The sequence below is a fragment of the Mammaliicoccus lentus genome (assembly GCF_002902755.1).
In the GTDB taxonomy this organism is placed as follows: Bacteria; Bacillota; Bacilli; order Staphylococcales; family Staphylococcaceae; genus Mammaliicoccus; species Mammaliicoccus lentus.
Genome location: NZ_PPRS01000004.1, coordinates 115,343 through 173,013 on the forward strand (window position 1 = coordinate 115,343; position 57,671 = coordinate 173,013).

At 31.9% G+C, this 57,671-nt stretch carries 50 protein-coding genes and 3 pseudogenes (1 of these 53 cut by a window edge); 38 read left to right on the forward strand and 15 right to left on the reverse strand.

The genetic code is table 11. The features are described 5' to 3' along the window. Positions 1-157 precede the first annotated feature (157 nt). Positions 158-340: a VraH family peptide resistance protein gene (locus CD135_RS02070; RefSeq protein WP_103268709.1), complete on the reverse strand. Its 183-nt coding sequence runs from the start codon at positions 338-340 to the stop codon at positions 158-160. 186 nt (positions 341-526) lie between these two features. Here CD135_RS02070 and CD135_RS02075 point away from each other — a divergent pair, with 186 nt between their 5' ends. The 5 genes from CD135_RS02075 to CD135_RS02095 all read left to right on the forward strand — a co-directional run bounded on the left by CD135_RS02075 (position 527) and on the right by CD135_RS02095 (position 6,907). Beyond that, positions 527-1,615, forward strand: a complete 1,089-nt coding sequence (locus tag CD135_RS02075; protein WP_064204208.1) for a GntR family transcriptional regulator — start codon at positions 527-529, stop codon at positions 1,613-1,615. A 126-nt stretch (positions 1,616-1,741) separates the two neighbouring features. Continuing rightward, positions 1,742-3,343: a xylulokinase gene (locus tag CD135_RS02080; protein WP_174700885.1), complete on the forward strand. Its 1,602-nt coding sequence runs from the start codon at positions 1,742-1,744 to the stop codon at positions 3,341-3,343. 10 nt (positions 3,344-3,353) lie between these two features. Continuing rightward, positions 3,354-4,046, forward strand: a complete 693-nt coding sequence (locus CD135_RS02085; RefSeq protein ID WP_103268710.1) for an L-ribulose-5-phosphate 4-epimerase — start codon at positions 3,354-3,356, stop codon at positions 4,044-4,046. Between the two features lie 20 nt (positions 4,047-4,066). Next, positions 4,067-5,488: an L-arabinose isomerase gene (araA, locus tag CD135_RS02090; RefSeq protein WP_420920310.1), complete on the forward strand. Its 1,422-nt coding sequence runs from the start codon at positions 4,067-4,069 to the stop codon at positions 5,486-5,488. 48 nt (positions 5,489-5,536) lie between these two features. Beyond that, positions 5,537-6,907 (forward strand): sugar porter family MFS transporter, encoded by a 1,371-nt coding sequence (locus CD135_RS02095; protein ID WP_016999332.1) that lies wholly within the window; start codon positions 5,537-5,539, stop codon positions 6,905-6,907. 242 nt (positions 6,908-7,149) lie between these two features. Here CD135_RS02095 and CD135_RS02100 read toward each other — a convergent pair whose 3' ends face one another. Next, on the reverse strand, positions 7,150-7,383 hold the full coding sequence (locus CD135_RS02100; RefSeq protein WP_064211238.1) for a DUF3923 family protein: 234 nt from the start codon (positions 7,381-7,383) through the stop codon (positions 7,150-7,152). Between the two features lie 132 nt (positions 7,384-7,515). Between CD135_RS02100 and CD135_RS02105 the strand changes: the two genes are divergently transcribed. Both CD135_RS02105 and aldA read left to right on the forward strand, forming a co-directional pair. Continuing rightward, positions 7,516-8,391: a helix-turn-helix transcriptional regulator gene (locus CD135_RS02105; RefSeq protein ID WP_103268712.1), complete on the forward strand. Its 876-nt coding sequence runs from the start codon at positions 7,516-7,518 to the stop codon at positions 8,389-8,391. A gap of 162 nt (positions 8,392-8,553) precedes the next feature. Next, complete coding sequence (aldA, locus tag CD135_RS02110) at positions 8,554-9,978, forward strand: aldehyde dehydrogenase (RefSeq protein ID WP_103268713.1); 1,425 nt, start codon at positions 8,554-8,556, stop codon at positions 9,976-9,978. Positions 9,979-10,066: 88 nt separating this feature from the next. Here aldA and CD135_RS02115 read toward each other — a convergent pair whose 3' ends face one another. Continuing rightward, positions 10,067-10,915, reverse strand: coding sequence for a CPBP family intramembrane glutamic endopeptidase (locus tag CD135_RS02115; protein WP_103268714.1), 849 nt, complete (start codon positions 10,913-10,915; stop codon positions 10,067-10,069). Positions 10,916-11,071: 156 nt separating this feature from the next. Between CD135_RS02115 and CD135_RS02120 the strand changes: the two genes are divergently transcribed. Then, on the forward strand, positions 11,072-12,082 hold the full coding sequence (locus CD135_RS02120; RefSeq protein ID WP_103268715.1) for an aldose epimerase family protein: 1,011 nt from the start codon (positions 11,072-11,074) through the stop codon (positions 12,080-12,082). A 74-nt stretch (positions 12,083-12,156) separates the two neighbouring features. Here the strand turns inward: CD135_RS02120 and CD135_RS02125 are convergent, their stop codons facing one another. From CD135_RS02125 to CD135_RS02140, 4 genes and pseudogenes are all read right to left on the reverse strand, one after another. After that, positions 12,157-13,377, reverse strand: coding sequence for a metal-dependent hydrolase family protein (locus tag CD135_RS02125; protein WP_016999338.1), 1,221 nt, complete (start codon positions 13,375-13,377; stop codon positions 12,157-12,159). Positions 13,378-13,396: 19 nt separating this feature from the next. Further along, positions 13,397-14,563 (reverse strand): hypothetical protein, encoded by a 1,167-nt coding sequence (locus CD135_RS02130; protein ID WP_103268716.1) that lies wholly within the window; start codon positions 14,561-14,563, stop codon positions 13,397-13,399. Between the two features lie 314 nt (positions 14,564-14,877). Then, positions 14,878-16,239: an amino acid permease gene (locus tag CD135_RS02135; protein WP_103268717.1), complete on the reverse strand. Its 1,362-nt coding sequence runs from the start codon at positions 16,237-16,239 to the stop codon at positions 14,878-14,880. A gap of 544 nt (positions 16,240-16,783) precedes the next feature. After that, positions 16,784-18,777: pseudogene (locus tag CD135_RS02140) on the reverse strand (catalase). A 187-nt stretch (positions 18,778-18,964) separates the two neighbouring features. Here CD135_RS02140 and CD135_RS02145 point away from each other — a divergent pair. The 12 genes and pseudogenes from CD135_RS02145 to nagE all read left to right on the forward strand — a co-directional run bounded on the left by CD135_RS02145 (position 18,965) and on the right by nagE (position 31,919). Then, positions 18,965-19,279 carry a PTS sugar transporter subunit IIB gene (locus CD135_RS02145; protein ID WP_016999342.1) on the forward strand — a complete coding sequence of 105 codons (315 nt, stop codon included), beginning with the start codon at positions 18,965-18,967 and terminating at the stop codon, positions 19,277-19,279. A 9-nt stretch (positions 19,280-19,288) separates the two neighbouring features. Beyond that, positions 19,289-20,569, forward strand: coding sequence for a PTS cellobiose transporter subunit IIC (gene celB / locus CD135_RS02150; protein ID WP_064211230.1), 1,281 nt, complete (start codon positions 19,289-19,291; stop codon positions 20,567-20,569). Positions 20,570-20,586: 17 nt separating this feature from the next. Then, entirely contained in the window at positions 20,587-20,901 is a 315-nt protein-coding gene (locus tag CD135_RS02155) for a PTS sugar transporter subunit IIA (protein WP_103268718.1), read from the forward strand. Continuing rightward, positions 20,898-22,280 carry a glycoside hydrolase family 1 protein gene (locus CD135_RS02160; RefSeq protein WP_103268719.1) on the forward strand — a complete coding sequence of 461 codons (1,383 nt, stop codon included), beginning with the start codon at positions 20,898-20,900 and terminating at the stop codon, positions 22,278-22,280. The genes CD135_RS02155 and CD135_RS02160 overlap by 4 nt, the downstream gene beginning before the upstream one ends. Before the next feature lie 37 nt (positions 22,281-22,317). Then, positions 22,318-24,195, forward strand: a complete 1,878-nt coding sequence (locus CD135_RS02165; RefSeq protein ID WP_103268720.1) for a BglG family transcription antiterminator — start codon at positions 22,318-22,320, stop codon at positions 24,193-24,195. Between the two features lie 172 nt (positions 24,196-24,367). Next, on the forward strand, positions 24,368-25,003 hold the full coding sequence (locus CD135_RS02170) for a TetR/AcrR family transcriptional regulator (RefSeq protein ID WP_016999347.1): 636 nt from the start codon (positions 24,368-24,370) through the stop codon (positions 25,001-25,003). A gap of 6 nt (positions 25,004-25,009) precedes the next feature. Further along, a complete protein-coding gene (locus tag CD135_RS02175; protein ID WP_016999348.1) occupies positions 25,010-25,906 on the forward strand; it encodes an ABC transporter ATP-binding protein in 897 nt (298 codons plus the stop codon). A gap of 2 nt (positions 25,907-25,908) precedes the next feature. Then, positions 25,909-27,501 carry an ABC transporter permease gene (locus tag CD135_RS02180; RefSeq protein ID WP_103268721.1) on the forward strand — a complete coding sequence of 531 codons (1,593 nt, stop codon included), beginning with the start codon at positions 25,909-25,911 and terminating at the stop codon, positions 27,499-27,501. A gap of 14 nt (positions 27,502-27,515) precedes the next feature. Next, positions 27,516-28,103, forward strand: a complete 588-nt coding sequence (locus tag CD135_RS02185) for a hypothetical protein (RefSeq protein WP_016999350.1) — start codon at positions 27,516-27,518, stop codon at positions 28,101-28,103. A gap of 69 nt (positions 28,104-28,172) precedes the next feature. Next, a complete protein-coding gene (locus tag CD135_RS02190) occupies positions 28,173-28,526 on the forward strand; it encodes a zinc ribbon domain-containing protein YjdM (RefSeq protein WP_103268722.1) in 354 nt (117 codons plus the stop codon). Positions 28,527-28,750: 224 nt separating this feature from the next. Continuing rightward, positions 28,751-30,132: pseudogene (locus CD135_RS02195) on the forward strand (MDR family MFS transporter). 299 nt (positions 30,133-30,431) lie between these two features. Next, entirely contained in the window at positions 30,432-31,919 is a 1,488-nt protein-coding gene (nagE, locus tag CD135_RS02200) for an N-acetylglucosamine-specific PTS transporter subunit IIBC (RefSeq protein ID WP_103268723.1), read from the forward strand. A gap of 52 nt (positions 31,920-31,971) precedes the next feature. Here nagE and CD135_RS02205 read toward each other — a convergent pair whose 3' ends face one another. Further along, a complete protein-coding gene (locus tag CD135_RS02205) occupies positions 31,972-32,925 on the reverse strand; it encodes a 2-hydroxyacid dehydrogenase family protein (protein ID WP_016999354.1) in 954 nt (317 codons plus the stop codon). Positions 32,926-32,971: 46 nt separating this feature from the next. Continuing rightward, the gene (locus CD135_RS02210) at positions 32,972-33,733 is read right to left on the reverse strand and encodes a MurR/RpiR family transcriptional regulator (RefSeq protein ID WP_016999355.1); all 762 of its coding nucleotides are present in this window, start codon (positions 33,731-33,733) and stop codon (positions 32,972-32,974) included. 151 nt (positions 33,734-33,884) lie between these two features. Here CD135_RS02210 and CD135_RS02215 point away from each other — a divergent pair, with 151 nt between their 5' ends. The 17 genes and pseudogenes from CD135_RS02215 (at position 33,885) to CD135_RS02295 (ending at position 52,461) form a co-directional block, all read left to right on the forward strand. Then, positions 33,885-35,459 (forward strand): alpha-glucoside-specific PTS transporter subunit IIBC, encoded by a 1,575-nt coding sequence (locus CD135_RS02215; RefSeq protein ID WP_016999356.1) that lies wholly within the window; start codon positions 33,885-33,887, stop codon positions 35,457-35,459. Between the two features lie 21 nt (positions 35,460-35,480). Continuing rightward, positions 35,481-36,806, forward strand: coding sequence for a 6-phospho-alpha-glucosidase (locus tag CD135_RS02220; RefSeq protein ID WP_103268724.1), 1,326 nt, complete (start codon positions 35,481-35,483; stop codon positions 36,804-36,806). A gap of 924 nt (positions 36,807-37,730) precedes the next feature. Beyond that, positions 37,731-38,456, forward strand: a complete 726-nt coding sequence (locus CD135_RS02225; RefSeq protein WP_017001096.1) for a GTP pyrophosphokinase — start codon at positions 37,731-37,733, stop codon at positions 38,454-38,456. Positions 38,457-38,637: 181 nt separating this feature from the next. Next, positions 38,638-39,714 (forward strand): M42 family metallopeptidase, encoded by a 1,077-nt coding sequence (locus CD135_RS02230; RefSeq protein ID WP_103268725.1) that lies wholly within the window; start codon positions 38,638-38,640, stop codon positions 39,712-39,714. Positions 39,715-40,023: 309 nt separating this feature from the next. After that, positions 40,024-41,034, forward strand: a complete 1,011-nt coding sequence (gene desA / locus CD135_RS02235) for a Delta(5) desaturase DesA (RefSeq protein WP_026023741.1) — start codon at positions 40,024-40,026, stop codon at positions 41,032-41,034. 209 nt (positions 41,035-41,243) lie between these two features. Further along, positions 41,244-43,190 (forward strand): BglG family transcription antiterminator, encoded by a 1,947-nt coding sequence (locus CD135_RS02240; RefSeq protein WP_338133589.1) that lies wholly within the window; start codon positions 41,244-41,246, stop codon positions 43,188-43,190. A 2-nt stretch (positions 43,191-43,192) separates the two neighbouring features. Next, a complete protein-coding gene (locus CD135_RS02245; RefSeq protein WP_103268727.1) occupies positions 43,193-43,633 on the forward strand; it encodes a PTS sugar transporter subunit IIA in 441 nt (146 codons plus the stop codon). A gap of 1 nt (position 43,634) precedes the next feature. After that, positions 43,635-43,919 (forward strand): PTS sugar transporter subunit IIB, encoded by a 285-nt coding sequence (locus CD135_RS02250; RefSeq protein WP_017001091.1) that lies wholly within the window; start codon positions 43,635-43,637, stop codon positions 43,917-43,919. A 21-nt stretch (positions 43,920-43,940) separates the two neighbouring features. Then, entirely contained in the window at positions 43,941-45,302 is a 1,362-nt protein-coding gene (locus CD135_RS02255) for a PTS ascorbate transporter subunit IIC (protein ID WP_103268728.1), read from the forward strand. Positions 45,303-45,615: 313 nt separating this feature from the next. Further along, positions 45,616-46,758 carry an NADH-dependent flavin oxidoreductase gene (locus CD135_RS02260; protein ID WP_103268729.1) on the forward strand — a complete coding sequence of 381 codons (1,143 nt, stop codon included), beginning with the start codon at positions 45,616-45,618 and terminating at the stop codon, positions 46,756-46,758. Between the two features lie 211 nt (positions 46,759-46,969). Further along, positions 46,970-47,650, forward strand: coding sequence for a ribose-5-phosphate isomerase RpiA (gene rpiA, locus CD135_RS02265; protein WP_103268730.1), 681 nt, complete (start codon positions 46,970-46,972; stop codon positions 47,648-47,650). 92 nt (positions 47,651-47,742) lie between these two features. After that, positions 47,743-48,249 carry a DM13 domain-containing protein gene (locus tag CD135_RS02270; RefSeq protein ID WP_017000655.1) on the forward strand — a complete coding sequence of 169 codons (507 nt, stop codon included), beginning with the start codon at positions 47,743-47,745 and terminating at the stop codon, positions 48,247-48,249. A gap of 71 nt (positions 48,250-48,320) precedes the next feature. Further along, positions 48,321-48,758, forward strand: coding sequence for a DoxX family protein (locus CD135_RS02275; protein WP_017000656.1), 438 nt, complete (start codon positions 48,321-48,323; stop codon positions 48,756-48,758). A gap of 4 nt (positions 48,759-48,762) precedes the next feature. Beyond that, a pseudogene (locus CD135_RS02280) lies at positions 48,763-49,439 on the forward strand (response regulator transcription factor). After that, positions 49,440-50,483 carry a sensor histidine kinase gene (locus CD135_RS02285; protein ID WP_103268731.1) on the forward strand — a complete coding sequence of 348 codons (1,044 nt, stop codon included), beginning with the start codon at positions 49,440-49,442 and terminating at the stop codon, positions 50,481-50,483. A gap of 87 nt (positions 50,484-50,570) precedes the next feature. Beyond that, positions 50,571-51,224, forward strand: a complete 654-nt coding sequence (locus CD135_RS02290) for a CPBP family intramembrane glutamic endopeptidase (RefSeq protein WP_103268732.1) — start codon at positions 50,571-50,573, stop codon at positions 51,222-51,224. A gap of 85 nt (positions 51,225-51,309) precedes the next feature. Next, a complete protein-coding gene (locus tag CD135_RS02295; RefSeq protein WP_103268733.1) occupies positions 51,310-52,461 on the forward strand; it encodes a polysaccharide deacetylase family protein in 1,152 nt (383 codons plus the stop codon). Between the two features lie 175 nt (positions 52,462-52,636). Here CD135_RS02295 and CD135_RS02300 read toward each other — a convergent pair whose 3' ends face one another. The 3 genes from CD135_RS02300 to CD135_RS02310 all read right to left on the reverse strand — a co-directional run bounded on the left by CD135_RS02300 (position 52,637) and on the right by CD135_RS02310 (position 54,293). Next, positions 52,637-53,044, reverse strand: a complete 408-nt coding sequence (locus tag CD135_RS02300) for an Rrf2 family transcriptional regulator (protein WP_103268734.1) — start codon at positions 53,042-53,044, stop codon at positions 52,637-52,639. A 70-nt stretch (positions 53,045-53,114) separates the two neighbouring features. Then, entirely contained in the window at positions 53,115-53,744 is a 630-nt protein-coding gene (locus CD135_RS02305; RefSeq protein ID WP_103268735.1) for an NAD(P)-dependent oxidoreductase, read from the reverse strand. Between the two features lie 180 nt (positions 53,745-53,924). Then, entirely contained in the window at positions 53,925-54,293 is a 369-nt protein-coding gene (locus tag CD135_RS02310; RefSeq protein WP_017000663.1) for an aggregation-promoting factor C-terminal-like domain-containing protein, read from the reverse strand. 226 nt (positions 54,294-54,519) lie between these two features. On the opposite strand from CD135_RS02310, the gene CD135_RS02315 reads away from it, so the two are divergent. Next, positions 54,520-55,080 (forward strand): GNAT family N-acetyltransferase, encoded by a 561-nt coding sequence (locus tag CD135_RS02315; protein WP_064211496.1) that lies wholly within the window; start codon positions 54,520-54,522, stop codon positions 55,078-55,080. Between the two features lie 96 nt (positions 55,081-55,176). Here CD135_RS02315 and CD135_RS02320 read toward each other — a convergent pair whose 3' ends face one another. The 3 genes from CD135_RS02320 to CD135_RS02330 form a co-directional block, all read right to left on the reverse strand. Then, entirely contained in the window at positions 55,177-55,839 is a 663-nt protein-coding gene (locus tag CD135_RS02320) for a YIP1 family protein (protein ID WP_017000665.1), read from the reverse strand. A 107-nt stretch (positions 55,840-55,946) separates the two neighbouring features. Further along, entirely contained in the window at positions 55,947-56,720 is a 774-nt protein-coding gene (locus CD135_RS02325; protein ID WP_103268739.1) for a sugar phosphate isomerase/epimerase family protein, read from the reverse strand. 34 nt (positions 56,721-56,754) lie between these two features. Next, positions 56,755-57,671, reverse strand: partial view of an MFS transporter gene (locus CD135_RS02330; RefSeq protein ID WP_103268736.1) — the 3' portion only. Its footprint extends 409 nt past the window's final position; the window shows 917 of its 1,326 coding nt (coding positions 410-1,326); the start codon falls outside the window, past its right edge; it ends in the stop codon at positions 56,755-56,757.

The window sequence follows — 57,671 nt, forward strand, 5'->3', positions numbered from 1 at the left end:
ATGTTTTTATTTTGGTATATAACACACAAAGTATAATGATTTATTAAATACTATTATGTAAAAGGAATAGAATATAAATAAACCTTCTATAAGAAGATTAAATCAACTAATTAGAAGGTTTATTTTGTGAAAAAGTTGTTTTAGAAGTTTTTTCAATCTATTTTTTATAATTTTTCAAGTAATATGCGCCTGCTAGGAGACCTACTGGTATACCTAAAAGTGGTGTGAAAATTGCGCTTAATACGAGTACACATACTATTAGCACTGCAGCATTGTACCAGTTAAGCTCAAGGTCTAGTAAATCATTGAAACTTTTCTTTAAAACATCTTTAATTTTCATGAAATCACTCCTATAAAACTCAATGTTTTAATATTTATAATCTATGTATATAATAACATAAAATGTAAAAGTTAAAGAGTAATTGTATATTTAAAATGTGTATAATAGCTATTTATAATTATAATATTTGTTATGTTATAATTTATATAATTGAAATAACTTAGTTACAAGGAATGGAGATAGTTTATGGCTGAACCTAAATATAAATTAATTGCTTTCCAATTAAAAGATAAAATTATAAATAATGAATATGAGTATGGTAAAACGATCCCTTCTGAGAAAAAGCTTCAAGAACAATACAATGTTAGTCGCTATACAATAAGACAAGCTATAGATTTATTAGTACAAGATGGTTATATCATAAAGAAAAAAGGTCTAGGCTCAATTGTTAGTGATAACTATTTGAAAAAAACAAATCATGATACTTCTACCAAAAAAATCGGTGTAATCGTTACATATCTTTCTGATTATATTTTCCCAAGTATAATTAGAGGAATCGAAAAAATATTAGGTGCTAATGGTTATTCTCTTATATTAGCGAGTACGAATAATACACATGCTGGTGAGCGACGTTGTCTTGAGATGATGATAGAACAAGGTGTTCAAGGTTTGATTGTTGAACCGACGAAGAGTAATGTGTTTAACCCTAATTTATCTTTTTATTCGTTATTAAAAAGTAAAGAAATACCTGTGCTAATGATTAATGCTTGCTATGAAGAGTTAAACATTCCTTATATAAGTATTGATGACACAAAATCTGGATTTCTTGCGACTTCTTATTTATTAGATGAAGGTCATGATGACATTGTTCTAATAACTAAAATAGATGATATGCAAGGTAAGTTTCGTATGAAAGGGTATATAGAAGCTTTTGAGGATAAAGGTGCGATATTTAAAGGTGAAAATATCTTTACTTATACAACTGAGACAAAAGATAAAGTTCTAGATTTAATCATAAAAGAGTTATTAAATCATGAAATCAATCCGAGTGCCTTTGTTTGTTATAACGATGATATTGCTTATTCATTTATAAAGCGTTTAAAAGAAAATGGAAAATGTGTACCTGATGATTACTCCGTAGTTGGGGAAGACAACTCTATTTTAAGTCAACTCGAAGATATATCACTTACAACTACTTCTCACCCTCAAGAAAACCTTGGAGTAGAAGCAGCACGATGGATGATAAAGGCTATAAATTCTGGTCAAATTGGAGAAACGACTATTATGGATACAGAAATTATAATAAGAAATAGTGTTAAAAAGAGAAATGCTTAAGTTTTGTACTTAAGTATTTTTTTTGCGTTTATTACATATATGGACAAATAAAAATTATATTTGACATGTACGGTCAAGTGATGGTATATTTCTTTTTGAAAACGATTGCAAGAGGGAGGCGGTATTTTGAATCAAGGTAAAATTCATTCAGAAATATCGAACGGTGAGATATCTATCGGTATCGAATTGGGTTCAACTAGGATTAAGACAGTGGCCATCGATACTAACTTTGAAACGATAGGATCTGGATATTTTGAATGGGAAAATGAATTCAAAGATGGGTATTGGACTTATTCAATTAATGATGTCTGGATAGGTTTACAAAAAAGTTATAAATCAATGACAGATGACATTGAATCAAAATATAATGTGACGATTAAAAAAGTGAAATCTCTAGGGATAAGCGGAATGATGCATGGATATTTAGCATTTGATAAAAACGATGACTTGCTTGTGCCGTTTAGAACTTGGAGAAATTCATATACTGAAGAAGCAGCAAATAAATTAAGAGATTATTTTCAGTTTAATATACCTGAACGTTGGAGTATAGCGCATTTATACCAAGCTATTTTAAATGAGGAACAACACGTCAAAGACATTCAATTTATAACAACTTTAGCTGGATACATTCACTGGTATTTAACAGAACAGAAAGTATTAGGTGTAGGCGATGCTTCAGGTATGTTTCCAATTGATCAAAATACTAAAAAATATGACCAAGAAAAATTGAATCAGTTTGATGAACTTATCAAAGATAAACAATTTGAATGGGATATTGAATCAGTCTTACCAAAAGTTCTAACAGCAGGTACAAATGCAGGTTGTTTAACAGAACAAGGCGCTAAGTTATTAGACCCTACAAATAATTTAGAACCAGGTGTGCCACTTTGCCCTCCTGAAGGTGACGCAGGTACTGGTATGGTCGCTACTAATAGTGTTGAAAAGAAAAAAGGCAATATATCGGCTGGTACGAGTGCATTTGCAATGCTTGTATTAGACCAACCTTTAAGCAAAGTACATCCAGAAATAGATATTGTGACAACACCATCTGGGGATTTAGTCGCAATGGTTCATACAAACAATTGTACTTCAGACATTAATGCTTGGGTGAATTTGTTTGAAGAGACTTTTGAAGTAATGGGTGTGGAAGTCGATAAAAACCAACTTTATGAACGACTATTTAATCATACGCAACATGCAGATGAGCAAAATGGGAACTTATTATCTTATGGATATATATCAGGTGAAAACATTACAAAAATAAACAAAGGCATACCTATTTTCTTGAGACCAACAGATAGCCAATTCAATTTAGCAAACTTTATGAAGACGCATATTATGTCAGCGTTTAGCACATTGAAAATCGGCGTAGATATTCTTAAAGAAGAAGAGAAAGTACTTATCGATTCATTTGTTGTTCATGGAGGCATTTTTAAGACAGAAGAAATTGCACAACGTATATTAGGCGCAGCTTTAAATAGTTCAGTTGAAGTGTTAAAGACGGCTAATGACGGTGGCGCATGGGGGATGGCTATACTTGCAAGATATATGGTCAACAACGATAGCCTATTACCATTAAATCAATATTTAGAAGAGAACATATTCGGACAACAAGAAGGTAGTGTTATTCAACCATCTGAAAAAGATGTAGAAGAATATGAACAATTTATAACTGAATATAAAAAAGGTTTAGAAATAGAAAGAAAAGCATCTCAATTTATTCGTTAGGAGTGTAAACATGTTAGAAAAATTAAAAAAAGAAGTGTTTGAAGCAAACCTCGAATTACCAAGAAGAGAACTCATTAAATATACATGGGGTAATGTCAGTGCAATCGACAGAGAAAGTAATTTATTCGTCATTAAACCAAGTGGCGTCGATTACGATGTAATAACTGCAGATGACATGGTCGTTTGTAATTTAGATGGCGAAGTAATCGAAGGTGAATTAAATCCCTCTTCAGACATGCCTACACACGCGGTGTTATATAAATCATTCAAAGATATTGGCAGCATAGTTCATACACATTCTACTTGGGCAACGATTTGGTCACAAGCCGGATTAGATGTACCTGTTTATGGAACGACACATGCTGATACATTCTTTGGACCAGTTCCATGTGCAAGGCATTTAACAGAAGAAGAGATTAATAAAAATTATGAACATGAAACAGGAAACGTCATTGTTGAAACTTTTGAAGAAAGAAATATAAATCCAAATGAAGTTCCAGGAGTACTCTTACATGGTCACGCACCATTTGTTTGGGCAGAAAATGCAGAGAAAGCTGTAATGAATGCGGTAGTACTAGAAGAAGTATGTAAGATGAATTTATTTACACTTCAATTAAATCAAGAAAGCGAACACTTACCAAATAGAATCTTGAATAAACATTATGAAAGAAAACATGGAGAAAATTCATATTACGGACAATAATCTAAAGGAGGAAAATAAAAATGAGTAATCAAAAAGAATTTTGGTTTTTTGTAGGATCACAAGAGTTATATGGGGACGAAGCATTAAATCAAGTGAAAGCCAATGCTCAAACAATTGTAGACACTTTAAATAAAGAAGGAAACTTACCTTATCCAATTAAATTAAAAGAAGAGTTAGCAATATCACAAGATGTAATTACATCAGTTATGAAAGAAGCTAACTACAAAGATGAAGTACAAGGTGTTATCACATGGATGCATACATTCTCTCCAGCAAAAATGTGGATTAGAGGTACACGAATTTTACAAAAACCGCTTCTACACTTTGTTACTCAATTTAATAATCATATTCCATGGGACACAATTGATATGGATTACATGAACTTACACCAATCAGCACATGGTGATAGAGAATATGGTTACATAAATGAAAGATTAAAGAAAAATAATGAAGTAATCGTTGGTCATTGGCAAGAAGCTGAAGTACAAGAACAAATTAGTCGTTGGATGAATGTAGCATATGCATATAACGAAAGCTTCAATATCAAAGTTGCGAGATTCGGAGACAATATGAGAAATGTTGCTGTGACAGAAGGCGATAAGATAGAAGCTCAAATTCAATTAGGTTGGACAGTAGATTATTTCGGAATTGGTGACTTAACATCAATTGTTAATGAAGTTTCTGAACAAGAAGTAAATAACTTATTCGATGAATATAAAACGTTATACGACTTTGATTATGGTGACTATGAAGTGAGCGAATGGGAAAATTCAGTTAAAGAACAAATCAAATATGAAATTGCCATTAAACGATTTTTAGATACAGGTGGTTATACAGCATTTACTACTAACTTTGAAGATTTATATGGCATGGAACAATTACCAGGCTTAGCAGTTCAAAGATTGAATGAACAGGGATATGGCTTTGCTGGAGAAGGAGATTGGAAAACTGCAGCTTTAGATAGGTTATTAAAAGTGATGTCTCACAATACGCAAACAGGTTTCATGGAAGATTACACATATGAAATGAGATCAGGACGTGAAGCAATACTTGGTTCACATATGTTAGAAGTAGATCCTACTTTAGCAAAAACAAAACCAAAAATTGTTGTAAACCCACTTGGTATTGGAGGCAAAAATGACCCAGCTAGATTAGTATTTGACGGAGAAGCTGGAGAGGGCGTAATTGTATCTATTTCAGATATGGGAACTCATTTTAGAATGTTAATCAATGAAGTAGAAGCTTTTGTTCCAGAAGAAGCGGCTCCTCATTTACCAGTTGCACGTGTGATTTGGAAAGTAAAACCAGGTTTTCATGAAGGTATAAAAGAATGGATCACTCAAGGTGGCGGTCACCATACAGTCATATCTTTAAGCTTAACAAAAGAACAAATCGTAACTTTAGCAACATTGTTTAACCTGGAATATAAGTTAATTAACTAGGCAAATTCGATAATTTAATTCAAATCTCAATAACAAAGGGGAATGAAAATGGGAGATAAAAAGCCAAAGACAGGTTTAATATATGCATTTGGTGCTTTCGGAGGATTTTTATTTGGATATGATATCGGTATTATAAACGGAGCTTTACCAGGAATTAAAGAAACATGGGAAATCAGTCCATTATTAGAAGGAACAATTACTTCAATACTATTTTTAGGTGCAATGATTGGTGCAGTTTCAATGGCGCCATTAGCTGATAAATGGGGCAGAAAAATGATGATTCTAATTACAGCAATTATCTTCGCTGTTGGATCATTAGCTTGTGGTTTTTCAGGGAATCCAGAAATATTAATTGTTTCTAGATTTATACTAGGTATTTCAGTTGGTTCGGCTTCGGCTCTCGTACCAATGTACATGGGAGAAATATCTCCACCAGTCATTAGAGGTAAAATATCTGGTTTGAACCAATTGATGATAACAATCGGTATGCTTATATCTTATGGTGTGAACTATGCATTTATAGGTGTCTTTGAAGGTTGGAGATGGATGCTAGGAGGCGCAGTTGTACCAGCAATTGTACTCTTCATAGGCGCATTTATTTTACCAGAATCACCTAGATACCTAATTAAAAAAGGACTTACAGATTTAGCATTAAGTAATTTGAAGAAAATTAGAACAGAACGTGAAGCAGAAAGAGAATATAGAGAAATATTACAAATTAATGAAGCAATCAGTAAAGAACAGAAGAAATTCAAACTTACAAAAGCTGTTACATTTTCAGTGTTTGTCGGTTGTTGTGTAACATTTTTACAACAAATACAAGGTGCAAATACAATTTTCTACTACTCATCACAAATACTTGGGGATGTGTTTGGATCAACAATCAGTGGTGTAATTTCAACAGTGGGTGTCGGTGTTGTCTTCGTGCTAGCAACAATTGTGACATTGATATTTGTAGATAAGTTTAATAGAAAAACATTATTTATGTCCGGATCAATAGGAATGGGACTATGCTTATTATTAGTAGGTATTATTTATCCATATACAAATGACGGACATATGTGGGCAATATCACTCGTATTTATTTTTATATGCGTATATGTCATATTTTATGCATATTCTTGGGCAGCAGTTACTTGGATTGTAGTAGGAGAACTGTTCCCAAGTGAAGCAAGAGGGATGGCGACAGGAATAGCGTCAATGGTTAACTGGTTAGGAAATATCGTAGTCGCATTATTCTTCCCTGTACTTATGCAAAGCATTGGATTAAGTAATATATTCTTTATGTTTGCGGGTATATGTGTGATAGGTTTCTTATTCTCTAAATATGTATTATATGAAACAAAAGGAAAAACACTAGAAGAAATCGAATTATACTTAGATGACCGTATGAATGAACCAGCGGAATCAAATGTATAAAATAGATAATGAATAAAATGAGGGCTCTCTTCAATGTAGACACTGAAAAGTGGAAACAATGAAGAGAGTTTTTTGATGGTGGAAGATTTGGGAGCGGATGTTGCAAGACGAGTGCCACGTGCAATATAAAGGGTTAGGATGTTGCAAGACAAGTACCACGTGCAATATAGAGTGTTAGAATGTTGCAAGACGGGCTCCACGTGCAACATTGTGATATCGTAAATCATTTCAAAGCCCTTTTATTATGTGCTTTGTCTTTTAGAAACAACAATATTAAAAATTAACCATATTAATTGTAGTAAAAATGGGAAAATGAATGCTAGAAATAATATACCAATATTAACCCATTTTAATTCTATGGTTTGAGTGACACCTCCAGCATCTTGATCTCTAAACCATAAAAATAATGAAATAGCAGTGAAAGAAGCCAGTTCAAAAATACTAACAATCCACCATAAAACCCAAGATAGTTTCATAACTGTTACCTCAATATACTCTATTTATAAAATAAGGATACATATCGAATGATACCATTTTAAAAATAGCAAATAAAGTCAAGATTTAATGAATTTAAATAGCTAATATAATATCTAGAGGAGGTGATTACTTTGAAATATGATACTATCATTCAAAAAACAATTAATTGGATTGAAAATAACTTACACGAAGATATTTCTTCTACTGATATATCAAGCGTTGCAGGATTTTCAAAATATCATTTTCATAGAGTGTTTTTGTCATTTACCGGTATGTCTTTTGCTAATTATATCAGAATACGAAGACTCACAAATGCTGCTAATTTATTAATTAATACTGAAGAGAAGATAATAGACATAGCATTTTATTATCAATTTGAATCACAAGAATCTTTTACGAGAGCTTTTAGAAAATATTATGGTTTACCACCTGGACGATACAGAAAGTTGATGACTAATGTAAATAGAAAAAAGGAGGATTTTATAATGAATAATGAAATTAAAGGTTGGTTTATTAGTGGCAGTGATCCTTTTGATTATGAAATGGGAATAGATCATACAAATGTATATCAAGGTAAAGCATCAGGTTTTTTAAAATCAAAAAATGGTAGAAAGCCAAATGGTTTTGCCACAATGATGCAACAGTTTAGTGCCAAATCATATAAAAATAACCGAATGAAATTATCAGCTTTTATTAAAACTGATAATGTTCAAGAAACTGTTGGGTTGTGGATGAGAATAGATAATAAGTCAGAAGACATATTACAATTTGACAATATGAGTGATCGCCCAATTGTTGGTACAAATAATTGGAATATATATTCGATTGTTCTTGATGTACCAGATAGTAGTGAAATAATATCTTTTGGATTATTATTACAAGGATCAGGTAAGGCTTGGATTGATGGTATACGTTTTACGAGTGTAGATAAAAATACTCCTTCAACTAACATGAATTTGGACCGTGTACTTTTAGATAAACCAATTAATTTAACATTTGAAGATTGAAAATACTTTAATTTACGGTGCTGTTTTATTTGTAGTTTTAGGAATTATTATTCAATCATTTAACATATTCTTTGATTAGAATGTACATTCACATTCTATCCTCTATATTTGTTTACTTAATTCTTTTCAAGGGAATTATTTAATAAAAAGGGAGGTCATTTTGTGAATAAGTTATTTATTAATGGTCAGTTTGTTGAAAGTAAATCTACTGAAGATTTAGATGTTATTAACCCTGCGACTGAAGAGGTTATCGATACAGTGACTTTAGCGAATGAAGATGATGCTGAGAAGGCTATTAAAGGTTCTAATGCTGCTCAGTTGGAATGGGAAAAGGTTAATATTATTAAACGTGCAAAAATAGTTGAGGCATTGGCTGAAAAACTTGAGAAAAACAAAGATGAACTTGCTAAAATTTATGTAGAAGAGCAAGGTAAAATATATAGTTCTGCTATTGGAGAAATTGATAAGTCTATTGAATATATTAAATATATGTGTAGCTTAGCTAGAAAGAATAACGGTGAGGTTCTTCAAAGTGAGGTTGAAAATGAAACTGTTATTCTTACTAAAAAACCTGTAGGGACAACTGTCGGTATTATTCCATGGAACGCACCAATATTTGTATTAATGAGAAAGCTTATTCCGGCTCTTGTTACAGGTTGTTCTATTGTTGTAAAACCAAGTGAAGAAACACCTTTCGGAACTTTCAAAATAGCTGAATATATCCAAGAAACAGATATACCAGATGGCCTTGTTCAAATTTTAACGGGTACTGGCTCAGATGTCGGCAATTATCTATCTCAAAGTAAAAATGTAGATTTTATTTCTATTACGGGCAGTATCGGTGCTGGAAAATCTGTTATGGAGAATGCAGCTAGTAATGTTAAAGGTGTAAACTTAGAACTTGGTGGTAAAGCACCAGCGATTGTAACGAAAAATGCAGATTTAGAAAAAGCTGCTGAATACATTGTACAAGCAAGAATTAATAATAGTGGTCAAGTATGTACATGTCCTGAGCGTATATATGTTGAAAAAGACGTATTCAATGACTTTTTAGAAATCGTTAAGCGTAAAATGAAAGACGTTCGCCCTGGAGATCCTAATGATAAAGAAACAACGATGGGATCGATGATTAACCAAAAACAATTATCAGCAGTAGATGACAAGGTACAAACTGCCATTAAGGAAGGTGCGAAAGTAGAATTAGGTGGTAATATAATAGATCGTAAAGGATTCTTCTATGAACCAACAGTGTTAACGAATTTATCTAAAGATTCTGTAGCGATGAAAGAAGAAATCTTTGGACCAGTATTACCGATTGTTAGTTATGACGCTTTCGACGAAGCCATAGATGAAGCGAACAATACTGAATATGGTCTTTCTTCTTATATATTTACTGAAAACCTAAAAGAAGCAATGTTAGCAAGTGAAAGATTAAAATTCGGAGAAGTATATGTTAATTGTGAAGCAGAAGAAGCAATTGTAGGTTATCATGCAGGATGGCGTCAATCAGGATTAGGTGGCGCAGATGGTATTAACGGATTTGAAGAATATTTAAATACGACAGTAACTTATATACGTTATGAATAAAATGAGTTAGGTATGAGAACTTTTTTAAAAAATTCAGGCTGAGACATTTATTAATGTCTCAGCCTAATTTATTTGTAACGCTAAATAATTAGATTTTGGAACTCTTTCTCTTAACTAAAGCGAGGATTGATAATATTAATATACTACCAATAATAACCCAGCCAAAGGATAAATAGATAACCATAATTCCAGGAATATCTTCTTTAAAAGAGATGAGGTTAGGGTATTTTGGGTTCGTTCCATTTGAAGCTATATACCTTGTAACGCCTAAGTAAACAAGGTGAAATAGTATGTTAACCCAAAGTGAGCCACTACAGTATTTGTATAACTGTAATGCAATACCAAATGTAAATATAAGAATAACGTAAGATATATTTATATCTAGAGATTTATTTAGGACGAAGCTCGTCACTGTTGTTGAGAACGTTGCTATACAAACAAATAATATTGGTTGAAGAAATATTGTAACGATAAAACGGAATTTTTTACTTAACTCGTTTAATACTAAACCACGTATAAAAACCTCTTCAGGAAATGCTTCATATAAAAAAGCAGTAACAATATTTAATAATATAGCTGAGATAACTCCAGAAGATAAATTGAACTGAATGTCTCTAATTAATCCAAGCTGATAAGCAGATAATAACCCTAAAACAACTAATATAAAAGGCGTTAAAATAGCTACTAATGTATATTTAGTAACTTTAAATTGAGTTAATGATAAAGATTTTAATATATCTTTATTTTTTCTTGAAATAATGAATAATGTTATTAATGTTGCTAATGAAAAGACAACACCTTGTACTATTACAGTCATATTCCAAGATAATAAATTTTGTTCATGAAAGAAATTACCGATAATACTTGAAAGAGAAAGTAATAATGAAGCTAATAACGCATACCATATAAGGCTAAGAAGACTAAAGTTTTTAGACATGAAAATTTTCTCCCTTATGAATATATTGATTTTGCATTGAGTAATTAAATTATTTTTTCTTTATTAAGAAGTATAACTTAAACCAGATTTGTTTTATATGTTGTGTTAAAATTTATAGTAAGTAAACGTTATCATATAAAGAATAGGGGTAAGGTAATGGCTTTTAATATTGAAACTTTAGATAAAGATAAAAATATTGATTTAATAACAATTTATGATGATTATTCAGAAATAAAATTCACGAACTTTGGTATGAGAATAGTCGATTGGAAAGTTAATGGTAGATCTATTGTTTTAGGGCCGGATGCACAAGATGACTTAATTCAATATTATGAAGAAAATCCATATTTTTTTGGTGCTACTATAGGTAGATACGGTGGCAGAATTGATGGTGGAAAGTTTGAGTTAAACGATCAAATGTATGAATTAGAACAAAATGACTCTGAGCATAATTTACACGGTGGTTCTAACGGATTACATACTCAAATTTGTGATTATGAAATTATAAATGATGATGAAGCGGTCACTATCATATATAATGCTGAACTGTTATCAAAAAATGATCATTTCCCAGGTGATATTCAAATTAAAGTCTTCCATCGTTACGATTTATCAAAAATGGAGTGGACGATTAATTACGAAGCTACTAGTACAGAGGATACATTATTTAATCCAATGAGTCATGTATACTTTAATTTAAATAAAATTGAACAAAGAATTGATAATCACGAAATTAAAAATGAAAATCTTCAAATGTACACATTGAATGACAAACAAATTGTTAAAAATGAAGAAACAGTAAATCTTAATGAAACGATTGATAAAAAATATTTATCTTTTAAAGATATATTCGAAAGTGGTTTGAATCAAATAGAGAAATATAATGGAATAGACCATCCAATCAAAATAAATGAGGATACATTCACAGTAACAAATGGAGAAATGGAAGTTAGTATGACGACAGATAATGACGTCGTTGTTCTATTTACATTAAACGACGTAGACTGGAATGACAGTAAAAATAGTATAGTCGAACACGGAGGCTTTACATTAGAAGCCCAATCCATTCCTGATGACATCCATTTATATGGTGAAAAAGCACCATCTATATTAAGAAAAGGAAAAACGTATAAAAGCGAGACAAGTTATAAGGTGAATGTAATCTAGTAAATTTAAATAACATACCAACATAAAAAAACTGACCTCATACTCAATTTGAGGTCAGTTTTTTTATGTTCTAATTATGCTCTAACATCTTTTACAATTTTACCGTCTATAGCTACGACTTTAATCTTGTTTGGATCTCTCAATACTGCGATATCCTCTAATGGGTTTTGTTCTAGTAAAATAAAGTCGGCTTTTTTACCTTCTTCGATTGTACCGAGTTCATCATCGTATCCTAAACATTCTGCAGCAACTTTAGTGGATGATACGATTGCTTCCATTTCAGTCATACCGTGCTCAACCATAAGCTCTAACTCTCTAAGGTTTGTACCGTGTTTGAATACACCTGCATCTGTGCCCATCGCGATTTTAACACCTGCTTGATGTGCTTTTTTGAAACTGTCGATATGATCTTGCATAACTTGTTTTGATTTATTGATTGAGTTTTCACTCATACCTAATTCAGTTGCGAATTCAATAACTGAAAGTGGAGCGAGTAGTGTTGGAACAAGATACATATCTTTTTCTTTCATGAGTTTAACAGCTTCATCGTCTAAATAAATACCATGTTCAATTGAATGGATACCCGCTTCAATACATTGTTTAACGCCTTCTAAACCTTGAGCGTGCGCCATTACTTTACGATTATTTCTAAATTGTGCTTCTTCTACAATAACTTTTAATTCTTCTAATGAAAATTGTGTGTAGTCTGGATGATCGGTAGCACTTGTTACGCCACCTGTTGCATGTACTTTAAGCACATCTGCTCCAGCTCTTAACATTTCACGAGCTTTTTTACGTACTTCCTGTACACCGTCACAAATTCCATTTGGCATACCTGGATATCCATCTTGTAAAATTGGTAGTTGGATGCCAGATTTAGTATAGCTATCACCATGACCTCCTGTAATAGTTAATGCGTTCACACTAATTTGTAAGCGAGGTCCTAACACTAACCCGTCATTGACAGCTTCTTTTACGCCTAAATCCGCACCTAATGCATCTCGAACTGTTGTTACACCAGCATCAACTGTGCGTTTTAAATGATCCATTGCTTTATAGAAATTATATGAAAATGGAGTAGATAAACGGTTTTCAAGTGGTTCCATTTCTAGCATCACATGTACGTGGCTATCTATCATACCAGGCAATAAATATTGTCCTTTACCATCTAACGTATCTTCACCACTTAAATTTTGACCAATTTTAGTGATTACACCATTTTCGACTTTGATATCAACATTTTGTTGAACTTCATTCCCTGTACCATCAATTAAATTTATATTTTTTACAATCATGTTTTTTCCTCCTATGTTGTTAAATAAAGTTCATAAGAATAGATGTCAGAATAACAGAAGCTACTGTTACCGTCGTGAATCCGCCGATAATCATTGGACTCAGTAACTCGTTAAATACATCTTCACGTTCATCCTTATCGTCTGTAACTGAGCGACTTACTTCTTCACATAAAATAAAATCTCCCGGGAAACCATAAAGTGCTGTTAAAGCAACAGGTAACGCTTTAGTCGGTCTCCAACCGATTAATTTCGCTCCTACATAACCCCCGATTAAAATACCGATTGTACCGATGATAAGAATAGAAAGGATAGCAGGTAGGTACGCCCAAAGATCTTGAGGTTTGATACCACCCATTGAACCGATAACAATTAAAATAATTGTAACCATCATAATAGTGAACGATTGGTTATGTTGCATTTCTTTTTCTTCGAACAAGCCAACTTTTAAACCTATAACCCCGAATAGTAGGCTAAGAAGTGTATAGTGGATACCTGTAACACCACCAATAATGAAAGCAAGACTTGCCAAGAAGAACATAATAAATAATCTAATGACGTTATTTTGTAACAAAGGATTTTTGTTAAAAATATTTTCTTTTTTAGTTTTATCTTTATCAGAAATTGTTGCGACATTTTTATCATGTTCACGATTCTTAAGATAATAACGTGAATATCGTTTCATTAATATAGCACTTAGAGGCATACCAATTACGCCTTGTAATGCCTGAACAATTGCAGGTAATACAATTAAATTAGCTAAACCTAAGTCTTGTAACTTTTCAACTGTAATAAGTAGAGCTACAATACCGCCTGCAATAGGTCCTACACCAGAAGCTGCAGTACGAAAATCGAACATTAACGTTACAAAAACAAGAATTAATGTTGTAGAACCGATAATACCGAATACAGAAATAACAACAGCTTTCCATTGTGATTTTAGAATGTGTAACGGCATCATTGTCCCCATATGCATAATAACTGGTCCAATAACAAGCGCACCAAGCGAAGGTAATATGGCGTTATCTAAAATTTTCTCAGGTAATACTCCGGCCCATGTTAATAACAAATAACTGACCATTGCTGTTAATAACATTGGAACACGCGCTTTAGTTAAATAAGAGATGATTTCTCCTAAAACAATTAGTGCAAATAAAATAGTTGCTGAAATTAGTGGTTCGCTCACCATAACCTTCACTTCCTTTTCTTTATAATGAAATCGATTTTAGCACATAAGAATACATTAGTTAATAGTATATTCTAAATATTTAGAATATATAGATAAATATTACACTTATAATTTGATTTCATATTTATAAAGAATAGAAATAGTAATATTATGAATGAGAATAGAGCGAGTGAGGATGCTTAGTTAGAAAAATTTGTAGATGAAGATGCCCTTATTGTCAATTCTTCGCAAACGTGTCAACCAAACCTTTTATACATACAAAAACAGGCGAACCCATATAACATGAAGGGCTCACCTGTTTATTCTATAAACTATTAATGTTTAGCAGTTTTTCTGTTTTTATTAATGTAATATACGCTTACTAATAAGATAATCCATAATGGTGAATACATCAAAGCTGTTCTTGTATCTTCTGCTAAGAATAAAACGACGAGTACAAATGCGAAGAAGATTAATGACAAGTATGATCCGATAACACCAAATGGGTTCTTGAATTTTGATTTTTTGTGTAATGCTGCATCTTCTCTTCTATATTTTATATAACAAATTAAAATTACTGACCAAATAAAGATGAAGAATATTGTTGCAAGTGTTGTGACGAGTGTAAATACATCGTCTGGAATAAAGTAATTTAATATTGCAGCGAAGAATAATACTACGCCTGAGAAAATCAGAGCAGGATATGGTACACCGCGTTTGTTTGTTTTGCTTAAGCCTTCTGGTGCATGTCCTGTTTGACCAAGTCCATAGACCATACGGCTATTACTAAATAATCCGCTGTTTGCTGCACTTGCTGCTGATGTTAATACAACAAAGTTTACAATACCTGCAGCTGCTGGTATACCTGCTAATACGAATAAATTAACGAACGGGCTTTCTGTTGCAGAAACTTTATTCCAAGGTGTAATACTCATAATAATGAGCAAACTTAATACGTAGAAAATTAATATACGGATACCTATTGAATTCACAGCTTTAGGTAAATTCTTTTCAGGATCTTTCGTTTCTCTAGCTGTTACACCTACAAGTTCAATACCTACAAAGCTGAACACCGCCATTTGAAAGGCGAGTAAGAATCCCATCGGACCATTCGGGAAGAAACCACCGTGTGTGTATAAGTTATGGAACCCAGATTGAATACCAGTAGTTGATTTGAAACCAGTAAATATTAACCAGAATCCAATCACTATTAATAACACAATAGCGATTACTTTAATTAATGCGAACCAAAATTCGATTTCGCCAAATAATTTAACTGTTAATAAGTTTAAACCTAATAAGATGACTACAGTTGCGATAGCAGAAACGTAAGAGGGTATACTTGGATACCAAAATTGTATGTATTTTGCTACTGCGGTAATATCTGCAATACCTGTTGCTACCCAACAGAACCAATAAGTCCAACCAGTTAAAAATCCAAATAAATGTCCTATATAATGTTCGGCTATATCTGTGAACGAATTATATTCACTGTTAGATAATAGTAACTCTCCTAATGCTCTCATCATTACAAATAGGAAAAATCCTATAATAATATATACTAATAAAATTGATGGACCGGCTAATGAAATACTTTTACCAGCTCCAAGAAACAGGCCAGTACCAATTGCGCCACCAATTGCAATCAACTGAATATGTCGACTGGACATACTCCGTTGTAACTCATGATTATCCATTTATTTCAGCTCTCCTTAATCTTAAAAAAACACATGTGAAAATTTGTATAACAAATTTCAATATAAAAAGCATTATACTACGAAATTTAGAAAAAAACAGAAGAAATTATATTTATACATTGTTTACAATATTTTTAAGGATTAGAACCATGTCAATGTAAGCGTTTAATATAGTAATTTTTAATCAATTGTGATAGACAACGTATAAATAACATTAAATGTACATAAATATTACTAGGATAATCATGAAAATATCTATTTTAATATTGAAAAATCAGAGACATAAACCCAATATTTAAAATAGCTTACTTCTACATAGATACTATACAAAAATGAAATACAGTCCGATAAAATAAAAATATCGAACCGCAAACGCAAAATACAGTCCGATAAAATAAAAATATCGAACCGCAAAGGCAAAATACGGTCCGATAAAATAAAAATATCGAACCGCAAACGCGAAATACGGTCCGATAAATAAAAATATCGAACCGCAAATAAAAAAGCTGAGGCATAAAATGTATGCCTCAGCTTAACCAGTATATTATTTTCTGTCCCAATATCTTGCGCGATCAAATGCTTTTACGATTGTTTCTGGTTCGTCAGATACAAATACACCAGGAGCATCAATTTTTAATTTTGCATTTCCTAATCCTTGGGATGCTGCTTTGTTTACAATCAATGGTTTATTGTGTTTGTAAGTGAGCTCAACGAATTCTTCTACTTGAGGCTTAATGTCACTGCCGTCTGATAATACGATTGTACTATCGAATAATGTTGAATGTGCAGTGTCAAATGTCTCAGTAATACCAAAGTCTTCGCTTAAGTTCTCAGGATATTGACCTACAAATGCATAGTTTAAGTCGTTTTCAGCAAATGTTTTCGCGTAAGATTTTAATGTGTCTACATCGATATTTCCATTTACTAATACTGCAACTGAATGTGCTGCAATTGGAATATCATATTTTTCCATTGTTAATTGGCTATCTTTCGCATCAGATTGAACTTCTTCATTTTCTTCAGGAACTTCAACGCCAACGTTTTTCGCAACTCGTTCTGCTAATGTGCGATCGACTTTATTTAATTGGTTTACAGCGTTTTGTTTAACCATTATAGAATTACACATACCAATTTCGAATGAGAAACCATCAACAGTATGGTCATATTCTGCTTGGCTTAAACTGTTTAAATAAAGTTTTGCTTGGCTATAATAATCTTTAAAGCTTTCGCTTCGTTTTCGTATTTTATGACCTTCAACTTTTTCTTGATAGTGTTCATAACCGCCTTCTTCTTTCGGAGTAGGATGTGGGTCGTTATTGTTTAATGCATTTTTATGATAAGCAACTTGTCCAGAGTTGATATTCATTTGATGCATTGCATCTCTTTGGTTGTTATGAACTTCATTTACAGGTCTATTAATTGGTATTTGATTAAAGTTTGGTCCACCTAATCTTGAAATTTGCGTATCTGTGTATGAGAATAAACGACCTTGTAATAATGGGTCATTTGAAAAGTCGATACCTGGAACAATATGACCTGGATGGAATGCTGCTTGTTCTGTTTCATCGAATACGTTTGAAACGTTACTATTAAGCGTCATTTTACCTACAACTTCAATTGGTACTTGGTCTTCTGGCCAAATTTTTGTAGGGTCTAAAATATCAAAGTCAAAGTCGAATTCTTGCTCTGGTTTAATAACTTGTAGCGCTAATTCCCATTCAGGATAGTCACCTTTTTCAATAGATTCATAAAGATCTTTACGGTGGAAGTCTACGTCTTTACCGTGAAGGATTTGTGCTTCGTCCCAAACTAATGATTCTAATCCGTGTAATGGTTTCCAATGGAATTTCACGAAGTAAGATTGTCCTTCACTGTTAACAAGGCGGAACGTGTGTATACCAAAACCTTCGATTTGTCTAAAGTTTTTAGGAATACCACGGTCACTCATAGCCCAAACTGTAGTATGCGTACTTTCTGGATTTTGCGCAAAGAAGTCCCAAAATGTGTCATGTGCAGTACCACCTTGTGGCATCTCATTATGAGGTTCAGGTTTAACTGCATGAATTAAGTCAGGGAATTTTATAGCATCTTGAATAAAGAATACAGGAATATCGTTACCTACTAAATCGAAAATACCTTCATCAGTATAGAATTTTGTCGCAAATCCGCGCACGTCTCTTACAGTGTCTGGTGAACCTTTAGAACCTTGAACTGTTGAAAATCTTACAAATACGGGTGTCGTTTTCTCAGGATGAGTTAGAAAGTCGGCTGAAGTATATTGTGACAAGTCTTTATAAACTTGGAATTCACCGTGGGCACCGAAACCCCTAGCATGTACAATACGTTCTGGAATACGTTCATGGTCAAAGTGCATGATTTTTCTCTAAAATGAAAGTCCTCTAGTAAACTAGGACCACGTTCACCAACTGTTAACGTGTTTTCATCTTCACTCACTTTAACGCCATTATTTGTCGTCATTGCCTTACCGTCATTGCTTTTAGTTACTTCATCAATTTGTTCTTTCTTTTTGTTACTCAACTCTAAGCCCCCCTAAATATATGATATTAATGTTATTCCCGTTAAAAATATTAAGAAACATTTATATAGGAAGAATAAGGAATTTTCAAAATATAACGACGCTTCCTCTATTAGTGGAAAATAGTTGTATCGATATGAAAGCGTATACAATATACAATTGAATTACAAATCAAAGGGGGAAGAAAAAATGAAAAATATTTTATTAGCATGTTCAGCAGGAATGTCTACAAGTCTTTTAGTAACTAAGATGGAAGAAGCGGCTGAAAAGCAAGATATAAATGTAAATATAAAAGCGATGTCTAGTGACAATGCTTTCCACTCACTTGAAGATTATGATGTGTTATTAATAGGTCCACAAATGAGATTTATGAGAAAGAAATTTTTAAAAGCAGCTGAAGACAAAGGTCTTAATTTACCAATTGAAGCAATTGATTCCGTTAGTTATGGAAGAATAGATGGTGAAGGCGTATTAAAACAAGCTTTATCATTACTGGAAGAGTAGGTGATAAATATGCAAAATACATTTATGGAGAAATTGGAAGATGTCTTATTGCCAATAGCAGACAAATTAAACAACAATAAATACTTAGCATCATTAAGAGATGGCTTTATGGTAGCACTGCCATTGATTATATTCGGGTCTATATTTATTGTAATAGCAAACTTTCCATTTTTAGATAAAATACTTTCAGAAAGCCAGTTTACAGCTTGGCAAAATGCTATAAGTCCAGCTTCGGACGCGACGCTCTCGATTATGGGATTATTCGTGATTATAGGAATAGGTTATAAATTAACCCAGCGGAATGAGTTAGAAGGTATTTATGGAGCAGTAACAGCTTTAAGTGCTGTTTTAATACTAACACCACAAGTTGTAGGTAAAACAGAAGGAGTTATACCTACAGAAATACTAGGAGCTAAAGGTATGTTCCTAGGTATAATTGTTTCGATTATTAGTGCCGAACTGTATAGTTACTTCACTAAAAAAGATATAACAATAAAAATGCCGAACGGTGTGCCGGATCAAGTAGCGAAATCGTTTAGTGCATTATTACCTGTTGCCTTTACTTTAACGATATTCGTAGTACTTAAAATTGTAGTAGCTTTAACACCGTTCGAAACGTTACAAAATTTAATTTATACAATAGTGCAAGAACCATTAACTGCTTTAGGAAGAGGGTTACCAGCAACAATTGTAGCAGTACTATTCATTCAAGTATTCTGGTTCTTCGGTTTACATGGACAAATTATTGTAAATACAGTTTTCGATCCAATTTGGTATTCATTAAATAATGAGAACCTTGCAGCATTTAAACAAGGTGTAGAACTACCGAACATCATTACTAAACAGTTTATTGATACATTTTTAGTAGGCATGGGAGGTACTGGTGGAACTTTAGCAGTCGTACTTGGTATTTATCTACTTTGTAGAAGTAAACAAAATAAAGAAATAGCTAAATTAGGTACGCCAGCTTCTATATTTAACGTAAATGAACCGATTTTATTTGGTTTACCTATCATTATGAACCCTTTAGTTATTTTACCTTGGATTTTATCACCAGTTATCATAACGATTGTAAGTTATACATCAATGTACTTAGGACTAGTACCGAAACCATCCGGTGTAATCGTACCATGGACTACACCAATATTTATTAGTGGTTATTTAGCTACAGGTAACTCGTGGCAAGGTGCGATGTTACAGCTAGTGAATTTAGTCATAACATTTGTTATCTGGTGGCCATTCTTAAAATTATTAGATAAAAACTATTTAAGACAAGAAAAAGAAAATTAAAATATGGAGGAAAATTTATGACAGTTTCAATTAACGAAAAGGCATTTCAAATAATATTATATGGTGGGAATGGTCGCTCAAGTGCAATGGAAGCTATCCAATGTGCTAAAGAAAGAAACTTTAAAGAAGCAGAAATGCGTATTTCAGAGGCTGAAAAAGAAATAAATAAAGCTCATAAATTTCAAACAGAATTATTACAAGATGAAGCTAATGGTGAAAGTAGTGAGTTGAATTTATTGCTTATCCATTCTCAAGATCACTTAATGAACGCTATAACAGTAAAAGATTTAGCAAATGAAATGGTAGATTTATATAAGGAGATGAAATCATGACAAAATATATATTTCCAAATGATTTTTGGTGGGGTAGTGCAGCAAGCGCAACTCAAACAGAAGGAACAGATTCAATTAAGGATAAAACAATTTGGGATAAGTGGTATGAAGAAGAACCAAATCGCTTTTTTAACAATGTAGGTCCTAATACAACTTCAGACTTTTATAACAGATATAAAGAAGATATTAAGTTAATGAAAGAAACGGGACATAATTCATTTAGACTTTCAATTTCATGGACTAGATTAATCAACCAAGATACTAACGAAGTAAATGATGCTGCTGTTCAATTCTATAATGATGTGATTAATGAATTGAAAGCTTATAATATCGAACCATTTGTTAACTTATATCATTTTGATATGCCTTATAAAAAGCAAGAACAAGGTGGATTTGAATCATTAAATGTCGTTAATGATTACGTGAATTACGCTGTGAAATGTTTTGAATTGTTTGGTGATCGCGTTAAATATTGGTTCACATTCAATGAACCAATCGTTCCAGTAGAAGGGGGATATTTATACGATTTCCATTATCCTAATATTGTAGATGCCAAACGAGGTTTCCAAGTAGCATTTAATACGGTTCTAGCTAATGCTAAAGTAATAAAAGCTTTCAAAGAAAATGATTTTCAAGGTAAAATCGGCATTATTTTAAACTTAACGCCTTCTTATCCAAGAAGTCAAAATGAAGCGGATTTAAAAGCAGCTAAAATTGCTGATTTATTCTTTAATAAGAGTTTCTTAGATCCTGTAACAAAAGGGAAATACCCAGCAGAATTAATCGATATATTAAAGGAACATGATTTAGTTCCTCATTATCAACAAGAAGACTTAGCATTAATAGAGCAGTATACAATCGACTTGTTAGGTGTTAACTATTATCAGCCTAGAAGAGTAAAAGCTAGAGATACAATGCCTAATTTTGAAGCACCATTTTTACCAGAATATTATTTCGATAATTATGAAATGCCTGGCCGAAAAATGAACCCTTACAGAGGATGGGAGATTTACCCTAAAGGTATATACGATATTATGGTTAACCTTAAAGAAAACTATAACAATATTGAAAGCTTTATATCTGAAAATGGCATGGGTGTTGAGAATGAAAAACGCTTCATCGAAAATGGTGAAATCAATGATGTATATAGAATCGACTTTGTAAAATCACATTTGATATGGTTAAATAAAGCAATACAAGAGGGTGCAAATTGTACGGGATATCACATGTGGACATTCATGGATAATTGGTCTTGGATGAATGCCTATAAAAATAGATATGGCTTTGTATCAGTAAATATAGAAAATGGTGAAAGAACAATCAAACAAAGTGGGAAATGGTTTAAGGAATTAGCTTCAAGTAATGAAATAATTGACTAATATGAGGTAAAAATAGAGTATATTAGGAGAGAATATGATGCAAATCAGACATCTCAACATCGTGAAAATATTGTATCAACATCAAAAGGAATATATTACGAGCAATGCAATCGCTAAATTATTAGGTTTGTCTTCAAAAACAATTAGAACCCAAATAAAAGAAATAAATGAAGAAAGTGAAGCTTTTGGATTTCTTATTCAAACTAAGAAGTCCAAAGGCTATAATCTTTTTATTATAGATGAGGGTTTATTTAATTATTTCTTAAATGAAAGATATTTAAAAGATGAAAACTTAAATTTTAACAATCAAGATAGTAGAATACGATTTATTATGAGAAAACTATTGCTCTCTAATGATTATACAAAAATAGAATCTTTAAGTGAAAATATGTTTGTAAGTACGGGAACACTTAAAAATGATATGAATGAAATTAGGCAAATATTAAACAAATATGAAATTGAAATTGTCAGCCGTCCAAACTATGGTATGAAAATTATAGGCAAAGAATTTCAAATAAGGTATGCAATAGCAGAATTTCTATTAAATAATCAGCAAAGTGATATTGGTTTTTCAGAACAAGATACATCTAGTGTCAAAAACCAGCTTGTTAAACTATTAAAAATTTATAACATAGAAATTCCTGAAGTGAAATTAGATAATTTAGTGACACATATTAATATTGCAGTCGTGAGAATGAGAAATAATTCAATGATCGAACAGAAATTTCAAATAGAAGAACAACCTTTATCTACTGAATTAAAACATTTCTTTGATGATATGGTTCATTTTATTGAAGAACGTTTTAATTTAATACTACCCAAAAAAGAAATAGAGTATTTATATATTCATTTTGTTTCTACTGGAATAATGAATGAAGTTTCGAATATTCCAAGAAATGAAGAAGTAGATAAAATGATTCAACACATGCTTGATAATGTACAACGTGTTTTCTATTTAGATTTGCAATCAGATGAAGCTTTAAAAGAAAATATATACCTCCACCTATTAACATCTATAAACAGATATAAATATAAGATGAATATAAGAAATCCTATGTTAGAAGAAATTAAACAAAATTATCCTTTTGCATTTGATATTGGAGTTGTAGCAAGTAAAATGATTGAAAAAGATTTGAAAGTCCAAGTTTCTGAAAGTGAGATAGGTTACTTAGCATTACATTTTGAAATGGCTTTAAATAGAAATAACATAGACGAGAAGAAATTAAATATCATACTTGTATGTAATTCTGGGTTAACGAGTTCACAACTCATTAAATATAAATTGATACAGAATTTTGGTAATCAGATTCAAATCACTGAAATCATTGAATTATATAATATCGAAAAGGCTAACATTAATAAAGCTGATATCATTATTTCAACTGTGCCTATCAACTATGATATTAATATACCGATTTTGTATGTTAGCCCCATTCTTTCACAAAATAATATCAATATGATTCAACGTTACATTGATTTAAAACCTTTAGATAATAAAGAACAATTAATAAAAATGCTAGAATTAAATAAAGATTTCAATAACAAAGAAGACGTTTTGAATTATTTGAATGAGTATTTAACAGATCAAAATTTAATAGAAGAAGGGTTTTTACAAAGTATTATTGAAAGAGAAAAATATGCTTCTACTGCTTATGGAAATTTAGTAGCAATTCCTCATCCAGTAATGCCATTAGCTAAACAATCATTTGTATTTATGATGACAATGAAAAAGCCAATAGCATGGGATGATAAAGAAGTACAAATTATATTTTGCCTAGGATTAAAAAAGAATACGACTATTAATTTGGAGAAGGTCTACCAAAACTTAACAGATATTATCAATGATTATAGTAGTGTGCTTAAATTGCTTGAATCCAATAATGACAAAGAATTTTGGAAGTACTTTTCTTTTTAATGTATTAATTAAAGGATTATAAGAATTATTTTTGGAGTGGGACAGAAATCTTGTTTTGTTAAAAGGTTTCATAGTCTTGCTCTCATTTTTTACTTAAAATTTGACCACTCTGGTCGAAAGTTGTATGATGTAGTCGACCGAAGTGGTCTAATGAAATTGAGAAGGTGTTTATATGAGTGATACTTTTTATAATTTAGATAAAGCAAAAAGGCAGAAAATCATAAATGCTAGCCTTTTAGAGTTTGCTAGTCATGGTTTTAGTCGTAGTTCAACAAATCGTATTGTTCAAGAAGCGGGCATTGGTAAAGGTATGCTCTTTTATTATTTTGAGAATAAGGCTGGATTATTTAAGTTTTTAGTCGATTATTGTTTAGAGTTTATTGAGCGTTATTATTTTGAACAAATAGATATGGATGAGAAGGATATATTTAAACGCTTAGTACACCAAACGAGGATAAAGTCGGATTTATTTACAATGCATCCTAGCATGTCTCAATTTTTATCAAAAGTAGTTATTGATAAAGATAATTTTCAACACATCACGGAAGGACAAAAAGAGTATATCGTAAATTTACAGAACAAGGTTCAGTCTCAATTATTTGATGATATAGATACATCATTATTTAGAGATGACTTGGATGTTAATCAATCTGTTAAAATAATTCAATTTTCAATTGCAGGTTTATCTGAATCTATTATGGCTAGGGTAACGGATGAAATGATTAATTCGAATGACTACAGTATTTTTTACGAAGAATTTGATGCGTATATAAATGAAATGAGAAAAATATTCTATAAAGGATCGTGAATAGTTATGACTTTGTTAAAGATAAATAATATTACAAAATCATTTGGTAAGTTTCAAGCATTAAAAGGCGTTGATTTTACAGTTGAAGAAGGAGAAATATTTGGTTTTATCGGTCCAAATGGTTCAGGGAAATCTACGACAATTAAAGCCATTTTAGGTATGCTAAAGACAAACTCCGGTTCTATAGAGGTATTTGGTAAGGACGCTTGGAAAGATGCCGTAACGATTCATAGTGATATCGCTTATGTACCTGGTGACGTGAACTTATGGCCTAATTTAACAGGTGGTGAAGTCATAGATTTATTTTTAAAATTGAGTGGCACATATGATGTGAAGAAAAGGGATGAATTGATTAAAAAATTTGATTTAGACCCTACGAAAAAATGCGGTTCTTATTCTAAAGGTAATCGTCAAAAAGTCGCGCTTATTTCAGCTTTTACTACAGATGCTAAATTACTTATTTTAGATGAACCAACTTCAGGGCTAGATCCACTTATGGAACAAGTCTTTCAAGAATGTGTATTAGAAAAGAAAAAAGAAGGTAAAAGTGTGTTACTTTCCAGTCATATATTGAGTGAAGTAGAACAATTATGTGATCGCGTAGGTATCATTAGAAAAGGCGAAATTGTAGAAATGGGCACATTAGACGATTTAAGACATTTAACAAGAATGCACTTTGTTGTTCAATCTAAAGAGCGATTGGATGGATTGAAAGAACAAAGAGGTATTCACGATGTAGTGATTGAAGATGGTGTATACCATTTTCAAGTTGACTCAGAATGTGTTTCTGAAGTAATTAAATATTTAAGCCAATTTGAATTGTTGAAATTAGAAAGCATGCCTCCAACATTAGAAGATTTATTTATGAGACATTATGGCGAAGATATTGAAAGAGGTGAGTAATCATGCATAATCTCTTTAATGGTTTAGGGAAATTAACAGCATTTTATTTAAAGACAAATAAATGGAAAATATTATTTTGGGTAATTGGTATAGTTGCATTAACGCTTATTATACCTCCGACTTTTGAAAGTATGTATCCTAATAAATCTGATATGCAACCAATTGTAGAAACTTCTCAAAACCCTGCGATGGAAGCTATGTTAGGTCCAGGTAAGTTTGAACATGTATCAGTAGGTGTGTTATTTACTCATGAAATGCTTTTATTTACAGGCATACTTGTAGCGATTATGAGTATATTACTTGTCGCAAAAGATACAAGAGGAGATGAATCTACTGGTAGAATTGAAATGATTAGAGCACTTCCAATAGGTAAGATGTCACCTTTAATTAGCTCAATGATGAACATGATTATTGTGAACTTAGCGATAGGAATATTAATAACGATAACACTACCGCTATTAAATATTGAAAGTATCGATGTGAAAAGTTCATTGTTGTACGGTTTATCGCTAAGTATGATTGGTATACTTTTTGGTTTGATAGCAACATTGTTTGCTCAACTTGTTGAAACAACTAGTAATGTAACAGGACTAAGCATCTCAGTATTACTATTAAGTTATTTAATACGTGCAATAGGAGATGTATTAAACGATAGTATTTCGATGATCTCGCCTTTAGGATGGCTAACGCGTACATTTGCCTTTTCAGAAAACAATTGGTGGCCGTTAGTGCTCATGTTTATTGTCGGTATAATATTAATTATGATTTCAATGTATCTATACCTTAATAGAGATTTAGAATCTGGATTGTTGCCATCTAAACCAGGTAATAAATATGCTAAAAAATATTGGTTATCGCCAATTAGCATGCAAATCAAATTATATAAAGTCGGAATTATTTCCTGGGCAATTGGTATGTTTATATTTGGTGCCTCATACGGCTCGGTCTTTGGTGAAATGGACGACTTTATTAGTGATAATGAAATGCTTAAGAAAATGCTAGCGGGTAGTGGAGATAACTATATTGAGTCATTTTTACCTACATTAATGGTTATTATGGCAATTGTTGCTACAATACCGGCTATTATGAGCCTTTATAAAATTAAAAACGAGATCAATACGCAAAGAATTGAAAATATATTTGCAAAACCTGTTTCAAGAACGTATTATTTTTCGGGTTTTATAGTTATAAGCTTAATAAATGCTGTTATGATGATTTTCTTGGCATCATTAGGTATGTATATTGCTCAAGCATCTGTCTTAGATAATCCATTTACTTTTTGGACAATGATTAAGTCAGGCATTGTTTATATACCTGCAATTATCACATTTGTAGGTATAGGTGTACTTCTAATAGGATGGTTAAATAAAGGGCATTTCATTGTTTATTTATATTTAGGTTATACATTCTTTGTAGTATATCTTGGACAATTATTAGATGTTAAAGAATGGTTGAAAAATTTAACACCATTTCAACATATACCAGAAATTCCTGTAGATAAAATGGATTATATGGGTATAAGTGTATTAATAGTTATTTCTATCATTATGATTATTGTCGGTTTGATTGGCTTTAGAAGAAAAGATATTTCTTAAAGGGGATGTTAACTATGACAACTTTACCTCAAATAGGTAAGCCTGCCTCAAGAGCATTGAATGAGATTAATATTTCAACGTTGGAACAAGTTTCAAAATTAGATGAACTAAATTTATCAAAACTTCATGGTGTTGGACCTAAGGCAATTAATATTTTAAAAGATGCATTGAAAGATAAAGGCATGTCTTTTAGCAATATAGATGAAGATTTAAGAAAATTAAAATTTACCGTAATTGGTGATTTGAAATGTGATAATGCTCCTAAAAGGAAAATTATGAGAGATTTATTGATTGCTACTACTGTAGGGGATGAAAGTACAATTAACGAGTTACTAACTGATGATTTTATCTGGCATGTTCCTGGTGAATTCGATTTATACGGAAAAGACAATTTTATACAAGAAATAAAAAAGCATTTACAAAAAGTTTCGAGTTTAGAAGTTAAGACGATGCTTTCACATGGAAAAGAAGGTTCTACGCATGGGACGATAATTAACACAACGGGAGAGAAAGTATACTTTGCTGATATGTACACTTTCGAAAATCATAAAAAAGATGCACGGATAAACACTATTACTTCATATATTGTGATGAAACCGTAAAATTAAGAGCTTTATTATTAGGAATGTGGTAAATTATAGATGAATTATCAAATTTTCGGAGGTTTATAGATGGAAGCGATTTTACCTAATTGTCCTGAGTGTGAATCAGAATATACTTATGAAGATAGAGGGCTTTACATTTGCCCGATGTGTAACTTTGAGTGGACAGCTAATGATGAGAACACAAATGAAGAAGAAAATGTAATTAAAGATGTTAATGGTGTTGTACTGAATGATGGAGACACTGTTACAGTAGTAAAAGATTTAAAAGTCAAAGGTTCTTCAACTGCAATTAAACAAGGTACAAAAGTCAAAGGTATTAAGTTAGTTGAACCTGAAGATGGCCATGATATTGATTGTAAAATACCAGGCTTTGGCCAAATTGGACTGAAGTCTTCAGTTGTTAAAAAAGTAAATAAATAATAAATAAATAATAAATAAATTATAAAACATGTACTCCCTTAAAGCAGACACTAAAATGTGAAAGCTTTAAAGGGAGTATTTTTTATAGAAAAGTATAATAGGCATCCGTCTTATTAAATTTGCTTATAAATGTTAAGATTATATTATTCGATAAATCGTTACTTATACGATCAAAATCTTTTAGATGAAATAAAGAAATGATTTTAAAAGAAGGAGAAAATTATATGGCTAAAGGCGAAAATTCAATATTTATTAAGAATCTCCCTTTATTTATTGTGCTTTTATCGGGAGCTTTTATTACGATTTTAAATCAAACTTTGTTGGGAACCGCGTTGCCCTCCATTATGAAGGATTTACAAATCAATGAAAGTACTGTGCAGTGGTTGCAATCAATTTTTATGTTAGTTAACGGATAATGATTCCTATCACTGCTTTTTTAATTGAACGTTATACTTCTAGACAACTATTTCTAACAGCAATGAGTTTGTTCACATTAGGGACGCTTATATATGCGGTAGGACCTAACTTTGCTGTGTTATTAATAGGGCGTGTATTACAGGCATCTGGTGCGGGGATTATGATGCCATTGATGCAGACAATTTTATTCCTATTATTCCCTACTGAAAAAAGAGGTACAGCAATGGGGCTATTTGGCTTAGTAATTGCATTTGCACCTGCTATAGGATCTACTTTATCAGGTGTATTAATAGAACACTTCCCTTGGAGAAGCGTGTTTTATGTAATCTTACCAATCGCAGTATTTAATATTATTTTTGCTTACTTTTTATTAGTTAACGTAACCGAATTAACTAAACCTAAGTTAGATAAACTATCAGTCATTTTATCTAACTTAGGATTCGGTGGTTTATTATATGCGTTTAGTATTGTAAGTGAAATAGGATGGGCGAACGCTACTTTCATTATTATACTTATCTTAAGTGCAATAACGATGTTTATTTTTGTAAGAAGACAATTAAAACTAGAAAGACCTTTATTAGAATTTAGAGTCTTTTCTTATCCTGTTTTTACACTTGGAACAGTTTTAAGTATGTTTGTTTTTGCGGCAATGATAGCTACAAATATCATATTACCGTTATATATGCAGAATATGTTGCACTTTTCAGCGTTACAATCAGGACTCGTTTTATTACCTGGCGCTATATTAATGGGGGCGATGAACCCAGTTACTGGATATTTATTTGATAAGTTTGGAGGGAAATGGCTTGCTCGTATTGGACTATTCTTATTAATTTTAACGACATTGCCATTTACACAATTAACTTCAGACACTAGCTTTACATTCTTGTCAGTTGTTAACATGTTCCGTATGTTAACAATCGCAATGGTTATGATGCCTATGACAACTTTATCAATCAACCAGTTACCTAAGCACCTTATACCTCATGGAACTGCAATGAACAATACATTCAGACAAATGGCAGGCTCAATAGGAACGGCTTTATTTATAACAATAATGACATTATTTGCAATACCTAGCGAAGGCATATCAGGGTTGATACACGGCGTTAATATATCCTTTGTAGTTGCTGTTATTATTACAGGCTTAGCATTTGTACTATCTCTCAAATTGAAAGATGAAAAGTAAATGTTAGCTAATTAAAATTTAAAAATCTACTATCTATATGAAGAACCAGTCCGAGGACATTTATATATGTTCCAGACTGGTTTTTTTATTTATAAAATTGTTAGATGTGCTAAATACAGATTATTCAAATGAACTATAAATTTAAAATAATAATAACCTTTAATGTTTCGAATTAATAATAAAAAATTATTTTTTAAAAGTATTTATACAACAATTTTTTTATGTACATATAATTAAAATTGTGGTACATATGGTATAGTAGTACGAGAAAAAAATAGCTTTATTAAGGGGAGAAAAGTATGAAGGCTTATATGCAAAAATTTGCACAGTCCCTCATGTTACCAATTTCAATATTACCTGTAGCAGGTCTGTTACTAGGTATAGCATCATTTATTGATTCTGGTGCAATTAATGGGGAAGGAAACAGCGTTGCTAACTTCTTAGCAAGTGGAGGATTAGCAGTTATTGATAGTTTACCGATTCTATTTGCAGTCGGTTTAGCTTTCGGGATGTCAAAAGATAAAAACGGGGCAGCTGCATTAAGTGGGCTTGTATCATTTTTAGTCGTGACAAATGTTTTAAGTACGGAATCGATGGCTAAGACGTTACATATAGCCGAAGGAAAAGTAGATTTAGCTTTCGGAGATATAAGTAATGTGTTTGTCGGTATTATTTGTGGTTTAGTTACAGCAGCTATATACAATAGATTTAAAGATACTAAATTACCAACAGCATTCGCGTTCTTTAGTGGTAAACGTTTAGTACCAATTTTATCTGCAGCAACGATGTTGGTTATCTCAGTAGCGTTAATGTTTATATGGCCACCAGTATATAATTCACTTATTATGTTCGGTGAATTTATTTCTAAATTAGGACCAACAGGAGCAGGGTTATATGGGTTCTTTAACCGCTTATTATTACCGTTTGGTTTACACCATGCTTTAAACCAAGTGTTCTGGTTTGATATAGCAGGTATTAATGATATTGCCAACTTCTGGTCAAGTAATGGAGAACAAGGTATTACTGGGCGTTATCAAGCAGGCCTATTCCCAATTATGATGTTCGGTTTACCGGCAGCAGCATTAGCAATTTGGAAAAATGCTGAAAAAAGAAATAAAAAAGTAGTAGGTTCATTAATGTTAGCAGCAGGGCTTGCTTCATTTATAACGGGTATTACAGAACCACTTGAATTTTCATTCTTAGTTGCAGCGCCGTTATTATTCGGTATTCATGCAGTACTAACAGGTATTTCACTATTTATCGCAGCAACATTCCAATGGACAGCAGGATTTACATTTAGTGCAGGATTGATTGATTACTTGTTAAGTTTAAGTATTCCAATAGCAAATAAACCAATCATGTTGTTAGTATTAGGACTTGTTATGGGAGTTATATACTTCTTAGTATTTGATTTTGCGATAAGAATATTCAACTTAAAAACGCCAGGTAGAGACGGTCTGATGGAAGAAGCGGTTAAACAAGATCCAAGCTTAGCAGAAAACGGGGAAGGTTTACTAGGCAAAGATGGCGACTTGAATGTATCTAATAAAACAAAATTAATTTATGAAGCAATTGGTGGTAAAGATAACATTGAAGCTATTGACCACTGTGCAACAAGATTAAGATTGACGTTAAATGATACAGGAATCGTAGATCAAGAAAAAATTAAAAAATCTGGTGCATTAGGCAATAAAATAATCAGTGATAAGAATATACAAATCATTATAGGTACAGATGTACAATTTACAGCAGATGAACTGATGCAAATGGAACAAGAGGATAGATAAATATAAAAACAGCCATTCGTTTAATCAACGAATGGCTGTTTTTTATTGGTTTTTAGTTCACAATATAATCAGGCTCTTCGCCATTTAATTTTTTGATTGTATTGTTTGCGACGATTTCTGCCATCATATCTCTGGCTTCGAAAGTTGCGTTACCAATGTGTGGTGTTAACACAACATTGTCCATAGATTTAAGTTCGTCTGTGATTTCAGGCTCGAATTCATATACGTCTAATGCAGCACCTTCAATTTCTTTATTATTTAATGCATCTACTAAAGCTTTTTCATCTACTATTGGGCCACGTGATGCGTTGATAAGATACGCTTTTTCTTTCATTTTTTTGAACGTTTCTTTATTAAATAAATGATGTAAATCATCAGAATATGCTGCGTTCAATGTGATGAAATCGGATTGTTCTAATAGTTCATCTAGACTAACATAAGACGCCCCTAGAGCTTCCTCTTGTTCTGGTTTTCTGTTTGGTCCAGTATATATAATGTTCATGTCAAATCCCTTGGCACGTCTAGCTACAGCTGAACCTATTTCTCCTAGGCCAACTATACCGATAGTCTTACCGGAGACTTCTCGACCTCTAAAGAATAAAGGCGCCCAACCATTAAAGCCTGTTGTGCGACAAAGTTTATCTCCTTCTACAATTCTTCTCGAAGCTGCAAGTAAAATACCAATCGTTAAATCAGCAGTTGCATTTGTTGAAGCTTTTGGAGTATTTGTAACATCAATACCTTTTTCTCTTGCATATTTCACATCGATATTGTTAAAGCCAGCTCCGTAATTAGCAATGAATTTTAAGTTCTCAGCTTGATCAATTACTTCTTTATCTATATTAGTAGAAAGTGGACTGATAATTGCATCAGCATCTTTTACATTTTCAAGTAATTCTTCTTTAGTAATTAATTTTTCACCTTTGAAAACAGACACTTCGAAATGTTCTTTTAATAAATTTAAACCTTCAGTAGGTATTTCCCCTGTTATAAAAACTTTTGCCATAATATTTTACCTCCTAAAAATCTATCCATATCTAATATATCATATATTAGTCTATACCCTGATGTAGCTGTTTCCATTCACTATACTTTCGAACAATTATTTCAAAAGCTATATGGTAAGGAAGAAAGCTTGAATATGATATTTGGTTAAACAATTGTATTGGAGAACTATTAACATAAATATTGTATTTAGCATTTTGCGCTAAGAAGTTATCTTTTAATGTTGTAATAGAAATATACTGTATGTTTCGTGTATGCATAATCTCAATGTTTTGTTTAAGGTGCGCTGTATCACCAGATAAAGAAATGATAAACAGTAGGTCGTTCTCATCCATTTGATCCATCGCTATTTTTAATTCATTTTCATCATTGATGACCATTACTCGTTTATTAATAGATAGAAAATGACGTTGAGCTTCTCTTGCAGCATTTAATTGTGCAATACCAGTACCATATATATAGATGAAAGGCGCCTTATCAATTTGCTCACTTATAAAATCATAATCAATCATCTTCAAGTGTTTAAATGTTTGTTGTAAATCTTGTTCTAAACTATCTATTATATCAGTTGAAACTGTTGTGAATTCTCTGTTCAGTTTAATATATGCCTTGAAATCACTGTAACCATCAAAACCGAGTTTACGTGACAGTCTATGAATAGAGGAAATAGAAGTATGTGAAATATCAGCTAATTCCTGGATTTTCAAACGATGTATAAGATTAATGTTTTGATTCATCGTTTGTATGATGTGTATGTCATTATCATTTAATTGTTGATAGTATTTATTGACGAGTTTATCCAAAATCATAATGCAACCTCCAGTTAGTGTGAAAAAATTTTCAATACATGAAAATATAATCTAAGTTTACTATGTGATTTCTATTTACGTCAAACCTATTGGAAATTGTAAGCGCTTCCTATAGTCTAAAGGTAATCAATGATACAAAAGGGGTGTTGGTATGAACGCAATCAAACGATTTGGTAGTGCGATGATAGTACCTGTATTACTATTTGCGTTTTTCGGGATAGTTGTAGGGTTAGCAACTTTATTTAAAAATCCAGATATAATGGGCTCTATAGCAGACGAAAGTACGATGTGGTTTAAAATATGGAGTTTAATTGAAGCAGGCGGTTGGACTATATTTGATCATATGGAACTTGCATTTGTAATTGGGCTACCGATTTCACTAGCGAAAAAGGCGCAAGGTAGAGCGACGCTAGCAGCTTTAATGATTTACTTAGTATTCAATAATTACATTAATGCGATTTTAACGTTATGGCCAAAGACATTCGGTGTCGATTTATCTAAAGGCGTTGAGAATTTAACAGGTGTTAAAGAAATAGCTGGAATACCAACTTTAGATACAAGTATTATCGGAGCAATTTTTATTTCAGCAATTGTTATTTGGATACATAACCGTTTTTACGATAAAAAATTACCGGAAATGGTCGGTATATTCCAAGGGTTACCTTTTGTTGTAATGATAGGATTCTTCGTTATGATTCCACTAGCATTTATTGTTTGTACTGTTTGGCCAACTGTTCAAGACGGTATTGCTTCATTACAAGGCGTCATGGTGAAATCAGGATTTGTAGGTGTATGGTTGTTCCATTTCTTAGAAAGAATTTTAATACCTACAGGCCTACATCATTTTATTTATACACCATTTGAATACGGCCCAGCTGTAGTAGATGGGGGATTAAAACCTTATTGGATAAAGCATTTATCTGACTTCTCTAGCTCAGCAAAATCGTTAAAAGAAGCTTATCCATACGGCTTCTTATTACAAGGAAACATTAAAATGTTCGGTTGTTTAGGTATTGCATTAGCGATGTATGCTTCGACACCAAAAGAAAACAAGAAAAAAGTTTTAGCATTAGTATTACCAGCAGGATTAACAGCTGTATTTGCAGGTATAACTGAACCACTAGAGTTCACATTCTTATTTATTGCACCGTACTTATTCTTAATTCATGCATTGTTAGGTGCAACAATGGTAACAATCATGTATTTATTTGGTGTAGTTGGTATTCAAGGCGGAGGTGCTATTGAAATCGCGGCCATAAACTGGATACCGTTATTCTCAAGTCACGGCAATACGTATATTGCCCAATTTATAATTGGTATTATTTTTGTAGTCATTTACTTCTTCGTATTTAAGTTTATTATTGAAAAATTCAACGTACCATTACCTGGACGTGTTCCGGAAGATGGAGATGCTAAATTATATACGAAAGAAGATTATAAAGCGAAACAAGGAAATGGTGATAATGTTCCTAGTGACGCATCAGAATATGATACAAAAGCAATTTATTATTTAGAAGGTTTAGGTGGAAAAGATAACATTAAAGATGTTACGAATTGTGCCACAAGGTTAAGGGTGACTGTTAATGATCCAAGTCTTGTGAAAGATAATGATTATTTCACACATAACCAAATGGCTCACGGCGTAGCTAAGAGCGGTACTAACGTACAAGTAATTGTCGGTTTAAGCGTTCCTCAAATCAGAGATTCATTTGAAACAATGATATAAAAATAAATGGAGGTTGTTATGATGAAAAAGTTTAATATATCAATAGCAGGTGGCGGTAGTACATTTACGCCTGGAATCATACTTATGTTGTTAGATCATTTAGAGGATTTTCCAATTGATACAATCAAATTATATGATAATGATGGGGAAAGACAACAAACGATAGCAGATGCCTGTGAAATACTACTTAAAGAACGCGCTGCAGAAGTAAAATTATTAGCGAGCACAGATCCAAAAGTAGCTTTTGAGAACGTTGATTTTGTAATGGCACATATACGTGTAGGTAAGTATGCGATGAGAGAGCAAGATGAAAAGATTCCATTAAGACATGGCGTAGTAGGACAAGAAACTTGTGGGCCGGGCGGAATAGCTTATGGTATGCGCTCAATAACAGGCGTCTTAGAAATTATCGACTATATGGAAAAATATTCACCAGATGCATGGATGCTTAACTATTCAAATCCCGCTGCAATTGTTGCTGAAGCAACACGTAAATTACGACCTAACTCTAAAATATTAAATATATGTGATATGCCTATCGGAATTGAAGAGTTAATGGCTAGTAATATAGGATTATCTTCAAGAAAAGAAATGGTCGTAAAATATTATGGTTTAAATCATTTTGGTTGGTGGACAGATATAAGAGATACATCAGGTAAAGACTTGATGCCTAAAATTATTAAACATGTAGAACAACACGGTTATGCAACTGATACAGGTAGCGATATGGAAAAAGAAGCAAGTTGGAGTGATACATTTAAAAAAGCACGAGACGTACAAGCAATAGATAAAGATACATTGCCAAATACTTACTTAAAATATTATTTATACCCAGATTACGAAGTAGCACATTCAAATAAAGAATATACAAGAGCAAATGAAGTGATGGCAGGAAGAGAAAAATTTGTATTTACAGAATGTGAAAATATCATCAATAAAGGTACAGCAGAAGGAACAGAATTAACGATAGATGAACATGCGTCTTACATCGTTGATTTAGCTAGAGCAATCGCATTCAATACGAAAGAAAGAATGTTAATGATTGTTGAGAATAAAGGCGCAATATCAAACTTTGAACCTACAGCAATGGTTGAAATACCATGTTTAGTGGGTAGCGAAGGACCAGAACCATTATCAGTAGGTGAGATTCCTAGATTCCAGAAAAGTTTAATGGAACAACAAGTAGGCGTAGAAAAACTTACAGTAGAAGCATACGAAGAACAATCTTATCAAAAATTATGGCAAGCACTTACTTTATCGCGAACAATACCAAGCGCTAAAGTTGCTAAAGATATATTAGATGATCTAATAGAAGCAAACAAAGGATATTGGCCAGATTTGAAATAGAATAGAGTAGGTACAAATTTGATTTAAAATAAATCCTCCAACCCGCTGGAAATAGAAGTGGGTTGGAGGGTTTTTGGTTAATTAAAATTTATTACTGACTATTATGAGTAGTTGTATCTTTATCTAATATATTGTTTTCATATAATAAATAATATGTTGCAGCTGACCAACTAAAGTTTTTAGTACTGATTCCTTGATGAATCAAGAGATTTGAAAATGTATACTAGCAAATATTACTTAATCCCATTTGCAATTAGATTAAGGATAAAAAAACATCACTTCGAAAATTATAAAATAAGTATGAAATGATTAAAAAAGCAATCGTTTTAGGAGTGAGTATATCTGTGTCTTTTGAAAGTGCATGCTTGCCTGGGGTATGGCTCGAGCCTGTAGTGTAGTCTCTCACACATACAATTCGCCGGGCGTCAGAACTTTCAAATCAAGAAGAATCCTGGTCTAACGAGCTTGTTTAAACTCACAAACCCGTTAGAAAATGTAACGAGCTTGTCTATAGTTTCTTGCACGTTAGAGCACTTTTTCATATTTGTTTTAGGGTAAAATTACATTGAAATCATGAATTATATCGCGCTAACGAGCTTGTCTATAGTTTCTTGCACGTTAGAGCACTTTTTCATATTTGTTTAGGATAAAATTACATTGAAATCATGAATTATGTCGTGCTAACGTGCTTGTTTAAACTCACAAGCCTGTTAGAAAATGTAACGTGCAAGAGTAAAATATCTAGCCTGTTAGAGTCATAGAGAATCCTTCTTCGTCATTTTCCATCTTGGCTTTCTTAGTCTGGCTGTTGTCCTACGCATTATTACCTAAACTCAGCCTCTCATTCTTTGATGTAAAATTTTTAAATGATATAATTAATAGTAAGAAAATATATTTTTATTTAAAAATATAAGGAGAATATCTATGTATATAGAAAGAAAACCATCAATTAATTTAACTGAGTTGAAAAAAGAGTTCACAAATCATTTGAATGAAATTGAGAGGCCTCAAACGACGGAACAAGCGATGGAAGAGTTATTTAATTTTGTGGAATTGCAACATACTTACGCTTCGGCTTTAGAAGAAATTGGTACAAAGCTCAAAATTTTAGATGATGAATTTCAGGTAGCTTACAAACATAATCCTATCCATCATATGGAAAAAAGGGTTAAAGAATTCCCAAGTGTAGTCAAAAAGTTAAAGAGAAAAGGTTTTCCATTGAACGCAAAGTCAGCTCGCGATAATTTACAAGATATAGCGGGTATTCGTGTAGTGTGCAATTATTTAGAAGATGTTTATACGATTGAACAGTTGCTACTAAGACAAGAAGATATTAAATTATTAAAAAGAAAAGATTACATTAATAATCCTAAGCCAAATGGTTATAAAAGTTTGCATTTAGTAGTTTCTATACCAGTATTTTTAGCTGAAAGGGTAGAAGTGACGCCAGTGGAAATTCAAATTAGAACTATCGGTATGGATATGTGGGCAAGTTTAGAACATAAGCTTAGATACAAAAACACACATATTTCAACAGAACAATACCAAGACAAACTAAAAGAATGTTCAGCTGAAATTACTAATGTCGAAAGAAAAATGCAAGAAATGAACAATGAAATTTATAAGAGTACATTTATTGAAACAGAATAATTATATGGATTAATACACCTCAAAGTTAGATGAGAAATTTAACATTGGGGTGTATTTTATTATTCAGAAAATAATTTGTTAAAAAAACTGAAAAATCAATCAAATCAATCCTTCTCATAACACTTTTGTTAAAGAGAATGATAAAATAGAAATGTTGAAAAAATATTAAGGGGGAAGTAAAATGGCTGATTCAGTAAAATTATTAAAAACATTAACAGACATTAATGGCATTTCTGGATATGAATACAATGTTAAATCTAAAATGCGCGAGTATTTAGAACCGCTTAGTGATGAAATTGTAGAAGATAATTTAGGTGGTATTTTCGGGAAGAAGAAAGCTAAAGATGGATCTAAAACAATTTTAATCGCAGGTCATTTAGACGAAATTGGATTTATGGTAACACGTATCGATGACGATGGTTATATTAAGTTTACACCAATCGGTGGTTGGTGGAACCAAGTTATGTTATCTCAAAAAGTGACTGTCACTACAGATGATGGTAAAGAATTAAGAGGTATTATTGGATCTAAACCACCTCACGTATTAAGTCCCGAAGAACGCAAAAAGCCAGTAGAAATTAAAGATATGTTCATCGACTTAGGCGTAGGTGATAAAGAAGCGGTTGAAAAATTAGGCGTTGAAATAGGTAATATGGTAACGCCTTATTCAGAATTTGAAGAGCTAGGTGATGGAAACTATTTAACAGCAAAAGCATTTGATAACCGTTTTGGATGTGCTTTAAGTGTTGATGTATTAAATGAACTAAAAAATGATGAATTAGGTATTAACCTTGTTTCAGGTGCAACTGTACAAGAAGAAGTAGGTTTACGTGGAGCAAAAGTAGCAGCTAACAAAATTAAACCAGACTTATCAATCGCAGTAGACGTAGGTATTGCTTACGATACACCTGGAATGAAGGGTCAAGATCATGATACGAAGTTAGGTAATGGACCACTTGTATTATTAATGGATGGTTCAAATATCGGTCATGTTGGCTTTAGAAAATTCATTAAAAATGTAGCTAAAGAGAAAAATATAGACGTACAATGGGATAACATTACTGGCGGAGGAACAGACGCAGGTAGTATCCATGTTGCAAACGAAGGCACACCAACTATCTCAATTGGTGTACCATTACGTTATATGCACTCTAACGTTTCTGTACTTCATAAAGAAGATTACTTAAATGCTGTGAAGCTTGTTGCAGAAATTGTTAAAGCATTAAATGACGATACTGTAAAAGATATCATGTGGTAACAGAACAAAAAATAAATAATGACTTTTAACATAAAAGGATTTCATCATTAGTAGTAAAACTAGTGAGAAATCCTTTTTATTTATAACCGAAATCCTTTAACAACAGCTTCTACATCTACTATTATGACTAAGTGCTAAATTATTATTAAAATAAAACAATTTTTTGTATTAATATTTTTTTAATTTTAAATGGCTATTGTTTGTAAACCTTGATATTATGATTTATTATAAGAACTAGAGATGGAAGTGCTTAGCTCTTTAAAGTAGTTCCTATTCTTATATTTATTGAATAAAGGGACGTGGAAAAATATCGAAAAAGAAAAGAAGAAGTTGCTTCGCAAAATGGTCAAACCGTTTGAAAACAACAATCTAAAGAAAAGTACTATTCAAATTATAAATACAATAATACCACTTGTATTATTGGTAACTGGCGGATTTTTAAGTTATCAATTACATTGGTCGTTATCGATATTATGTGGTGTGTTAGCTTCAGGATTTTTAATTAGAACATTTATAATTTTCCATGATTGCTGTCATGGATCGTTCTTAAGTAAGAAAAAGAACAACGATTTATTAGGGAATATAACTGGTCTTATGACATTTTTCCCTTATGAAAAATGGCGTAGAGAACATATCATTCACCATACAAGCAGTGGTAATTTAGAAAAACGTGGTATTGGTGATATTTGGGTAATGACAATTGAAGAATATCGTGATGCTTCTAAATTTACTCAATTTAAATATCGTATGTATAGACATCCGTTTGTAATGTTTATATTAGGACCAATATTCTTGATGCTTATTTCAAATAGAATGAATGCTAAAGATGCTAAACCTAAGGAAAAGCGCAATACTTGGATGCATAATATTGTATTGCTTTTATTCTACGTTGGAATGTTCTTCTTAGTTGGAGCAGTTCCATTTATGCTCGTTTTATTACCAATGTTATTTATTGCAGGTATGATGGGTATTTGGTTATTTTACATTCAACATACATTTGAAGATGCATATTTTGAAGAATCATCTGAATGGGATTATGTTAAAGCAGCGATTGAAGGTAGTTCATTCTATAAATTACCTAAAGTCTTTCAATGGATGACAGGTAATATTGGTTACCATCATGTCCATCATTTAAGCCCAAGAATACCAAACTATCAATTAGAACAAGCACACGAGAAGACACCACCATTACAACACGCGACGACAATCACGATTAAAGATAGTCTAGAATCTTTGAAATATAAATTATACGACGAAAAAAATAAATGTTTTATTACATTTAGAGAGTATACACGTCGTTTTAAAACTAAACATGTATAATAATTGAAATCGAATAATATATTCCAGCCTGTCGATAAAGTATAAACTTTGTCGGCAGGTTTTTTGTTTAATTATTACAAATATCTAAATTACGTTTAATATTTTTACTTGCTTTGATGTGAAATGTTTCGGATTATTAAACGAAGAAGTTTACACATCTAAAAGTATCGGTAAACGCTTACAATATAACTAGGGAGGTCATTTGATTGTTGAGTGAACGTCAAAGAAATATCGTATCTCATTTATCACCCGTTAAAGATTTTATAACGATTACTGAATTAGCATCTTTATTCCAAGTTTCAGAACGCACAATTCAATATGATTTGGAATATATTGAATCTTTTGCAGACCAATTAAAAATTAAAATCGAACGCAGTAAGAGTTTAGGTGTAAAAATTACATCTCAAGACGAAACTAGTTTTTTATCTGAGTCTAACGTAGAAATGGATGTACATTTTTCTAAAATTGAACGAAAAGAACAAATCATATTGAGGTTGTTTGAATCTTCTAAACCTATTAATTCTCAAACATTCGCGGATATTTTAAACGTATCTAGAAGAACAGTAGTAGAAGATTTGAAATCTGTACAGGAATGGCTAGGTAAATATTCATTACTTCTAGAATATAAGAAAAATAAAGGTTTTATAATCGAAGGTAATGAAAAAAACTTGAGAGAAGCATACGCAAATATCGTAAGCGAGTATTTTAGAAAAGCTACGCCTCACATCGGTATGAAAAACTTTTCTAAAGAAGATTTAGAAAAAATAAGACGGACTGTAATCAATATTTTAAATGAAGAAGATTTTCATCTTGTACAAGTAGGAATCGATGGATTGATATATCACATAATAATAGCTATTCATCGGGCTAAGGAACAGTATATGTTTGAAATACCAGATGAAGAATACGAACGTTTGAGACAAACTGATGTATTTGAAATTGCGATCAAAATTACTCAGCAATTAGAAGAAATATTCCCAATTAAGTTTCCTAAAAGTGAAGCAGCTTTTATTACATTACATTTATTAGGCGCTCGTGTTACTTCTTACCATGAGTATCAAGAACACAAAAATATAACTCAAATCTCAAAATTATTCATCCAAAAAGTAAGTGCACAAATAGGTATACCCCTAATTCATGATCATAAGCTAATGACTGGTTTAATCACACATTTACAACCCGCAATTCATAGAATGACATTTAACATGGCACATTCTAATCCTTTAAAAGGGGAAATCATTGATGAATATCAAGAATTATTTCACGCGGTAAAACAACAAATATACGTATTAGAGAATCCTTTTCATATAGAATTTAGCGATGATGAAGTAGCTTATCTTGTATTACATTTTGCTTCTTCTATTGAACGGTTATCTAGTGAACAAACAACACAAATTAAGGTCATATTATTATGTGGTTCAGGTGTTGGCACTTCACAATTATTAAAAAGTCGTATAAAAAATATTTATCCTGAATTTGAAATTTTAGACGCTTTTTCTATCTATGAGATTACTGAAAAAATTCTACAGTCCCGTGGTGTGGATTATATTCTGTCTACTGTACCTGTCGAAGATTTCTCTGTTCCGACGATAGAAGTATCTCCTTTTCTTAACAGAGAAGATAGAGAGCGATTAAATCAACTGATTAATGACTTTAGGGAAAGGTACGTTTCAAGCTATAAAATTATAGGTCCAACTTTAGAAGATGTACTTCCTTTCAATCATATTCAAACTAATGTCATAGGTAAAAGCAGAGATGACGCTATAAAAGAGAGTGTAAAAGTATTAATAGATGAAGGGCATGTAAATGCAGCTTATGCAGGTGACATTATAAAGCATTTAGATAAATTTGGTCCTTACATGGTCATTGGCCCTAATATTGCGTTACTACATTCGAACTTTGAAAATGTAAATGTCCCTGTAAGTATGTCTATAATGCATTTTAAAAATGGTGTTACTTTTGGTCACGATAGATATGATCCAGTTAAAATTATTATTATTTTAGCAACTAGTCAAGCGCAAATACATTTAAATGCATTAGGGCAACTTAGTCATTTAATAATGGATGAAGAAAAAAGAAAAGAACTACTAAATGGAAATAAAGAAAAAATTATAGAGCTCATTCATTCTGTTAGTCATAGTAAGGAGGAAATATAAACGTGACAGATTTTATTAAGGAAGAACATATCCTTTTAAGACAGAAGGTTAACAGTTGGGAAGAAAGTATACAACTAGCTTCTAAACCTTTGTTAGATGAAGGGTATTTCACTCAAAAATATGTAGAGTCTATGATAGATAGCGTGCATGAAATGGGGCCTTATATTGTTATAGCTCCTGAAGTAGCTATTGCGCACTCAAGACCGGGCGACAATGTTGAAAAAGTAGGTCTAAGTCTATTGAAATTAGACGAACACATTAATTTTTCTGAAGATGGACATTATGCATCACTAATATTTGTCTTGAGCGCTGTTGATAATGAAGCCCATCTTGATATTTTAAGACAATTAGCAACTAAACTAAGTGATAAAAAAAGAATAAATAGATTAATAGAAGCAAAAAATTCTGAAGAAATAATAAATATATTTAAGGAGAATGATTAATATGAAAATTTTAGTAGTATGTGGACACGGTTTAGGAAGTAGTTTTATGGTTGAAATGAATGCACAAGAAGCTCTGAGAAATTTACAAGCACCATCAGATGTAGAGGTAGAGCACAGCGATATTATGACAGCTAGTCCTGATATGGCAGATTTATTTATATGCGGAAGAGATTTAGAAGAAAACGCGCAAAGATTAGGTGAAGTTGTTGTATTAGATAACATATTAGATAAAGAAGAATTACAAAATAAATTAAGCGAAAAATTAACTGAAATGAATATTATTTAACTATAAAGGGGTGAGGGCATTATGAATTCAATATTAGGATTTATTGTAGATGTTTTGAGTCAGCCCGCTATTCTAGTAGCGCTTATAGCGTTCATAGGTTTGATTGTTCAGAAAAAATCAGGAGCAGATATTACATCTGGAACAATTAAAACGATATTAGGCTTTTTAGTATTAAGTGCAGGGGCAGACGTTGTAACTCAATCATTAGAACCATTCGGTAAGATGTTCCAAGAAGCATTTGGCGTTCAAGGGGTGGTGCCAAATAATGAAGCGATTATATCTATAGCATTAAAAGATTACGGGACTACAGCCGCTTTAATCATGATGTTCGGTATGGTCGTAAATATACTTATAGCAAGGTTCACAAACTTAAAATATATTTTCTTAACAGGTCACCATACATTTTATATGGCTGCATTTTTAGCAATATTATTAACAGTAGGTAATATTACAGGTACTTTAACAGTTGTTATGGGTTCTATTATATTAGGATTAATCATGGCAATACTTCCAGCACTTGGCCAATCTACAATGAAAAAAAATACTAAATCTGATCAAGTCGCTATCGGTCACTTTGGAACGGTGAGTTACTGGGCAGCTGGAGAAATAGGTAAATTATTTTCTGGGAAATCTAAATCAACTGAAGATATTAAATTTCCAAAAGGTTTAAGTTTTCTTAGAGAAAGTACAATTAGTATTTCATTAACGATGATTGTCTTATATATTATTGCAGCGCTATTTGCAGGTCCACAATATGTACACGCTGAACTAAGTGACGGTCAAAACTTTATTGTGTTCTCGGTTATTCAAGGTGTAACTTTTGCTGCAGGTGTATTTATTATCTTAACAGGTGTACGTTTGATTTTGGCTGAAATTGTACCTGCTTTCAAAGGTATATCAGAGAAATTAGTGCCAAATACTAAACCAGCATTAGATTGTCCTATCGTATTTCCATATGCTCAAAACGCTGTGTTGATAGGATTTTTCGTTAGTTTTATAACTGGTGTAATCGGAATGCTTATTATGTTCTTAATCGGTGGAGTAGTTATACTGCCAGGAGTTGTACCACATTTCTTCTTAGGAGCTACAGCAGGTGTATTTGGTAACGCAAGAGGAGGTATAAAAGGAGCAGTTGCAGGGTCAGCATTGAATGGTATTTTAATTACATTTTTACCATTGCTATTCATACCATTTATGGGAGATCTAGGAGCAGCTTCCACAACATTCTCAGATACTGATTTCTTAGCAGTAGGAATTGTAGTCGGATATATTACTAAGTTCTTAGGCATTGCTGGCGTTATTGCATTAGTAATTATCATTGGTTTATTAGGTGTACTATTGCAAAGACGAGCTAATAATAAACTGTCTGAAGAAAAATCATAAATATATCGCTTTATTTGATATATCATAGAGGCTGGGACATAAATACATGTCTCAGCCTCATTTATTATAATGGCAGTAGCTGACTGGATTGAAAATGCGCTTATATCAAGCTTTTTCCAATCCTAGTCATCCTTTCCGGGGTGGGACTACGAAATCTATTTATTAAAATGAGATTTCTGTCCCACTCCCTTTTTGTATTGAATTAGAATGGAATTAAATTTTTTATAAAATTCCTACCATAGCTATAAGCATTAAATTAGTAACTTCTAAAATAATGATGTTATAGTGTTATTTCATAAGGAGGACTTAAAAAATGAATGCGAAATATGAACCTTTATTTAAAGAACTAAAATTACCGAATGGTGAAGTATTAAGAAATAGATTTGTGTTAGCACCTTTAACACATGTGTCTTCTAATGATGATGGCAGTATTTCTGATATTGAATTACCATATATAGAAAAACGATCTCAAGATGTTGGGATTGCTTTGACTGCAGCAAGTTATGTTGAACCGCTTGGGCAAGCATTTCCTGGACAAGCTTCTGTTTCTAAAGAAGCGGATATAAGTGGATTATCTAAGCAAGCTGAAGTTATGAAGAAAAATGGTGCTAAAGCATTAATTCAAATTCATCACGGCGGTGCAATGTCACTACCTGGTTTAACACCTGATGGCGACGTTGCTGCACCGAGTGAAGTAGAAGTTAGAGGGTTCGGTCAAAAAGAGACACATAAAGCTAGACCTTTAACTGTAGAAGAAATTGAACATTCTATTGAATCATTTGCAAGAGCAACACGTATCGCAATTGAAGCGGGATTTGATGGCGTTGAAATTCATGGTGCCAACCACTATCTAATCCATCAATTCTTCTCACCTTACTATAATAGAAGAGATGATGAGTGGGGCGAACATTTACGTTACCCTCTAGCAGTTGTAGATGCAGTAACAAAAGTTGTAAATGAACATGCTACACCAGACTTTATAGTAGGTTATCGCTTCTCTCCAGAAGAAGTAGAATCTCCAGGTATTTCTATGGAATTAACTGAACAACTTGTCAAAACATTATCTGAAAAACCGATAGATTATTTACACGTATCTCTAATGGATATTCACTCTGAAACAAGAGAAGGTGAATATAAAGGGCAACAACGTGTTAAATTATTATTAGATTGGATAAATGGTCGTGTACCATTAATAGGTATTGGCTCTATATTTACAGCTGATGATGCTATTGCTGCTCTTGAAACTGGTGCACCTCTTATCGCTTTAGGTAGAGAATTGCTATTAGATTACGAATTCATTAGCAAAATTAAACAAGGTAAAGAAGATGAAATTGTATCTATGTTCGATCCTGAAAGAACAGACAAACATGAATTAACAGAACCATTATGGAAACAATTTAATGCCGGTTTTTACCCGTTACCAAGAACAGATGAAGAACCTTCAAATACAAAATAATAATTTGTATGTTTTCACATAGATACCCTACAAAATAAATATAAAATGATAGTCACCCATAAAATTTAGATACAATTCTAATTTTTATGGGTGATTTTTTATGAAATATCAAAGTATTCTCAATCAATACGTTAGGATGTTTGCACTATGTATATTTATAATGATGTTAAGTTGAATTTTAAACATATAAATATAGATTGAGGTGTCCATAATGAATCAAGATGAGTTAAAGGAAAGTGTAGCGATAGAGGCTATTCAATATATAGAAGATGATATGAAAGTAGGTCTAGGTACTGGGTCTACGATGTATTATGCTATTAAACATTTAGGTGAGCGGGTTAAAGAAGGATTAAATATTGTTTGTGTACCTACATCTGAAAAAACAGCAGAATGGGCTAAAAAATTTGAAATTCCTCTTAGTGATTTTTCAGAAATAAGAAGTTTAGATATCGCAATTGATGGTGCAGATGAAGTGGATGAGAATTTACAATTGATTAAAGGTGGCGGCGGTGCGCTATTAAGGGAGAAAATAGTTGCTGATGCAGCTAAAAAATTTATCGTTATTGTAGATGAATCAAAAGTAGTCAAAACACTTGGTAAGTTTAAGTTGCCGATAGAGGTCATACCATTTGGATGGAAAATTACAGCGCAATCTATAGAGTCGTTAGGATGTAAAGCAATTTTAAGAAAAAAAGAAGAAGAGATTTTTGTTACTGATAATCAAAATTATATTCTTGATTGTGATTTTTCAGAAATTCATCACCCTGAGCAGTTAAATCATGCACTTAAATCTATAGTTGGAGTTGTAGAAACAGGATTGTTTATTAACATGACTAAAAAAGTACTCGTAAGTCGAAGTGCAACAAATGAAATTAAGGAAATAAATATTTAAGAATTACTTTATAGTAGTTAATAAACAGTTAATGGTTTAATAGAGCTGTACTTTATACAATTAACATATCAAATTAAAAGGAGATGTGTTAAATGAAATTTTCAACTACAGCTATAGGAGCACTTGCACTTTCAACTACGATTTTATTAGGTGCATGTGGTAATGACGATATGAAAAAAGACGAAAAAATGGAAACAAAAAGTGAAATGAAAGATAAAGAAATGGACAAAGACATGGATATGAAGGACAAAGAGATGAAAGACAAAGACATGGACATGAAAGATAAAGATATGAAAAAAGACGATATGATGATGTCTGGTATGTTTAAGTCTATGAATGGTGAAATGGTTGAAGGTAAAGCAACTATTAAAGATCATAAATTAATGCTTACTGATTATAAATCTTCTAAAGGTCCAGACTTACATGTTTATTTAACAAAAGATGGCGATGTTGAGAACGGTATGCAAATTGATAAAGTAGATTATGACAAAATGGAACAAACTTTTGATTTAAAAGATATGGATGTTTCAAAATATAACGAAGTAACAATATATTGTAATAAAGCGCATGTAACATTCGGTAGTGCCAAATTAAAATAAAAAATTACTTCTATTAGGGGAATTCGGGTAAACCGTTTTTCCCTATCATGTTATATAAAGGAGAAAACATCATGAAAAAATTATATCAAATTATATTTTTAATCATACGCATTGTAAGTGGTATATACATTTTAAGACAAGGTTATGAAAAGTTAACAGGTGGTTTCAGTTTAGGTGGTCTTACTAAAGTCATTGCACAAAACCAAGACTCTCCAAAATGGTATAAACATTTCTTTAAAATTATTATTGAACCTTACACTTCTTATTGGGAATGGATTATTCCTATTGGTGAAATAATGATTGGTTTGGCTCTCATCATAGGTTTCCTAGAGTATTCTGCAGCTCTATTTGGTATATTTATTATGATTAATAACATTCTAGCAGATATGATTTTTACATACCCTGTACAATTATCTGGATTTATATTTATTGCGCTTAATAAAGAATGTATTAATTCAACATCTGTAAAAACATTTATCAATAAGTTTAATAAGAAGGAAGCAGGATGACAACATGGCAAAAATACTAATCGTAGACGATGAACAAGATATTCTGGATATCTGTAAAACGTATTTTGAATATGAAGGGCATCAAGTAATTACAGGAACAAATGGACAAGAAGCAATTGAGCAAATAGATGATTCTATTGACTTGATGATATTGGATATTATGATGCCTGAGGTAAATGGCTATGAAGTGGTTAAGAAGATGAGAGAACAAAGTCTTGATATTCCATTTATTTAACAGCAAAGACACAAGAAAATGACACAATTTATGCTTTAACTTTAGGGGCAGATGACTATATAAAGAAACCTTTCAGTCCTAGAGAATTAATTTTAAGATCACATAATTTATTAAATCGTAGTAGAAAATTTAATAAACAAGATTATTTAACATTCGATTCCATGACATTATGCAAACAAGAGAAAGTATTGAAAATAAACGATGAAGAGATTCCACTACGTGTAAGAGAATTTGATTTATTATGGTATTTAGCTGAACGTGAAAAAACAGTTATTTCTAAATCTGAATTATTAGAGAAAGTTTGGGGATATGACTATTACGAAGATGCGAATACAGTGAATGTACACATACGTAGAATTAGAGAAAAGTTAGAACGACAAGATTTCCACGATTATGTTATTACAACAGTTTGGGGATTGGGATATAAATTCGAGAGGGCGAAATAAATGTTAACAATCAGAACTCAAATATTAATTGCATTTATAAGTAGCATTGTGTTAACGACAGCCATCTTAACGGTTGCATATAAATGGATGTGGTTCGATGCTCATACAACGTTGTTACTAACTATAAGCGCTATTATCGCAAGTTGTTTAACAACGGCTATTTGTATTTTATTTATTAATCCGCTCGTCAGACGGATTCGTTTAATGAATTTGCAGACAAAACGTGTAGCCCAAGGTCATTATAATGAAACAGAACTTAATATTGATAGTCCGAAAGAGATGAGAGAACTTAGTCATTCATTTAATACGATGGCACGAAATATTGAAACACAAATTGAACAAGTGAAGCATGAACAACAGGAAAAATCAGAAATGGTACAAAATTTATCACATGATTTAAAAACACCTTTAGCAAGCATTACCTCATATGCGGAAGGTCTCAAAGATGGTGTTATTTCAACAGAAGAGGAGCAAAATAAAGCTTACGATGTATTAATTAAGCAATCGCAAAGAATAGCTACTATGTTTGATGAATTAACGAGTGTTATGAGTTTGAATACTGTTTCAAGGAACAATTATGAACTTGAAACGATTTATATAGATAAGTTGTTCGTTTCTATATTACAAACTTATGAACAACAAGCCGCGTGCGAATCGAGAACGATTGATGTTAATTTATGTGATGAGGTGCAATCCTTTAAACAATATCGGGTTCCATTAGAACGTATTTTATTGAATATCATTGATAATGCGATAAAATTTACAAGCCCTGGTTCAAGAATAGAGTTAAAAGTGAATCAAGAAGCGGGGAATATTCTTGTTATAACTGTGTCTGACGATGGGCCGGGTATAGCGAGCGAACATTTAAACCGTATTTTTGATAGAACGTATAGAGTTGAAGAATCTAGAAACAAGACTACCGGCGGGTCTGGGTTAGGTTTGTATATTGCGAGAAATTTAGCACATCAAATGGATGGTGTTTTAGAAGTTGAAAGTAAAATTAATATTGGATCTTCATTTATTTTAAAAATTCCTATGAAATAAAAGTGTTTAACTAAGATTATTGGTATAATAATATAAAAGAATTGATATAAATTAGGGATGGCTTTATTAAAAATGGGGAAGAATAAAATGAACTTAAACAGAGTTTTAAATGATACGAATCTAATATCTACAAAAAGATATAAATATGTATTTTGGCAATCTATATTACTCATTATCATGCTAACTGGAGCGTACACTTCTATTGGTCTGGCTCAAAATTTATGGATATTGCTTTTAGGCGTTGTGTTATTTGGGTTGTCACTATATCTTATAGAAAAGTTTAAATTAAATATTTTTGAAGTAAAGCCAATTAAACGTACACATTTGTTATATATGTTATGTGCTACTTTAATTGGTCTTGTTATTTACTGGTCAATTTCATTAATAATTGGTCAGCCACATAATCAATTAGAGGTTTATCAAGATTTAAAATATTTACCTATCATGATATCCATTATAATTTTCGTAATTTTAGGACCGATTTTTGAAGAGCTCATCTTTAGGATGCTTATTATGAAAGGTATTTTTAGAGATCATTTATTAGTTGGATATATAGTGTCTAGTGTTCTATTTGGCTTGATACATGGACCTTTAAACGTCGGGGAATTTTTAATTTATTGTGGGTTAGGTTTAGTATTTGGCGCAATTTATATTTTGACTAAGCGTTTTGAACTTGCCATATTATGCCACGCATTCAATAATCTTCTACATATTTTAATCTTTATATTATTTTATAATTAAATTATTATTTATCTCGCTTTACATTAATTGGAAATAACACTAGTATTATAACTATAAATATATTCAAAAAGGAGATGGGGACTTCTTGAAAAAAATACTAAACAGTATTATATATTTAATAGTTATCGTAACAGTACTTTCCGGTTGTCAACAAGATGAACAGAAAACGAATAAAGCACCAAAGAAGGCTACTGAAAATAAAGTTTCGCAAAAATATGATGCTAAACAAGATAAAGAAGACGAAAAAAGTTTGGAACCATATAATGGCGTTATCCATCACTTGTTTGTCCATCCTAATGTACCTTATCCTAAACGTGCGTTTACAGGAGAACAAGCAAAAGGATATTTTGATTGGATGTTAACAACACATGAATTTGAAGCTGCGATTAAAGAACTGCATAAGAATAATTATATTTTAATAGATCCTCATGATGCTTATGATTTTTCAGGAGATAAAGTTAAGAAGAAAGAGTTAAAGTTACCAAAAGGGAAAAAACCTTTAATTTTGTCAATTGATGATATGAACTATTATGACTATATGCGTAAAAATGGTAATGTTAATCGACTCGTATTAAATGAAAATAAAGAAGTGATTTCAGAATCAACAGATGATCACGGGAAGACCGTTAAATCTTCACAAGAAGCAATTGTACCAATTTTAAATGAGTATGTTAAAGAGCATAAAGATTTCTCTTATAAAGGCGCTAAAGGTGTTGTTGCATTAACAGGCTACGAGGGCGTACTGGGTTATCGTACAAATGAATTAGACAGTAAAGACTATGAAGAAAGAAAGCAAGACGCTAAAGAAATAGTGAAAGTCATGAAGCGTGACGGGTGGCAATTTGGCAGTCATTCTTATGGCCATATAAACTTTACAAATAGTAGTTATAATCAAATTGTTCAAGATACTAAGAGATGGAAGAAAGAAGTAGAACCGATTATAGGTAAGACTGATTTATTCATTTATCCTTTCGGAGCAAGAGTAGAAATTGGTTCTCCAGCATTTAAGTATTTATCAGAAAAAGAAGGTTTTAAACTGATAGCATCAGTTGGACCACAAGCATATGAACAGTTAACACCCCATGCCGTTACACAAGATAGAATTGCAATAGATGGTTTGAATTTATCAAAAGGAAAATATAAATTAAAGCCATATATGGACCCAGATCAAGTATTTAATAAAGAAGAAAGAAAATACTTTAAAGGTGGTAGTGATAGTAGTGGAGGTCAATTTTAAGTTTGGAAAATACAGAGCTAACGTGCTTGTTTGAAAAGTCTAGCCTGTTAGAAAATGTAACGAGCTAGATAAAATTAACTGGCCCGTTAGAACTTGAGACTATTCTTCTCTTTACTCATATATAAAGCTCCTTTCAAATTAGACACTATATGTGTAAACTTTGAAAGGAGCTTTTTTATCGACTTAATATTTGTTTGGATAAGTCATCTATAGTTGTTTGATCGAGTTCTTTAATAATTTTTGAATCCACTTCACTGTATATATTATCTAAAGTAGATTGAATGTTTTTACCGACGACACATTTAGTGTTTGTATCTTGATGTATTTTTAGGAAATGTTCTTCTTCTTGTATAAGTTGGTATACATCACCTAAAGTTATTTTATTTGCTGGTTTAGATAATTGATAACCTGACTTACCTTGTTGGCTTTCAATCAGTTTACCGTTTCTCAAATATTTGCATATTTTTCTTACAAGTGTTGGATTACTATTTATGCTACTTGCTAAATATTTACTTGAAAGGGGCTCTTCATTAATAGATAGCAAAGACAGTATATGAATACCAACTGAAATTTGAGTGTTCACGCTTTATCACCTCTTAGATTCATATTCATTATAACTATGAGGCTTAATAAAAGCGAGAGGGCTGAGGCATTTATTTTGATAAAACTGAAATTCTTTCTTGAATATGGTCGCCTTTAACAGCTTCATCTACCATTGCGATAGCAAAATCTGCGTAACTAATTTTACTTTCACCATTATCATTTAAAGTAAATTTTTCTCCAGCTAAAATATATGTTCCAGTTCTTTCTCCGTCCGCAATAAATTCAGCAGCGGGGCTAACAAATGTCCAGCGTACGTCATTTCTTTTACGCAAGTCATCTAACACTTTACCTTGAGCTATAGAAAGTGGTTTATATGATTCAGGGAAATCAGGGGTGTTATATAGTTGTGTTTCTAATTTATCATCCACATACAAACTACCAGCACCGCCTATAATAATTAATCTTGTATCAGTATTTGATAGTAATTTATTTAAATGGTGAACAGAATCTTGATGTAAATGTAATTTATCTTCACGTACTTCACCAAAAGCATCAATTATAACATCGAATGGCTTTAAATCTTCTGACGTTAAATCAAACAAATCTTTAATAATAGATTTTTCAGCAACAGTTTTATTTTTGTTACGTACTATAGCTGTAACGTCTAAACCTCTATTAATAGCTTCTTTAGTAATAAGTTGTCCTGCTTTTCCATTAGCTGCTACGATACCTATTTTCATATTAATAACCTCACTTGTATTTATTTTAGATACAAGTTGAGTATAGAACTATCATCTGAAAATGTCAAAAATAAAACTTTTAAAATGCGATAGGCATTAAAAAACTCCCAATCTGTTAGATTTCACATCTAGATTGGGAGTTTTTATTATTTATATTTGAAAATGCTTATGATTTAAATTTTACCACCAGTTATTTGCTTGACGGAATGCAATTGCTGCTTCTACAGAGCCATAACGTTCCTTAGCGTAATTGATCATACCTTTAGTTTGCTCAGTAACACTTCCAGTGCCCCAAGATTCTTTAGTTTGACCAAGGCCTCTGTATCCAAGTTCGTTTACAGCATTTGGATTACCACTTGATTCTGGCATTACAATGTTATCCCATAATGCTTTTGTTCCACCAGCTGCGATAAATTCTTTATATACTTCGTTAGTAGATGCTGCTTCTGTTGCTTGAGTTGTTGTATATTCACTTGCATCAGCGTTAGCGCTAAATCCAGCTGTAATAATACTTGCTGCTGCAGTTGATGCGATTAATAATTTTTTCATAGTAAAATATTCCTCCATATGCAATCGATTATTTTTTATCTCTTTCGTAATTACTTAATACACTTTAACATCAATTTTCATCTCATAGGTTACAACGAAATAAAAAGCAAATGTCTTTTATTTCAATCGTATTAAAAAAATGAATGCCATATGACAGTAGATATTTTGGTTTAATTGTATATATTAGATATAATTTTTAGTGAATTATAAAACTGGAGGTTACAAAATGAAAAGAATTAAGTTGAAGATGTTCAGAGATAATTTAGAAAATATCCCACAATTTGATTTACCTGAAGGCTATTCAATCAGAAAATTTAGAGAAGGCGATGAAATAGAGTGGGCAAAAATAGAAACTGCTGCTGAAGAATTTAAAACAGTCGAGGATGCACTCAAAAGATTCGATAAAGAATTCGGCTCTAATATAGAAGAAATGAAACATAGATGTCTTTTCATAGAGAATGAAGATGGAGAAGCAATTGGAACAACATCAGCTTGGTTCGGAGACTTAGATGGAACTGGTGAACAAAAAGGACGAATACATTTTGTTGCAATAAAACCAGAATATCAAGGGAAGAAATTATCTAAACCTTTGTTAACCGCAGCATTGAATACATTAATAAAAGAAAACCATAATAAAGTGTATTTAACAACGCAAACGACAAGTTATCAAGCGATAAATATGTACTTAAACTATGGATTTGAACCTTATGATCCAACTGGAGATGATCGTGAAGGTTGGTCGTTAATGGAAGAAGTATTAAATAGGAAGTTAAATATATTAAATTAAATAAAAGAGTGGGTTAGAAGTTTTATTTTCGTAAAAGGTTTCTATCCCGCTCTAAAAAGTATTGTTACAAAATAAATTGTGAAAGGCTAACACATACTAGACTAAACCTTGAATCGCATTAATAAATGATGCACTGATTAATCCAAAGCCAATAGTTACGATTAAAGCAACAATTGCCCAAATAATAGAAGCTTTTTTAGATAACTTACTTGTCCCATAATACACAGCAAAGATTAAATATGCTGATAATAAACCTGATAAATTAAAAACTGACAAATATTGATTTCCTTTATCAAAAACATTTAGACTGTCAATCTGTGTATCAGGTAACGTTAGTCCAAATAATGCTTGTATACCATAAACAATTATTGAAAAAGCAGTAGTAATAATTAAATATGAAATAGAAGCTGAAAAAATATGAATTGCGCGTGCATCAGATTTCATAATTTTTGAAACAATTAAGAATATTAAAAAGATAATTAATAAGCCAAAAATGACACCACCAACAGTTTGGCCAATTAAAGTCCCTATATCCATTTCATTTTGTTGTTCAATTTGAGATGAATCCAAACCAGCTTTTTTAAGTATCTCAGTATTATCAGTTATATAATTCGTCAAAAGTAAAGATATAAATGACAAAATAGTGAATATAATTAATTTTACAATCCATTTAGGGTTTTCTCTTAACTTACTAAAGTGATTTAAAAGAGGTAAGTCTGATGTTTTTGCACTTGTTTGATTTGCATTAGAATTTTCCATATATGTATAACCTTCCTTTCAAATAATATTTATCAATATAATAACATTAATAACCATTATTTAAAATAACTTAATTGTAAAATAATGGTAAGTGAAAGGGCGGTTAATTAAATATTAAATTCTTTAACAGATGGATGCTCTAAAATATCTTTTAATGAATATTTATAAGGGTTTATTTCAAAAACAACTGGTCCTTGATAATTTTGTTTACTTAAAACATTTATTATATTATTTTGTATAACTGTTCCATCGTTAGGTAGTAAATGTAAATCTGATTTTCCATCATTATCGGATAAATGAATTGATTTAAGTAATCCACCTAATCTGTTTACTGTGTCTTTAAATTCGTCACCTTGAATAGCTAAATGCCCAACATCTAAACAAGCTTTAGTGTTTGTTTTATTTAACACATCTAGCCATTCTTCAATATTAGAAGGTAATATATGCATATAGTTTAGCCCATCAGGTATTTGGTTCTCGAAAAGTAATTCAACATTATTGGCTAGAGAAAAGTCGCTCAATTCTTTTAATCGTTCAATCATTTTCGGATAGACTTTATCCAAATCTTCAGAGGCCATTGCTTGACCTCCATGAATAACAGCATGACTTCCATTATAATATGCTAGTTTCTTCATCCATTTTTTTGTTAATGCTAGCGTATACGCTGCTATCTCATCATATTGTGTAGCTAAATTTAAATCATGAAAAGGTAGATGTAAGCCAATTTGTAAATCACATTCATTTGCATACTTGAAAGCTTGCTCTGCTAAATGATGTTCTGCCCAAATTTCAACACCGTTAAAGCCATGTTCTTTAATTTGCTTTATGTCTTCTAAACTATACTCTTGTCCAATAGACCATAAACTAATCCATTTTTCCACTTGAATAATCTCCTTTGTACGTGACATTTTTCTATTAATTTTCATCATTGATTTCTTCTAATCTCTTACCTTTTGTTTCAGGAGCTAGAAAAATTGTAATTAGGAAACCAGCCAAACCTATTAAAGAAAAGAAGCCTAATGCTACTTGATTGCCCCATAATGCAACAAAGTTTGGGAAAACAAGCACACCTAAAATAGATCCTATACGGCTAACCGATGTAGCAAATCCTGATGCAGTTCCACGTATATTTGTTGGGAATAACTCTGTTGGATATACAAAATTTAAAATACCTCCACCCATATTTGAAAATAAAACTGCTACACTAAATAAAATTACTAAGTACATTAAAGTAGGATTGGGGTTTAACGTCAATATAGTTAAACCTACTGTTAATCCAAAGAATGATGTTATCAGAAGTGGTCTTCGTCCCCATCTATCAACTAAATATGAACCGATAAGCGCGCCGATTAAACCTAAAATACTTACAATAGATGAAGCTATGTATGTTTGATTTAATGTTCCTTCAGTAACTGAAGCTAAAATAGTTGGCGTATACATGGAAATGCCATAATATGCTGTAGCATAACAAAACCAAAAACCACATACGAAAATAGTTCTCTTTCTAAATTTTTCAGTAAATAATTCTTTTACTTTTACCTTTTTATTGACTACAGGTTCTACTTTCACCTTATTACCAGTAAGCTGATAAATAATATTCTGTGCTTCTTCTTCACGGCCTTTAGATGCTAACCAACGTGGTGATTCTGGCAGTCCTATTCTAAAAATAAAGATGATTACAGCAAGTAATCCACCTACTAAAAACATATAACGCCATGCATCATCGCCTAATGGTACTAAAAGCATTCCAGTAATATAAGCGAAAACTGCACCAACAAACCACATCATACCTAAAAAGGTTCCTTGTCGCCCTCGATTATTCGAGGAACTAA

Coding starts and splice junctions, on each gene's coding strand:
- CD135_RS02190 (WP_103268722.1), top strand. CDS start 28,173: ATGGAAGCGATTTTACCTAATTGTCCTGAGTGTGAATCAGAATATACT.
- CD135_RS02070 (WP_103268709.1), bottom strand. CDS start 340: ATGAAAATTAAAGATGTTTTAAAGAAAAGTTTCAATGATTTACTAGAC.
- CD135_RS02085 (WP_103268710.1), top strand. CDS start 3,354: ATGTTAGAAAAATTAAAAAAAGAAGTGTTTGAAGCAAACCTCGAATTA.
- CD135_RS02310 (WP_017000663.1), bottom strand. CDS start 54,293: ATGAAAAAATTATTAATCGCATCAACTGCAGCAGCAAGTATTATTACA.
- CD135_RS02230 (WP_103268725.1), top strand. CDS start 38,638: ATGGCTGATTCAGTAAAATTATTAAAAACATTAACAGACATTAATGGC.
- celB (WP_064211230.1), top strand. CDS start 19,289: ATGCAAAATACATTTATGGAGAAATTGGAAGATGTCTTATTGCCAATA.
- CD135_RS02125 (WP_016999338.1), bottom strand. CDS start 13,377: ATGATTGTAAAAAATATAAATTTAATTGATGGTACAGGGAATGAAGTT.
- CD135_RS02205 (WP_016999354.1), bottom strand. CDS start 32,925: ATGGCAAAAGTTTTTATAACAGGGGAAATACCTACTGAAGGTTTAAAT.
- CD135_RS02250 (WP_017001091.1), top strand. CDS start 43,635: ATGAAAATTTTAGTAGTATGTGGACACGGTTTAGGAAGTAGTTTTATG.
- CD135_RS02120 (WP_103268715.1), top strand. CDS start 11,072: ATGGCTTTTAATATTGAAACTTTAGATAAAGATAAAAATATTGATTTA.
- CD135_RS02135 (WP_103268717.1), bottom strand. CDS start 16,239: ATGGATAATCATGAGTTACAACGGAGTATGTCCAGTCGACATATTCAG.
- CD135_RS02285 (WP_103268731.1), top strand. CDS start 49,440: ATGTTAACAATCAGAACTCAAATATTAATTGCATTTATAAGTAGCATT.
- CD135_RS02320 (WP_017000665.1), bottom strand. CDS start 55,839: ATGGAAAATTCTAATGCAAATCAAACAAGTGCAAAAACATCAGACTTA.
- CD135_RS02185 (WP_016999350.1), top strand. CDS start 27,516: ATGACAACTTTACCTCAAATAGGTAAGCCTGCCTCAAGAGCATTGAAT.
- CD135_RS02210 (WP_016999355.1), bottom strand. CDS start 33,733: ATGATTTTGGATAAACTCGTCAATAAATACTATCAACAATTAAATGAT.
- CD135_RS02225 (WP_017001096.1), top strand. CDS start 37,731: ATGTATATAGAAAGAAAACCATCAATTAATTTAACTGAGTTGAAAAAA.
- CD135_RS02115 (WP_103268714.1), bottom strand. CDS start 10,915: ATGTCTAAAAACTTTAGTCTTCTTAGCCTTATATGGTATGCGTTATTA.
- CD135_RS02165 (WP_103268720.1), top strand. CDS start 22,318: ATGCAAATCAGACATCTCAACATCGTGAAAATATTGTATCAACATCAA.
- CD135_RS02100 (WP_064211238.1), bottom strand. CDS start 7,383: ATGAAACTATCTTGGGTTTTATGGTGGATTGTTAGTATTTTTGAACTG.
- CD135_RS02145 (WP_016999342.1), top strand. CDS start 18,965: ATGAAAAATATTTTATTAGCATGTTCAGCAGGAATGTCTACAAGTCTT.
- CD135_RS02220 (WP_103268724.1), top strand. CDS start 35,481: ATGAAAAAGTTTAATATATCAATAGCAGGTGGCGGTAGTACATTTACG.
- CD135_RS02290 (WP_103268732.1), top strand. CDS start 50,571: ATGAACTTAAACAGAGTTTTAAATGATACGAATCTAATATCTACAAAA.
- CD135_RS02155 (WP_103268718.1), top strand. CDS start 20,587: ATGACAGTTTCAATTAACGAAAAGGCATTTCAAATAATATTATATGGT.
- nagE (WP_103268723.1), top strand. CDS start 30,432: ATGAAGGCTTATATGCAAAAATTTGCACAGTCCCTCATGTTACCAATT.
- CD135_RS02175 (WP_016999348.1), top strand. CDS start 25,010: ATGACTTTGTTAAAGATAAATAATATTACAAAATCATTTGGTAAGTTT.
- CD135_RS02305 (WP_103268735.1), bottom strand. CDS start 53,744: ATGAAAATAGGTATCGTAGCAGCTAATGGAAAAGCAGGACAACTTATT.
- rpiA (WP_103268730.1), top strand. CDS start 46,970: ATGAATCAAGATGAGTTAAAGGAAAGTGTAGCGATAGAGGCTATTCAA.
- CD135_RS02160 (WP_103268719.1), top strand. CDS start 20,898: ATGACAAAATATATATTTCCAAATGATTTTTGGTGGGGTAGTGCAGCA.
- CD135_RS02170 (WP_016999347.1), top strand. CDS start 24,368: ATGAGTGATACTTTTTATAATTTAGATAAAGCAAAAAGGCAGAAAATC.
- CD135_RS02275 (WP_017000656.1), top strand. CDS start 48,321: ATGAAAAAATTATATCAAATTATATTTTTAATCATACGCATTGTAAGT.
- CD135_RS02315 (WP_064211496.1), top strand. CDS start 54,520: ATGAAAAGAATTAAGTTGAAGATGTTCAGAGATAATTTAGAAAATATC.
- CD135_RS02260 (WP_103268729.1), top strand. CDS start 45,616: ATGAATGCGAAATATGAACCTTTATTTAAAGAACTAAAATTACCGAAT.
- CD135_RS02255 (WP_103268728.1), top strand. CDS start 43,941: ATGAATTCAATATTAGGATTTATTGTAGATGTTTTGAGTCAGCCCGCT.
- CD135_RS02075 (WP_064204208.1), top strand. CDS start 527: ATGGCTGAACCTAAATATAAATTAATTGCTTTCCAATTAAAAGATAAA.
- CD135_RS02095 (WP_016999332.1), top strand. CDS start 5,537: ATGGGAGATAAAAAGCCAAAGACAGGTTTAATATATGCATTTGGTGCT.
- CD135_RS02215 (WP_016999356.1), top strand. CDS start 33,885: ATGAACGCAATCAAACGATTTGGTAGTGCGATGATAGTACCTGTATTA.
- CD135_RS02180 (WP_103268721.1), top strand. CDS start 25,909: ATGCATAATCTCTTTAATGGTTTAGGGAAATTAACAGCATTTTATTTA.
- araA (WP_420920310.1), top strand. CDS start 4,067: ATGAGTAATCAAAAAGAATTTTGGTTTTTTGTAGGATCACAAGAGTTA.
- CD135_RS02130 (WP_103268716.1), bottom strand. CDS start 14,563: ATGGTGAGCGAACCACTAATTTCAGCAACTATTTTATTTGCACTAATT.
- CD135_RS02270 (WP_017000655.1), top strand. CDS start 47,743: ATGAAATTTTCAACTACAGCTATAGGAGCACTTGCACTTTCAACTACG.